The organism is Empedobacter falsenii (assembly GCF_013488205.1).
Classification (GTDB): domain Bacteria; phylum Bacteroidota; class Bacteroidia; order Flavobacteriales; family Weeksellaceae; genus Empedobacter; species Empedobacter falsenii_C.
In genome coordinates this window covers 3,227,399-3,285,069 of record NZ_CP040908.1, presented here as the reverse complement: position 1 = coordinate 3,285,069, position 57,671 = coordinate 3,227,399, and the positions used below count along the sequence as shown (strand labels likewise).

Below are 57,671 nucleotides of genomic sequence, written 5' to 3'. Positions count from 1 at the left end.
TTTGGTTTTGATCGATTTTTTGCCCATTTACACTCACTAAAATATCACCTTCTTGAACATCAACATTTTTAAGGAAAGCAGGAGATTTTCGTAAGATTTTTTCAACTGTAAAAGGTTGATCTTTTCTGAAAATAATTCCTGTTTCGTTGGTGAAATAATTCAATCTTCGACTCTCTTCTTTTCCGAAAGATGAAAAACCTAAATGCGAAGAATTCAATTCACCTAATAGATCATTTAACAAAATTCTCAAATCATTTCGATTGTTGACATAAGGTAAAAACGTTGCATATTGCTCTTTTTTAGCTTTCCAATCGATTCCGTGAAAATTCTCATCATAGAAATTTTCTTCTACTCCAGCCCAAGCTTCCTCGTACATTTGATTGAATTCTGAAGCTAAGTTTTTATTGAAATTATATTTAATACTAACTTTTTCAGGATTTGTAGAACTAATGCCAAATTTGTAAACAGAATTATCGATTAAAGCATAAAGATTTTTCTCATTTTTTACGATAAAATCAGCGCCTTTGTTGAATATTTTATCTGTTTTATCTTCTTCAAAATCAGTGGTTGTTTTTCTGTATAACTGAAATTTTCCATTTTCTTGATTGGTGTTATAGAATAAAAATTGCTTTTTATCATCCGCAAAAACAAAAGGATTTGTCTGATATCCAAAACGATCTGTTACCAATTCAATTCGTTCCAAGAATCCTTCTGGATTAATAGTTAATGCTTTAAAATCGTTCTTTTCTTCTTTTTTCTCTTTCTTCTCAACCTTTTTTTCTTCGACAAATAAATTATCAAATTTCTCTGATTTATAAGCTTGATCAAACCAATCTAAAGAAGCGCGATAAATACTTGATTCTTGCATTCCTAAAGGATAGGACGGATTTTTTCTATCGCTTGAAAAATAAATATATTTTCCGTCTGGAGACCAAGTAGGATCAGCTTCAGAAACACCAGTATTCGTTAAATTAACAGTTGTATTTTTTTTGATGTTGTGAATAAAAATATCCAACTCGAAATTGCGTTTTGCAGAGAATAACACATATTCATCATTTGGAGAAAAAGATGGTTTCGAATTTTGGAAAGCCCAAATTTCATCTTTAACAATTGTTGATGATTTAAGTGATTTCAAATCTAATAATCTGACTTCATCGCGTCCACTTAAATAAACAGCTTGTGATAAATCATTGTTGAATGTAATGTCTCGATTATTTCTTAAATCAGAAGTTAATTGTTCAACTTTTCCTTTTCCGTCAGCCGAAATTTTAAACCAATTTTGATAACCTTTGTAGGTTTGATTGAAGATTAAATTTTTGTTGTCTTTCAACCATTTTACTTCTAAAACACGTTCTTTTCCATCAGAAATTTGATTGACAAACTTTCCTTCATTATCCGAAACAAAAATAATTCCTCTACTTACAAAAGCCATTTTCTTTCCGTCGGGAGAAATATCAAAATAATCAATATTATTTTCAACTTCAAAATTTTGCTCTTTTTCTAAAGATTTATTCGAATTGACATTAATTGTAAGAGGTTTCGACGTTTTTGCTTTTACATCGTAAACAAATAATTGGTACTCTTTTTCGAAAACAACTTTTGAACCATCAGCCGAAACAAAAGGTTTCTTGATCGAAGTTTCAAATTTTGTTAACGCTTCTTTTTTACCATTTGCTAATTGATATAAGTTGTATTCGCCATTATTTTCGTCCGAAATAAAATAAATAATTCCGTTTTTATCAACTGTTGGATTAAAATCTTTTCCGTTGTAATCGGTATATTGTTTATAACTTTTTGTGGTTGGATTATATCCTAATAAATCTGGATTATTTTCTCCTTTGTATCTTTTTCGTGTAACTTGACTTGCACTTTCAGATGAGTTGGTGAAAATATATTCGCCTTGAGGAGTTTCTACTAAACCATTTGTTGTGTTGAAATAATTTGTAAAAAGCGCTTCTGGTGTTTTTCCGTCTAAATCAATTTTAAAACTTCCAAATCCATTATTTTGGTTTGATGTAAAATAGATCGATTTACTATCCCAGCTCCAACTTTCGACTTCGTCTTTGGCTTGATGAAACGTCAATTGTTTGATTTGTCCACCATTTATAGGCATTATATAAATATCGTAATTCCCATATTGATTAGAACTAAATGCCAACCATTTTCCATCTGGTGAAACACGAGGATTAATTTCTTCGCCTTCTAAAGCTGTGATTCTTGCTGCATTTCCGCCATTAATATCAGTTGACCAAATATCGCCATCGTAACTAAAATAAACCGTTTTAGCATCTGGACTTAAAGAAGGAGTAGAGGTGAAATACACTTTTTCCTGAGCAGAAACCTGTGAAATTGCAAAAGCACTAAGTAAAGTAAAAACTATTTTTTTCATGTGTGTGAATTTATAATTACTATAAACTTAGAAAGTTTTTTAATATTTGTTCTCCTATTCCTGCAGATTTCTCTGGGTGAAATTGAGTTGCGTAAAAATTATCTTTATTTAAAGCAGCTGAATATTCTAAAATATAGTCTGTTTTCGCGATTGTATATTCTGAATTTTCGCAATAAAAACTGTGTACATAATAAATGTCGGAGTTTTCTTTAACATCATTAAACAAAGGTGTTTTTAAATCATAAATCGTATTCCAGCCCATATGAGGAACAATTTCTGTTGAAGGAAATAATTTCACTTGAATAGGGAAAATTCCTAAACAATCGGTATTTCCTTCTTCCGAATAAGCGCACATTAATTGTTGTCCTAAACATATTCCTAAAGTTGGTTGTTTTAAGTTTTTAATAATTTTATCCAAGCCTTTTTCTTTTAAATAGGTCATTGCGGAACTTGCTTCACCAACTCCAGGGAAAATTACTTTGTCTGCATTTTGCAAGGTTTCAAAATCATCTGTAATTATTGCTTCGTATCCCAAACGAGTTACCGCATTGTACACCGATTTTACATTTCCTGCATTGTATTTTACTATTGCTATCATTTTTTTAGTTCTAAGTTCTAAGTCATAAGGTGTATAAGGAAAAGAAAATCCTTAGAATTTATACCTTAAGACTTAAGTCTACAAAAGTCCTTTTGTTGATGGTAAAATCATTTTTTCTGGATCGCGCTTAACCGCCACTTTTATAGCTTTGGCAAAGGCTTTAAAAATCGCTTCGATTTTGTGATGTTCGTTTGTACCTTCTGCTTTGATGTTTAAGTTTGCTTTTGCTCCGTCTGTAAATGATTTGAAAAAGTGATAGAACATTTCTGTTGGCATTTGACCAATCATTTCCCGTTTAAATTCAGCTTCCCAAACCAACCAATTTCTTCCGCCAAAATCAATCGCTGCTTGTGCTAAACAATCGTCCATCGGTAAAGTGAATCCGTAACGTTCGATGCCTAATTTATTTCCTAAAGCTTGAGTAAAAACTTCGCCCAAAGCAATAGCAGTATCTTCAATAGTGTGATGCTCGTCCACTTCTAAATCTCCATTGACTTTAATTACTAAATCCATTTGTCCATGACGCGCAATTTGATCTAGCATATGATCGAAAAAGTGTAAACCAGTCGAAATATCCGATTTTCCAGTTCCGTCTAAATTCAAATCGATTTTGATCTTTGTTTCATTCGTGTTTCGAACAATTGAAGCCGTGCGATTTTGAAGTTTTAAGAACTCGTAAATTTCTTTCCACGACGTTGTTTTTAAAGCAATCGTTTCATTTAAACCTTCGTTATAGTTGATCTCGTCAGCGCCTAAAGCTTCGTCATTCGCGATAAAAATTCCTTTTCCACCAAGATTTTGAGCTAATTTCACATCTGTTATTCGATCACCAATCACAAACGAATTTACTAAATCGTACTCTGTATTATTGATGTATTTTGTTAATAATGCCGTTCCAGGTTTACGCGTTGGAGCATTTTCGTGGGCAAAAGTTTTATCAATGTAAATATCCTCGAATTTCACCCCTTCATTTTCAAAAGCTTTTACCACGAAATTTTGAATCGGCCAGAATAATTCTTCTGGATTAGCGGGCGTTCCCAAACCGTCTTGGTTCGTAACCATTGCTAATTCGTAATCCAATTCTTTCGCAATTTTACCTAAATAAGTAAATGCTTCAGGATAGAATTCTAGTTTCGAAAAGCTGTCAACTTGGTAGTCGGCTGGCTCCAAGATCATTGTTCCATCTCTATCTATAAAAAGTACACGTTTCAAAGTTATATTATTTTAAGTGTTTGTATTAATTTCTGATTTTCAAGTTCCGTTCCAACTGTGATTCTCAAACAATTTTGACATAAATCATCGTTGTTTCGATTACGAATAACAATTCCTTTTTCAACCAATTGATTGTAACGTTCGTTCGCATTATCTACTTTAATTAAAATGAAATTGGCATCGCTTGGATATATTTTCTCTACAAATGAAATCTCAGTTAAAGCATTTTCTAAAACTTCTTTTTGTTGAATAATAGTATTTGTTACAGCTACCACTTTATCGTAATCGCTTAAAATTTCAATCGCTTTTAATTGCGTTAATTGATTAATATTATAAGGCGGTTTAATCTTGTTTAAAACATCAACAATTTCTTGTGAAGCATACAAAATTCCTAAACGGATTCCGGCCAAACCAACTGCTTTTGACAAAGTTTGTGTGACAATTACATTTGGATAATTTTTTGTTTCTTCAATCCAAGACGTTTCTCTAGCGAAATCAACATAAGCTTCGTCGATAATGACTAAACCATTGAAACGATTTACAATTTCTAAAATAGATTCTCTTTTGATGATTTCTCCAGTTGGATTGTTCGGAGAACACAAGAAAATCATTTTCGTTTTATCATCCACTTTCGAGAAAACATCTTTGATATTCGGTTGAAAATCTTCTTCATTTAATAAAGATTTTCGGTATTCAATTGCATTCAGATTAGCTAAAACTCCGTACATCCCATAAGAAGGAGAAATCGCAATAACATTATCTTGATTCGGTTCGCAAAATGCACGGAAAATTAAATCTAAAACTTCATCACTTCCATTTCCTAATAAAATCTGATTTGCAGGAAAGTTTTTGATTTTACTTAAAATCGATTTTACATTGCGTTGCAAAGGATCTGGATAACGATTCAATCCATTATTGAAGGGATTTTCGTTCGCATCTAAGAAAACGAAATTGTCATTTATTTCTTGAAATTCGTCACGAGCAGATGAATATGCTTTCATCGCTTTTACGTTGGGACGAATGAGATTATTTATATTAAATGAATTCATTTTAGTTATAAGGTTTAAGTTCTAAGACTTAAGATTTTGTTTATTTAATACTTTTGAATTATTCTTTGTGACTTACGCCTTAGATCTTAAGTCTAACAAACGTAGCGTTACCGCATTTTTGTGTGCAAATAATTCTTCGGCTTCGGCCATTAATTCAATAGCTGGACCGATATTTTGAATTCCTTCAGCAGTTAATTTCTGAAACGTGATTTTCTTGATAAAACTATCAAAGGAAACTCCAGAATAATTCTTTGCATAACCATTGGTTGGTAAAGTGTGATTAGTTCCTGATGCATAATCTCCAGCGGATTCGCACGAATAATTTCCTAAGAAAACAGAGCCTGCATTAATAATTTTTTCGATATAACTTTCAGCCGTTTTGCAAGCAAAAATTAGATGTTCTGGTGCATAAATATTAGAAAAATTCACACATTCTTCGATAGAATTTAACACGATTCCTCTCGAATTTTCTAAAGCTTTAGCCGCTAATTCTTTTCTTGGTAGAAGTTCTAATTGAGCATTAATTTCAACAATAGTTTCGTTCAACGTTTGCTCGTTAGTTGTTAATAAAATCACTTGTGAATCTATTCCGTGTTCGGCTTGCGATAATAAATCAGCTGCGACATATTTAGGAACTGAGGTTCCATCTGCAATGACTAAAACTTCACTTGGACCAGCAGGCATATCAATAGCAACTCCAAAATTTTGAGCCACTTGTTTGGCAGCGGTTACATATTGATTTCCCGGTCCAAAAATTTTATCAACTTTTTGTATTGTTTCTGTACCAAAAGTTAACGCACCAATAGCTTGGATTCCGCCAACTTTATAAATCTTCTCAATTCCAATTAAATTTGCTGTATATAAAATCGCTGGGTGAATTTTTCCTTCTTTATTTGGAGGAGTACACAAAATAATATTTTGACAACCCGCTAATTTTGCAGGAATCCCTAACATTAATGTCGTAGAAAATAACGGAGCAGTTCCACCTGGAATATAAATTCCTACATTTTCTATACCTCGAGATTCTCTCCAACAATTTACACCTCTTGTTGTTTCAATAACTTTTATTTCTTCTCGTTGTTCAGCGTGAAATTTTTCAATATTAGAAGCTGCTAATTGAATTGCTTGTTTTAAATCTTCAGAAATTAAAGTTTTTGCTTCTTCAATTTCTTGAGTAGAAATTTCTAAAGAAGTTAACTTAACTTGATCAAATTTTTCTGTAAAATCAATTAATGCTTGGTCTTTTTCCGCTTGAATTTTTCCAAAAACATCTAAAACGATTTTTTGTAAATCTTGTGCTTCTTTCGTTGGTCGAGCTGTTAACGTTGACCAATCTGAAAGTTGAGGTTTGATATATGTTTGCATTTTGTTATGAATTACGATTTTAGAATTACGAATTACGATTGAGTCGTAAATTGTAAATCGTCAATAAAAAATTATAAAATCATTTTTTCAATTTCTAACACTAAAATTCCTTCCGCACCCAAAGCTTTCAATTGCTCGATGATGTCCCAAAAAGTATCTTCCTTAATGACTGTGTGGATTGATGACCAACCTTTCTCGGCCAATGGTAAGACTGTTGGAGATTTCATTCCGGGCAACAAAGCAATGATTTCTTCTAACTTTTCGTTTGGTGCGTTTAATAAAATATATTTGTTTTCAGAAGATTGTTTAACTGCTTCGATTCTAAATAAAAGACGATCTACAATAGCTTGTTTTTCAGCATCAAGATTTTTATTAGAAATTAAAACAGCTTGTGATTCAACCACTGTTTCCACTTGTTTCAAGCCATTTGTTAATAACGTTGAACCCGTAGACACGATATCAAAAATAGCATTTGCCAAACCGATACTTGGAGCAATTTCTACGCTTCCACCGATTTCTTCAATCTTAACATTAATTCCTTTTTCTTGGAAGAATTTCCCTAAAATACGTGGATAAGAAGTAGCAATTTTTTTATCTTGAAAATAACTTAAATCCGTATAAATTTCATCTTTCGGGATCGCTAAACAAAGTTTGCAACCTGCAAAACCTAATTGACGAATTTGTGCGACATTTTTATCTTTTTCCCAAACTTCATTTTCGCCTAAAATGCCTATATCAGCAACCCCTTGTTCTACATATTGCGGAATATCGTCGTCACGCAAGAATAAAACTTCGATAGGGAAATTTGGAGATTCGGTTCTTAATTTTCGATTACTTGTAGAGATTTTAATTCCGCAATCTTTCAATAATTCGAGTGATTTTTCACTTAATCGACCGCTTTTCTGAATGGCTATTTTTAATTTACTCATTTTTAATATTTTATATTTTTAAGTTTGAGTAAATCGATGATTAAATCTTGAAGTAACAAAAAATCCCGTTCGATTTACTCAAACGGGACTTAGATATTGTGATAAAATCATTACATACCACTATCTGCTCGCTTGAGTGCAAGTATGATGGTGATGATGTAATTGATTTGTGTACATTTTTATTTTTTGTTGGAACAAATGTAGAAAGGAAATTTTAATTGACAATGAATTTTTTTAAAATTAGAGAAAAGAGTTCTTAAGTAGATCAAAAAAAGTAAATTATTCTATTTTTTTGATGAAATAATAAGTTTTATTCAAAATTAAAGCGAAATATATATTTTATATTTCGCTTTAAAAATGATTATTTTTTTATGAATTTTTGAATTGATTCAGAATTATCGGTTTTTATTTTGATTAAATATAATCCTTTAGATAAATGATTAACATCTATTTTATTCAAATTTGTACCTTCAAAAAGTGTTTTTCCAGTTAAATCTGTAATACTTATTGCAATGATTTTTTTATCAGAATTTATATTAAGATAATCGTTTACAGGATTAGGATAAATAGAAATTTCTGTTTTGTTATTTTCATTTGTACCTAAATTCTCTAAATCTACAATTTTAACATTATCAACTATAAATCCAGAACCATAATTATCAAAACTAAAATCTACTTCAGTAATTTCATTGTTTAAATTAGAAATATTAGTTTCTTTTACTTTTACATTGTCTAAGAAATAAATAACTTTTTTCGTTTTTAAATCGACTTCTGCTTTTACATTGTACCATTTTTTAGGAGTCCATGTTCCCAAAACTATGCTGGTTTCCATGTCTTCGTAGGCGACTTCTCCGTCGTAATAAAAAAGTAAACCACCAACTAGATCGTAATCATTATTTTCATTGTATAATGCTAACATTTCGTAATTAGAATTGTCAGTGTTGTCTAAATATACATCTGCAGAAATAGAATATTTACGATACTTAATTACAGGATAAGCAATTCCTCCCCAATTACCTTCTTCAATTTCATTATTTATAACTTGTGCTGAATTTTTACCATCGCTTGCAAATGTGTTAATGACTTTAGAGTTGTTATCTGATACATATCCCCAATTAAACCAATTTTTTTGGTTATTAAGATTTCCTATTGTAAAACCTTCTGATTCTTCAAAAGATATTTTTTGATTTTGAGCATTAACACTCAATGATAATAAAGTTAAAGCTCCAAATAGTAAATTTTTCTTCATAAAGTATATTGTTTAGTGAATCGGCAAAGATGAAAATTTTATCTGATTTAATTTTAATAGAATGTGAAAATTATCGTTAAGATTTTAGACGAAGTAGTCTGACATCCAAAACTTTCTTTTACTTTTGCAGTAATATATGTTAGAAAAACAAGAAGCACAATACGAAAAAGTAGTTTTAGTTGGATTGATTACACGTGAACAATCCGAAGAAAAACTGACGGAATATATGGACGAATTGGAGTTCTTAGCTTATACAGCTGGAGCGACAGTTGGAGAACGTTTTACGCAAAGAATGGACAAACCTGATTCTAAATTCTTTGTAGGAAGCGGGAAGTTAGATGAAATCACAGCTTTTGTCGAAGAATATGATATTGATACAGTTATTTTTGATGATGAATTAACACCTTCTCAGTTGAAAAATATTGAGAAAGTTGTCAACAAAAAAATCATCGATCGTACACAATTGATTTTAGATATTTTTGCTCAACGAGCGCAAACTTCTTATGCGCGTACGCAAGTAGAATTGGCACAATACCAATATTTATTACCGCGATTAACACGAATGTGGACGCACTTAGAGCGTCAGCGTGGGGGAATTGGTATGCGTGGCCCTGGTGAAACGGAAATTGAAACGGATAGACGTATTATTCGTGATCGAATTACGTTATTGAAAGAGAAATTGAAAGGAATCGATAAGCAAATGGCAACTCAACGTAAAAATCGTGGTGCATTGGTACGCGTTGCGTTGGTTGGATATACAAATGTTGGGAAATCTACGTTGATGAATGTCTTATCGAAATCTGAAGTTTTTGCCGAAAATAAATTATTCGCAACATTAGATACAACGGTTCGTAAAGTGGTGATTGGTAATTTACCTTTCTTATTAACGGATACGGTTGGGTTTATTCGTAAATTGCCTACACAATTAGTGGAGTCGTTCAAATCTACATTAGATGAAGTTCGTGAAGCAGATTTGTTGGTGCATGTTGTAGATATTTCGCATGCAAGTTTTGAGGATCATGTAAATTCTGTGAATCAAATTTTAGCTGAAATTGAATCGAAAGAAAAACCAACGATTATGGTTTTCAATAAAATTGATAATTTTTCTTATATCAAACAAGATGAAGATGATTTGTCTGAAAAGAAATTTGAAAATTATTCATTAGAAGATTGGAAACGTACTTGGATGGCGAAAACAGATTATCCGACATTGTTTATTTCGGCAACGGAAAAAGATAATTTAGAAGATTTGCGCAAAACAGTTTATGAAGAAGTGAAAGAAATTCACATGAAACGTTTTCCTTATAATAACTTCCTTTTTCAGTATTATGATGAAGAAGAAGAAAATGATACGGAAGAATAATAGGTTTAATTTTTAGATTTTTTAAGATTAAAAATTAGAATTAATATAACCATAAGCAATAATCCAATTTGAATATTAAGACTTGTCGAGTTTTCAGAGGGATTATTGTACAGTTTTATAAGACCATTGATTATTATAATCAGGAAGAAAAATAATATTAGAGGCTTGTGTTTGAAATTCATAACTATAAGTTTGTATTAAAGTTAGGAAATTTATATTTAATATTTTAAAATAAATAAGAGTTCAGTTTTTGGACTCTTTTTTTGTTAACTTCAACATCTAATTGATAAAATATGATAGAGCAATTAAAATCAACTTTGCAAGATTTAGCGGATGAAGGAAAAGCAAAAATTATGATGCGTTTTTTCAAAACTGGAAAAGGAGAATATGGCGAAGGAGATATTTTTTTTGGGATTTCTGTTCCGAATCAACGTTTGATTGCGAAAGAATTTTATCAACAAGTTTCGTTAAATGACATCAAAAATTTATTGAGTTCCGATATTCACGAATATAGATTAACTGCTTTGTTGATGTTGGTTTTGAAGTACGAAAAATCAAAAGACGAACTTGTACGAAAAGAAATTATCGATTTTTATCTTGCTCAAACTTCTCAAATCAACAATTGGGATTTGGTTGACACAAGTTGTTATAAAATTTTGGGACATTATTGTTTTCATCAAAAACGAGAAGAATTGCTTTTTGAATTGGCGGATTCTGAAGATTTGTGGGAAAAACGAATCGCAATTGTATCAACGATGTATTTTATCAAACAAAAATCATTTTCAATTGTTCCAGAAATTGTGTTGAAAAATCTTAATCATTCACACGATTTAATGCACAAGGCAAATGGTTGGATGTTGCGTGAAATGGGAAAAATGAACGAAGAAAAGTTGATTGAGTTTTTGGACGAATATACGTTGCAAATGCCAAGAACAACGTTGAGATATGCGCTCGAAAAAATTGATCCAATTCTCAAAGATTATTATATGAAATTGAAATAGTTTGCATAAAAAAAAGTCGCTCACAGAGCGACTTTTGATTTTATATCAAGAATAAATTCTTACAAAATAACATGACCTAATTTCGTCAATTTTTGATGATCTAAAACTTTGATTTTTCTTCCTTCAACTTCGATTAATTCATCAGTTTTGAATTCGGAAATCAAACGAATTGCAGATTCTGTTGCTGTTCCAATCAAATTTGCCATTTCTTCGCGTGTCAACGAAATGTTGATAAATCCGTCTTTGTCTGTTCCTAATTTTCCTTCTAATAAAATTAAAACTTCAGCCAAACGTTCACGAACTGTTTTTTGTGCTAAATAAGTAATTGTTCTTGCATATTCTCCCAAATCTTTTGCAATTCTTTGTAAAATATTGAAAGCTAATTTTGGATTAACTTCTAATAATTTTAAGAAGAATTTTTCTGGAATATAATATATTTCAACTGGCGTCATTGCAGTTGCAGATGCACCAAAAACTTCTTGACTTAAGATTGAGCGATAACCGATAATGTCACCTTCGTTGATAAAACGTAGAATTTGCTCTTTTCCATTAAAACCAATTTTGAACAACTTAGCAGTTCCTTTCATGACGCAATATATACCTTTTGGTGTATGACCTTCTTGTATAATTTCGTCTCCTTTTTTTAGGTTGATGATTTTCTTTTCTTGCTCAAACTCCAATAATTCTTCCTTACTAAAAACCCCGAAAGACTCTGGGTTATCAAACATCGCTTTAATCGATACTACATTCTCATTAAACTCTGACATATCTTGTTGTTATGACTTAATTCATACAAAGTTAACGTTAATTCTGATAAAAGGAAAGTAATTTTGTAAAATAGTATGGAAGAGAATTGTTTTCACTGTGGTCAACGAATTGAAGAAGAGGTTATTCAGTTCGATGAAAAGGATTTTTGTTGTCAGGGTTGTAAAACGGTTTACGAGATTTTAAACGTAAATAATCTAAAAGATTATTACGACCTTAATCGTAATGCAGGTTTGCGTCCTGATGGAAAAAGTAATCATCAATTTGATTTCTTAAACACAAAAGAAATCTTTGATAAAGTTGTCGATTTTTCAGATGACGGCGTTACAGTTGTCTCCTTTTACGTGCCTGTAATGCACTGTACTTCGTGTGTTTGGTTGTTAGAAAGTTTGGATACGATTAATCCAAATATTATATCTTCTAATGTCAATTTTACGCAAAAAACTGTTCAGATTACGTATCGTGATGCGGATTTGAAATTAGGTGATTTGGCAAGATTTATTACAAATTTAGGCTATAAACCTTCGATTAATCTAAAAACATTAGACAAAAAGAAAAAAAGTAAAGTCGATCGTTCTTTGGTGAGCAAATTGGTAATTGCAGGATTCTGTTTTGGGAATATTATGCTTTTATCGTTTCCAGAATATGTCGAAGTTTTTGGTAATGTAAAAGAACAATGGTTAGATCAAAACAAAGGATATTTCCGTTGGACAATGTTCGCGTTATCGTTGCCTGTTTTCTTTTATTCATCTACCGATTATTTTGTTTCGGCTTGGCAAGGTCTGAAAAATAAATATATCAATATCGATGTACCTATTGCGTTAGGAATTATTGTGATTATGTTCAAATCGACCTATGATATCATTTTCGATATTTCGCCAGGTTACTTTGATACATTAGCGATGCTTCTATTTTTGATGTTGACAGGGAAATGGTTTCAGCAACAAACAATGCAAGCGTTGGCATTTGATCGAGATTACAAATCGTTTTATCCAATTGCAGTTGCGAAATTAGAAAATGGTTACGAACAACCAATTTTGTTAGCTGATTTGAAAAAAGGTGATCGAATTTTAATTAGAAATGAAGAAATTATTCCAGCCGATGCTATTTTGATGAAAGGTGAAGCGATGATTGATAACTCGTTTGTGACGGGAGAATCTCGCTTGATTCAGAAAAAAGCTGGAGATAAAATATTTGCTGGAGGAAAACAATCTGGTCATGCAATTGAGTTGGAAATTATTTCGGATGTTAATCAAAGTTATTTAACCCAATTATGGAACAATGATGCTTTCCAGAAAGAAGAATCTGAGTTGAATGCTTTGACGAATAAAATCAGTCATTATTTCACATTAATCATCCTTATTATTACAGCAATTTCTGCTGTTTATTGGTATTTCCACGATTCTTCAAAAATATTAGAAGTTGTTACATCAATCTTAATTATCGCTTGCCCTTGTGCGTTAGGTTTGTCTTCTCCGTTTATTTTGGGACACATGATGCGTATTTTCGGTAATAAGAAATTCTATGTAAAAAATACATCTACAGTCGAAAGAATGGAAAAAATTACAGATGTAGTTTTTGATAAAACTGGTACAATTACGGAAAGTGATGAAGCGCAAGTGCAATATGAAGGGAAAGAACTTTCTGAGTATCAAAAGCAATTGGTGAAAGCATTGATTAGAAACTCTAATCACCCGTTAAGTCGTACATTATATAAGAAGTTGACGGTTGATGATCATTTACCGATTTCTAATTACGAAGAGATTGTAGGTAAAGGTCAGCAAGCTGATGTAGATGGATATCAAATAAAAGTTGGTTCGAGAAGTTTTACGAATGCTATTTTTAATGAAAATACTTTAAATCAATCTCAAGTATTTATATCAATTAATGAAGAAGTTTTTGGTAAATTTGTTTACACCAATCGATATAGAAAAGGTTTAGATCGTTTATTGAAAGAATTGGATGCTTATCAGTTACACGTTTTGTCTGGGGATAATGATTCTGAAAAAGAATATTTAGAAACTATTTTTCCAACAAATGCAAAATTGATTTTTAATCAATCGCCAACTGATAAGTTAGAATACATCAAACAATTGGAACAAGATGGGAAGAAAGTGATGATGCTTGGAGATGGATTGAATGATGCTGGAGCTTTGAAACAAAGTACAGTTGGAATCTCTATTTCTGAGGATATTAACAGTTTTTCACCTTCGTGTGATGGAATTTTGGATGCAAAAAGTTTTTCTGCAATTCCAAATTTCTTAAAGTTATCGAAGACTACGATGAAATTTGTAAAAATTGCTTTTTTCATCAGTTTCTTGTATAATATTGTTGGGCTTAGTTTTGCTGTTTCTGGTTATTTACAGCCAGTTGTAGCGGCTATATTAATGCCAATAAGTTCTATTTCAGTGTTAATTTTTGCAACGGCAAGTACCCGAATTGCGGATAAATTAACAAAATGGAATTTAGATTGATTTTAAATTAGAGTTATACATACTGCTCTGACCAAAATCATTGTGATAAGAACTTAGGGCTTTGTAATTTTGTGGAGCTATGGGGATATTATTATTAATGATATTAGTTAGTGTCTCTTTGGGGGCAATTTTCCTTCTTTTATTCTTTTTAGGGTACAAGAAAGGGCAGTTTGACGAAGACGAATCTCCAGCGGTGAGAATGTTAAAAGATGATAAAAAAACACAAGATAAAATCGACTCATAATGCAAATGCAGACTTTTAGTTACGACAATAAGATCGTAAAGTATTTCCTTTATGCCACATTGTTTTGGGCAGTTATGGCATTTTTCTTTGGAGTATTGGTTGCAACTTTGTTGTTTTTTCCTACGTTACCAGAATACATCTTCGGATCGGATGATGGAACAATTGGAGGAAACATTCAAGGATTAATCAATTCGCAAGGAAAACTTGGTTTTGGTAGATTAAGAATGATTCACACAACATTTGCGGTATTCGCCTTTGTTGGGAACTCTTTCTTTACTGGAGCTTATTATTCAATGCAAAGGTTGTTGAAAACCAGAATGTACAGCGATGTTTTAAGCTGGATCGTTTTCTGGGGATGGCAATTATTTATTGTATTATCATTTGTAACATTTATCTTAGGATACAACACTTCTAAAGAGTATGCTGAGCATGAATGGCCAATTGATATTTTAATCGCGTTAGTTTGGGTATTGTTTGGAGCACAAATGTTCTTAACGATTGCTAAGCGTCGTGTACGTCACTTGTACGTTGCAATTTGGTTCTATATCGGAACTTGGGCAGCAATTACAATGTTACATGTGTTTAACAATTTAGAAATCCCAGTAACATTTAGTTTAACAGCTCCAAAATCGTACTCTTTATATTCTGGAGTTCAAGATGCGTTAGTACAATGGTGGTATGGGCACAACGCCGTAGCATTCTTCTTAACGACACCTATCTTAGGATTAATGTATTACTTTGTACCAAAAGCAGCTAATAGACCTGTATTCTCATACAAATTATCTATTATCCACTTCTGGTCATTAATCTTCATTTATATTTGGGCTGGTCCTCACCACTTGCTTTATACAGCATTACCAGGTTGGGCGCAAGCTTTAGGAACAGGTTTCTCTATCATGTTAATCGCTCCATCTTGGGGAGGTATGTTAAATGGTTTATTAACATTACGTGGTGCATGGGATAAAGTAAGAGAAAATCCTATTTTGAAATTCTTCGTAGTTGCCTTAACTTGTTATGGTATGGCTACTTTTGAAGGTCCAATGTTAGCAACAAAAACATTGAATAAAATTGGTCACTTTACAGACTGGGTTCCTGCTCACGTACACGTAGGTACTTTAGGATGGAATGGATTTATCGCATTTGGTATGATCTATTACTTAGCACCAAAATTATTCAATACAAAATTAGCATCTGTTAAGATGGCTAATGCTCACTTCTGGATTGGTACTTTCGGTATCTTATTCTGGGTAATTCCTATGTATGTTGCAGGATGGACACAAGGTTTAATGTGGAAACAATTCGCAGCAGACGGAACATTAGAATATGGTAACTTCTTACAAACGGTTACTATTCTTAAAAAATGGTTATATCCATTACGTGCATTTGGTGGAACATTGTATTTATTAGGATCAATCTTAATGATTATCAATGTTTGGAAAACTGTAAAATCTGGACACTTTGTTGCAAACGAGGAAGCAGAGGCACCAGCTTTAGCACCAAAAGCTTCTACACGTGCACAAGGAGAAGGTGTTCACTCTTGGATTGAGAGAACTCCATTGGTAATGACAATTGGAGCAGTATTAACTTTAGCTGTTGGTGGTTTAGTAGAGATTGTTCCTACAATCGTAGTAAAATCAAACGTACCTACAATCGCAAGTATCAAACCTTATACTCCGTTAGAATTAGAAGGACGTGATTTATATATTCGTGAAGGATGTAATGCTTGTCACACACAAATGGTTCGTCCGTTCCGTGACGAAGTAAAACGTTATGGTGAATACTCTAAAGCAGGAGAATTTGTTTACGATCACCCATTCTTATGGGGTTCTAAAAGAACTGGTCCAGACTTACACCGCGAAGGAGGTAAAAACCCAGACGCTTGGCATTACAAACACATGTGGAATCCACGTTCTACATCAGATGGTTCTATCATGCCACGTTACCCTTGGTTAATTGATAATAAATTAGACCGTGAATTAACGCGTGATAAAATGAAATCAATGGTTGCATTAGGTGTTCCTTATCAACAAGAAGATTTTGACAGTATGCAAGTTTCTATGAACAAACAAGCTTTAGCAATCGAGCAAACTATCTTTAAAGATGCGTCTGACTTGAAAGAGTTATATGCGAAAAAAGAAGCAGAAGCTAAACAACAAGGTAAAGAGTTTGTTCCGTTAAGAGATCGTGAGATTACAGCGTTAATCGCATATTTACAACGTTTAGGAACAGATATCAAAGCTGAACAAGTAGAGACAGCAAGTAACTAATGTTAAAATATTATAAAGAATTCCTTTCTCAGTATGAGTATGCATCTTTATTGCAGACATTAATCCTAATAGGATTTATAGCAGTCTTTGTGACGATTTTTGTTAAGGTTATGAAAAAACCAAAAGAGTTTTACAAAGACAGCGAGTCAGCAGCTTTAGATTTAGAACCAGAAGAGAACGAAAAAAATAATACAAAATGAGACAACGTACCCCGGCTTATATATTTATTCCATTAACGCTATTAGCAGTAATCTTAGCGTTTACAATGGTGACGCCAGTAGATGTAGTGCCAGAACCAGGTTTTCAAGGAATGATGCACAATTTATTGGAGCACTTGAAACATGTGTTTGCACAAGGAATTTTCTGGGCAGTATTAGCAGTTGCAATCGTGATGCTTTTAATCATCAATGCTTTAAACAAAGTTGTTGAAGCAGAGAAATTTAAAAGATTATCTGAAGAAGAACAAGCTAAATATTTAGAAGATGGTAAAATAGGTTACTTCAAAAGATTGTTCAGTAGTGCTGGTAAAAAACAATCAGACGAAGAAGAAGAATCTATTATCTTAGATCACGGTTTTGACGGAATCAAAGAGTTAGACAACGCTTTACCACAATGGTGGTTATCATTATTCTACTTTGGTGTAGTATTTATGGTAGTTTACGTAATGGCATATAGCTTCACAGACTTTGCTCACATGGACAAAGAATACGAAGAAGAAATGGTTTACAAAGATGCGCAAGATAGTATTTGGGCAGTTGCAAATGATATTGATATCACAGGAGCTGTAAACAAATCTAACGATCCTGCAATCGTAGAACAAGGTAAAAAAATCTTTGAGCAAAACTGTACTCAATGTCACATGGAAGGTGGTAAAGGAGGTATTGGACCAAACTTAACTGATGATTACTGGGTGAATCATGTAGAAGATAGTTTGTTCAAAAATATCTATCACATTGTTTATAATGGATCTCCTCACAATCCTCAAATGCGTGCATTTGGTCAACGTAAAGAGTTATCTGGATTAGCAATTGAGAAAGTAGCTTCTTATGTTTATTACATCAACCAAAAAGAACCTACGAAAACAGTTGCAGAAGGTGCAGCTGCTCCTCAAGGTGACTTAATGGAAGCATGGAAACAAAAGTAATTCATTAAATAATTACAACAAATATCATATTGAAAGAGAGCTTATTTATAAGCTCTCTTTTCTTTTTTAGTCGTAAATTTGTATACATTTAAAATTCACTAAAATGAGTGTTCAAAATTCTGACCCAAAAGATGAATTTAATTTAGACGATTATTTGGATGATAACAACCAAATGAAAGAAGATGTTCGTAGTTCCATTGGAACCATGGAGCGAACTGGAGAACGTAAATGGGTTTATCCTAAAAAGCCAAAAGGTAAGTTTACAAACTATAGGACGTATGTAAGTTATGTATTGTTAGCAATATTAATCTTAACGCCTTTCTTTAAATTACCTAATGGAAATCCATTGTTCAAGTTTGATGTTTTGCACAGCCAATTCATCTTATTCGGATTTCCGTTCTTTACATCCGATTTCTTCCTTTTAGCTTTAGGAATGATTACGACAATTATTTTCATCGTATTATTCACCATGGCTTATGGTCGCTTGTTCTGCGGATGGGTATGTCCGCAAACAATTTTCTTGGAAATGGTTTTCCGAAAAATAGAATACGCCATAGAAGGAGATAGAGCAAAACAAATTAGATTAGATAAGCAAGATTGGGACGAAGAAAAAATTCGTAAAAAATTATTGAAATGGACCATCTTCGCTATCATTTCATTTATTATTGCTAATGTTTTCTTAGCATATATTATTGGTGCTGACGCTTTATACGCAGTTATAAAAGAAGGACCAGCCGAAAATGTAGGAACATTGGTTGGATTAGTTTTCTTCTCAGCAATGTTTTATTTCGTATTCGCATGGTTTCGCGAACAAGCGTGTACATTGGTTTGTCCTTACGGACGTTTCCAAGGAGTATTAATTGATTCGCATACAATCAATGTAACATACGATTTCAAACGTGGTGAAGGAACAGCTGGTCGAGCAAAATTCAAAAAGAACGAAGATCGTAAAGCAGAAGGAAAAGGAGATTGTATTGACTGTGGTCAATGTGTTGTTGTTTGTCCTACTGGAATTGATATTCGTAACGGAATCCAATTAGAATGTGTTAACTGTACAGCTTGTATTGATGCATGTGACGAAGTAATGGAAAAAGTCGGTTTACCAACAGGATTGATTCGTTATGCTTCGGAAGATGATATCAAACGTGGCGAAAAATTCAAATTCACAAAACGATTAGCTGCTTATACATTTGCTTTATTATTATTAATTGGAGCAATGACAGCTTTCTTGTTCTCTCGTTCTGATGTAGAATCTAAATACCTTAAAGTTCCTGGAACAGATTACAAAGTAGAAGGTAAATATTACGTTAATCAATTCGAGTATACATTGTACAATAAAACAAATGCAGACCAAATTGTAACAGTTCAATTGCTATCACACAAAAACTCAAAAGTAGAAATGTACGAAGGCGAAAATAAATTGAACATGGAAAAAGGTCAAATCATCCAAGGGAAATTCTTCTTGAAAATTCCAATGGATGAAGTAAAATCGTACAAAGAAAAAGTAGTGATTGGATTAGTCAATCAAAAAGGAAAAGTAATCGATAAATACGAAACGAGCTTCTCAGCTCCATTCAAATATTAATCATATGAAGTTAAATTGGGGACATTATGTAGCAATTGCTTTGGGATGTTTTATGATATTCATTCTATCGTTGTTATATTTTGCAGGAGATACAGGCGGAATGGTAACCGAGGATTATTACGAAAAAGAAATTCATTTTCAGGATGAAATAAATGCTGAAAAACGTGCAAATGCTTTAGCCGAAAAACCAGAAGTTATTGTACAAGCAAATGGATTTTTATTTCAATTTCCAGCAACTACTGCTGCCGATTTTAAAGGAGATATTTTTTTGATGCGTAATGATGACGAAACAAAAGATGTCAAAATGCCGATCAAATTATCTGATAAAAAGAATTTTTTAGTACCATCTGTTAAGTTAATTGATGGAGAATACGAATTAACTTTAAGCTGGAAAGAAAATAATCAAACTTATTTGATTAAAAAGTCCATTCGATGGATTTCACAATAGTTATCATAGCATTATCCATAGGTCTTACATCGTCCCTGCATTGCGTGGGGATGTGCGGACCTATTGCTTTATCTTTGGGATTAGAATCTCAAAACAAACTAAAATTTACACTCCGTAATTTGACTTATCAATTAGGACGTGTAACCACTTATACAATTTTAGGTGCAATTTTAGGATTGATTGGCGAATCATTTTCATTTGTTGGATTACAAAATTATCTAAGTATTTTGATTGGAGTTTTGATGATTATTATGGTCATGATTCCAAAATTCTATGAAAATGGTGCTACGCAACTTCGTCCTGTAAACGCCTTGATGATAAAAGTAAAACTCTCTCTTGGTAAATTCTTAATCAAGAAAGATTCTTCCTCTCTTTATATAGTTGGTCTATTAAACGGACTTTTACCTTGCGGAATGGTTTACGCTTCACTTACAGCAGCCATTGGTTTAGGATCTGTTTACAAAAGTGCGATGTTTATGTTCTTCTTCGGACTTGGAACCTTGCCTTTAATGTTTGCAACCGTTTTATTTGGTAATTTTTTATCAGTGAAACAGCGTCAAACGATCTTAAAAATCTTACCAATTATCACACTTATTTTGGGTGTATTATTTATCCTTCGCGGATTAGAATTAAACATACCTTTTATCTCACCAGCCAAAGAATCACTTCAGCTAAATGGAATGGATGAGCATTGTATGTAGATTTTATTGAATAAATGTATTTTCTCAAAGATGTGAAAAAATATTACATTTGATTTTGTATTCAAAACAAAAATGGACAACTTCACATTTAAAGAAATAGCTGCTTTTATAGGGATTTTCCTTGTACTTGTCCTTGCCTTATTTTTGGTTACGGTGAAAACCAAGCATAAATTTTCCAACTGTTTACTTGCGTTTTTTCTTTTTACGACTGCTGCAGATGGTTTGAAGTTTTTGATGCGCGATTTCCCCGTCAATTATATGAACCTTGAAGCTTTCCGCTGGAGTTTTAACTATATCTTTCCCGCATCATTTTATTTCTATGTTTTGTCGGTTTGTTACACCAAATTCCGATTAAAACCGAAGCATTTATGGCATTGTATTCCTTTTGTTGCGTTCAATTTGTATATGGCTTATGGAATATATTTTCAAGACAGAGCTGGAAAAATTAGTTTTATCAATGAATTGAGCGAATCACCGATGATGCGATTTTTCTATATTCTTTTTGAAGTTCTGTTTCAAGTTTATTTTATTGCTTCATTTTTGGTCATTAGAAAGTCAAAAAAGGTCTATCTCGAGAATTATACCAATCCCAATATTTCAATACTTAATACTCTTTATAAAATCAACATTTTATTTTATGTTGTTCATTTTTTAGTATTGATAAGATGGCTGGTTACTTTTACCTATGGGAATGGAGAATTGAAGGAGTGGATTGTGATGCTTGATGGTATTTCTTTTTTTGTTTGTACTTGTTGGTATTTGTTTGTCGCATTAAACAATCCTGATTTCTTCCGAGGTGTGAATTCGGATTTAAAACCGATTAAAGAAGTAGTTACCGAAGAAAAACCGAGTCCCGAAATTAATGCGGAGAAAAATGCAGCAATCGAATCTTTAAAAGATTTTATGCTTAAAAATGAGCCTTACTTGGATTCATCCTTAACGATTCAGAATTTGGCGGAGCAAGTCAAGATGCCTGTGAAAGATTTATCGGCTTTGATTAATTTGTATATGGACAAACATTTTTTTGATTTTATTAATGAATATCGAATCGAAAAAGCCAAAGAAATTTTACGAGATCCATCCAAAAAAGATTTGACAATTTTAGAAATTCTTTATGAAGTAGGTTTCAATTCCAAGTCATCATTTAGTACTTCATTCAAAAAATACACAGGTACAACGCCGACAGATTTTAGGAAAAATCCGAATTAATTGGTAGTATTTCTCGGAAAATGAGTTCGACTTTTTTTAGTCGGTCGTGTATTAAAGCATTTTGACGCAGTTTTGCAGAAAAATAATTATTATTGAATATGAATCACAATCAAATGGTTTCGCATATGAAAAATACAATCCTTTTCCTTTTTTTGATTTTTTCAAGTTCCACTTATTCTCAAAATGTCAACGAAAAAATCAAATCTTTAGAGAATAATTTAAATGCTTGGGACAAGACTAAAACCAAAAAAACGACTTTAAAAGAGCGAATGGATTTTTACGAAGTCAATGCAGTAAGTATTGCTGTTGTTAAAAATTACAAGATTGAATGGGTAAAAGCCTATGGTTTTGCGGATGTCTCTGAGAAAAGACCAGCAACCACAGCAACGCTTTTTCAGGCGGCATCAATTAGTAAATCGTTTAACAGTTTGGGCGTTCTAAAGTTGGTCGAAGCCAAAAAATTAAATCTGGATCAGGATATTAACACTTTTTTGAAAACATGGAAATTCCCTTACGATTCGATTTCAAAAGGAAAAAAAATCAACATCGCACAATTGTTAAGTCATACGGCTGGGCTTTCTGTCAGCGGTTTTGGTGGTTATGAAAAGGGACAAGCTTTACCGACGATTACGCAAATTTTGGATGGCACAAAACCTGCAAATTCTAATGCCGTTCGTTCTATTTTTGAGCCTGGTCTCAAGTTTCAATATTCAGGAGGCGGCACGACTGTTTCTCAGTTAATTGTTGAAGATGTAACTGGTGAAAAATATGCAGATTATATGCAAAAGAATGTGTTGCTACCTATCGGAATGACGCAAAGTTCTTTTAATCAACCGCCATCGTCGGACAAGCAAAATCTTTTAGCGACGGGTTATAATGGAAAGGTAGAAGTTGTTGGCAAATACCATATTTATCCCGAACAGGCTGCGGCTGGTTTATGGACCAATCCTACAGATTTGGCGAAATACATCATCGAAACTCAACTGTCTTTACAAGGAAAATCCAATAAAATTCTTTCAAAAGAAATGTCAATTAAAAGGCTTGATAACAATTTAGGCGTATTTATTCAAGATTATAATGGTACAAAATACTTTGGTCACAGCGGAGGAAATGATGGATTTGTTTGTCATTACATTGGAAGTTTGGAAGATGGAAACGGTGTTGTTGTTATGACCAACGGTAGAAATATGCAGCTGATCAATGAAATAGTTTCAAATATTGCTTATCAAAATAAATGGAAAAATTATCCTTTTGAACCCATAAAAGAATCTATTTCGTTAACGATTAAAAAAGTCGCCAATCAAGATATTGATAAAGGCATTGAACTTTACAAAAAATTGAAGCTAACCAATCCAAACGATTACAATTTTTCGGATGCAAGCGAACTGAATACCTTGGGCTACGAATTTTTAAGAAATAACAAAATTGATGAAGCTATCAAGATTTTCAGTTTGAATATTAATCAATTTCCCGATTTAGCAAATGCGTACGACAGCCGTGCTGAAGCTTATTTTGATAAAAAAGATTTCGCAGCATCAAAAGCTGATTATCAAAAAGTATTGCAGTTGGAACCGGCCAATCAAAACGCAAAAGAAATGATTTCAAAAATTGAAAATGACTTGAAGAAATAGACAATTATGATAGTACATAATTTCGTAAAAAATATCAGTTTCCCTTTCCTTTTGATGATTTTTTCATGCTACACTTTCGCTCAAAATGTCACCGAAAAAATAGATTCCTTAATGACAAAATCTTACGAAAGAGGTTTGTTCAATGGAAATGTTTTGGTTGCCAAAAAAGGAAAAATCATCTATCAAAAATCATTTGGTTTTACCGACGAAACAAAGAAAACACCCTTAACCAAAAACTCAATTTTAAATTTTGGCTCTATTGCAAAGGAATTTAATGCAGTTGCAATTATGATGTTGATGGAGCGTGGTAAACTCAATCTTGACGAGCCGATTTCGAAATACAATTTAGATTTACCAAAATGGTCAGAAAAAGTAACGACAAGACATCTGATTAATTACGCCAGCGGAATTCCCAGAATAGAAAATGGGCTAATAGTCCCGAAAAATGATGATGAAGCTTGGAAGATTCTGCGAAAAACGGATACGTTGTTATTTGAACCTGGAAAGGATTACCGATACGATAATGGCAATGTTTTTTTGCAAAGAAGAATTATTGAAAAAATGACAGGAATGACTTTTCAAGATTTTGTGACGAAAAACATTATCAAACCTTTGAAAATGACTAATTCTGTGTTTGATGCAAAAGCAGACTACAAAAATCGAACATCTTGCTACGATATGGATAATAAGCGTTGCCCAGAAATGGAATTTATCAGCGGTTGGCTTTGGATGGATACCAATGACATGTACAAATGGGTTGATGCGATGGATCACAATCGTTTAATTTCCAGAAAATCCTATGAAACCTTATTGAATAATCCCTACACAAAAGACCATCAAGGTGGATCATTTGGAGATTATTTTGGAGAAGAAGAATTGCAGCGTCACAATGGTATTTCCTACAAATTTGAATCGCTGGTGTTAAATGACATGAAAAACGATGTCGTTATCATTTTAGCATCCAACAATCGGAATAAAGTTTGGGATTTAGGACATATTATTCGTGATATTATGTTAGGAAAATCTTTTGAAATTCCTAAAAAATCAATTTACCAAGCTCTAAGAAAAGAAGCACAAACCGACGTCAATAAAGCGATTGAAACTTATTACCAACTGAAAAAGACTTCCGAAAAAGAATATAGTTTTGAAAATCCAACTGAACTCAATACTTTGGGCTACGAATTACTTAGAGCGGGCAAAATCAACGAGTCCATCAAGATATTTCAATTGGTTGTAAAAGAGTTCCCAAACAACGCCAGTGTTGCGGACAGTTTGGGTGAAGCTTACCTCACCAACAAGCAATACGATCTGGCTTTAGAATGGTATAACAAAGCCATCAACCTTGGCGGAACCAACGGCAATGCCGAAAAAATGATTGAGAAAATTATAGCGTTAAAAAACTAAAAATTGATTTCTCAAAATATTTAATTCAAATTACTCGAAGCCTTGTCAAGGTTTAGAACCTTGACAAGGCTTTCATTAAAATCCAACTTTCATCCTTACAAAATAAATTGTACTTTTAATTTAATGAAATGTAATTAACGCGATGAAGTTCAAATCAGAATATATAGGAATTATTTTAGGAGCATTATATGGTTTGCTTTTTCGGTTGGTAATTGGTGATAGTTCATATAGTATATTTGATAGAGGTCTATTAACCTATACCTTTCTTTTCGGAATTCCAATTGTTATTGGAGTAGTTCCGATTTTGTATTCTTCTACAGAAATTTATAAATCAAAATTGAAACAATTTTTTTATCCAATAATTACAGTTGTAATTTATATTATAACGTGCTTAATGACAGGGATTGAAGATTTGGTTTGTGGATTAATATTGGGATTTCCAGCTTTAATAGTTGCAGGAATTGCGGGATTAATTTGTGGGAGTAGAACAGCAGAAAGAGAGAATGATAAAAAACTATACTCAATTTTATTATTGCCATTGTTTTTATTTCCAATTGAAAATGTTTTTCCTGATAAAAGTGAATTGTTTACCACAGAAAGTTCTATTGTTGTGAATAATCAACCCGAAAATATTTTTCCTAATTTGATTGAAGTCAAAGAAATAAAGCAAGATGAATATAAAGATGGATTTTATCAATTTATTGGTGTTCCGCGCCCAATAAAATCGACATCATTTATAGAAAATAATCAATTGGTTCGTATCGGAAAATTTACAGATGATTTGGAGTTATTTGAATATGTTACAGAATTGGAAGAAAACAAATATGTAAATTTCAAAATAGATATTTCTAAGTCTAAACTTCGCCAAAAGCCAACTGATCAACATGTATTGAAAGGAAATTATTTTAAGTTTGAAAATATAAATTATCGTTTAGAAAAAATAAATTCAACGCAAACAAAAATTACACTTTCTTGCGAATATCAAATAAATTCTAAATTAAATTGGTACGGAAACTTTTGGGCAGAAAGTATTATTCATGATTTCGAAAAACGATTATTACAATCTCTAAAACTCAAATTAGATTCTCATCAATAAATCCAACTTTCATCCTTACAAAATAAATTGTATTTTTGACGTTATCACTATATGTAGTGTAACTAAATAAACGTCAAAATGATAACACAATTAAGAGGTAAATTAATCGAGATTTATCCAACAAATGCTGTAATAGATTGCAATGGTGTCGGATATTGGGTCAATATTTCATTGAATACGTATTCTACTTTAGAACACGAAGAGTTGGTTACAATTTTTACACATTTAATTGTTCGCGAAGATGCGCATATACTTTATGGATTTGCAACAAAATTAGAACGAGAAATTTTTCAGAAATTAATTAGTGTTAATGGTGTTGGTCCAGCTTCTGGAATGATGATTATTTCGACACTTTCTTCTAAAGAAATTGCAACCGCAATCGCTCAAGAAGATGCCAAATTATTACAAAGTGTAAAAGGAATTGGAGCTAAAACTGCGCAAAGAATCATCATTGATTTGAAAGATAAATTGGATCAAAATTTAATATTAGATGTTAATTCTACTTCGGTTAAAAATAAATCTAAGAATGAAGCGTTATCTGCTTTAGAAGTTTTAGGAATTCCTAAAAAATCTGCAGAGAAAATTATGGACAAAATCCTACAAGATCAACCAGATGCAGACGTGGAATTCTTAGTAAAAGAAACCTTGAAGAAAATTTAATGAAGATTCATAACGAACCAAAAACTATTCGTAAAGGCTCTACTATAGCGGCTTTGTGTTTCCTTTTTGCAATGGGAACTATGAGCGATGTTATGGCTCAGGAAAGTGATACGCTTAAGTTTCCTATCCGAGATCAAAAAGGTGGATTGTTTTTAGATAATCAAATAAAATACGATGTACAATATGATGCGATAAAGCGTCAGTATATTTTATATCCTCAAATTGGAACAAGTTTAGTTTCCGAACCTATCTATTTGACACGTCAAGAATACCTGACTTTGGTTCAGAATCAAGACATGAAAAATTATTTCCGAGTAAAATCTCAAACCAACGATCAATACTATCGTGAAGAACGTTTTGGAGATAAGGAAGGGAAAAAGGAAGGAAGTATTTTACCAAGTTTTAAAGTAAAATCGAAAGCTTTCGAAACTATTTTTGGTGGATCAGAAATCTCATTGATTCCGCAAGGTTATGCAAATTTAGAATTGGGTGTTTTCTTGCAAAAGATAGACAATCCAATGTTGTTACCGCAAAACCGTCAAACGCTTACAATGGATCTTAACCAGCGTATGCAATTGAGTATTTTGGGGAAAGTCGGAGAAAATCTTCAGATGAAAGTGAATTATGATACGCAAGCTGGTTTTGGCTTCGAAAATCAAATGAAACTTCAATGGAGAAAGGCTTTAGGGAATAAATTGGATCCATTTGGAGGAGAAGATGATATTCTACAAAATATTGAGGTTGGTAATATTTCGATGCCGCTTAGTACTTCGTTGATTACGGGTGCGCAGTCACTTTTTGGAGTTAGAACAGATCTTAAATTTGGTCGTACAAATGTATCGGCTGTCTTTTCTGAGCAACGTTCGGAATCTAAAAATATCGTGGTTCAAGGTGGTGGTGTGATGACTGATTTTAAAGTCGCTGCCGAAAAATATGAATACAATAGACACTTTTTCTTAGGTCAATTTTTTAGAGATCGTTATGATAAAGCGCTAGAAAATTATCCTGCGATTAATAGTAATATCAACATTAGTAATATTGAGGTTTGGAAAGTCGATAAATCTGGAGGAAATCAACAGAATAGACGTGCTATTATTGCTTTGCGAGATATCGCAGAAGGTGATACAGCTCCTCAAAATGGTAATAATAAGTTGTATGAAGAAATCTTAGATAAAAAATTCACTAAAATTAGTGATGCGAGAAGCTTCTTAAATACTCATGAATTTAATGGAGAGCAATTTCAGGATGGAGAAAACTTTATCGTTAATGAAAATGTTCGAAAACTTGATGCTTCCGAATTCACTTTCTATCCAAAATTAGGATACATTTCCTTGAATACGCCTTTGGTTGATGGTGAAGATTTGTTAGCGGTTTCGTTTCAATATTCGTTAAGCTCTGATCCGACAAAATTATACAAAGTTGGACAGATGTCGAGCGAGACAGATAAACCAATTATTGCGAAATTAATCAAACCAAATTCTGCTGTTAATGTCGCTTCGCCAATGTGGGATTTGATGATGAAAAATATTTATTCGTTAAATGCTTATGGTGTTTCGAGTGAAGATTTCTTGATGAATATTAATTTCAAAGATAATGGTAAAGAATCATCGGGAACATTAAATTATTTACCAAATTCTGCTGTTTCAGAACAATCGTTATTACAAGTTCTGAATATGGATAGATTAAATTCGAACGGACAATTACAACAAAATCCTGACGGAAGTAAAGGAGATGGTTTGTTCGATTTTCAATCAGGATTAACTATTGATACAGAAAGAGGAAATATTATTTTCACTTCAGTTGAGCCTTTTGGTAAATATTTGAGCAATAAATTACAAGGTCAAAATCAAGAATACGTTTTCAATCAAATTTATCGTCAATTACCAAATACACTTTCTGGCGAAAAATTAGCCAATCGTTATACATTAGAAGGTCGATACAAAGGAACGGTGACAGACGGTATTCCGTTGGGTGCTTTCAACGTGCCACAAGGTTCTGTTAAGGTAACTTCTGGTGGAGCAACGTTGACAGAAGGCGTAGATTATACGGTAGATTATCAGTTGGGTCGTGTAAAAATCATCAACGAACAATTGAAAAATTCTGGAGCACCAATTAATGTATCTTTAGAAAATCAATCAACATTTAATTTACAGAAAAAACGTTTCATGGGAATTAATGTCGAGCATAAATTTAGTGATAAATTGATGTTAGGCGGAACTTTAATTAATTACCAAGAACGTCCAGTTACGCAAAAAACACAATTTGGTTCAGAACCTGTGAACAACACAATTTTTGGACTTAATACACAATATAACTCAGAAGCTGAGTGGTTAACTCGTTTAACAAATAAAATTCCGGGAATCAAAACTGATCAAATGTCGAACATTAGTGTTCAGGCAGAAGCAGCTTATTTGATGCCAGGAATGAACAAGGTTACGGGAGGTTATTCTTATATAGACGATTTCGAAGATGCACAATCTCGCATTAGTTTATTAGATGTTGGTTCTTGGAAATTTGGATCAACACCAGGAAAACCTGCTGGATATTCTGCCTCTGGTTATCACCCGTTCTTCCCGAATGGAATGAAAAATGACGATTTATCATTCAACAATGGTCGTCGTATGTTATCGTGGTACACGATTGATCCTCGTTTTTATGGAATGGGAGGAAGTTCACCTTTAACAGATCAACAAATGTCAACGCATATGGCGCGTCGCATTAAGTTAAAGGAACTTTTTGATCAACGTGATGTAATGGCTGGTACAAATTCGTATATCAGCACATTAGACATGACATTCTATCCGCAAGAACGTGGACCTTATAACGTTAATCCAAATGCAGTAGACACGAAAAATTGGGGAGCAATTATGCGTCCTATTTCAGTTTCTAACTTCAAAGATTCGAATGTGGAATACATCGAGTTTTGGATGATGGATCCTTATGCAGATGGAAAAGGTGGAGAAGGAGAGTTATTGGTACATTTAGGAAATGTTTCGGAAGATGTCTTAAAAGACGGAGAAATGATGTACGAAAATGGATTACCTCATTCTAATAATGGTGTTCAAGTTGTTGAATCAAAATGGGGGAAAACACCTCAGTTAAATCCAATTTTATATGCTTTTGATACAGATGGAGCTGCCCGAAAACAACAAGATTTAGGGTACAATGGATTAACAGATGAGGAAGAAGCGCAGCGTTATGGAATAACGAGTAATAATTTGGTTACAGGAGAATTAGATCCTGCGAATGATAATTATTTATTCTTCTTAGATGATCGTTTCAGAGGAGCATCAATTGGGAATACAGTTCAAGATCGTTACCGTTATTTCAGAAATCCACAAGGAAACAATTCAACCGATAATCCTTTACATGCATCATCTTTAACTCCAGATACTGAAGATATTAATGGTGATTTCAATTTAGATCAAACAGAAAACTATAATCAGTATACGTTAAAAATTAACCGTCAAACGTTAGAAGATCCAAACAATAAATTTATTGTTGCAAGAAAAACGGTTCAAGGGGAATTTCCTGACAAAACGAAACATGATGTTAAATGGTATCAAGTTCGAATTCCTGTTGATAACTTTGATTTAGATCTTGACGGAGATGGAGTAGAAGAGTTAAACAATGATGCGTCTATTGCACAAGCAGAAAGCGTATTAACAGCTGCTCGTTTTATGCGTATGGTGATGCGTGGTTTCGAAGAAGAAACAACAATTCGTTTTGGTACGTTTGATTTAGTTCGTTCTGAATGGCGTCGTTATACCAAAAATGTTTATCCTTTAATGGCTGCTGGAAATCAAGAAGGAACTGAAGAAGATAAAAATATCGATGATTTAGAAGTCGGTGAGGTTAGTATCGAACGAAATGGTACAGATCGTCCTCGTTATATGATTCCTCCTGGAGTATATCGTGAACAAACGCAAGGTGCAACAGGTATTCAATCTCAGAATGAAGCTTCGATGACTTTGAAAGCGAAGTTTAAATTAGGTAGTACTTCAAAAGCTATTTTTAAGAATACAAATTTAGATTTGCGCCGATACAAAAAATTACAAATGTTTGTATCTGCTCAAAACTTATTAGATAGAGCGTCAAATGCAATTGATAATGGTACAAAATTATTTATTCGTGTAGGTAGTGATTATACAGATAACTACTACGAATATGAAATGCCGTTGAAATATACGCCACAAAGTTCCGCAACAGAAAGCACAGTTTGGCCTGATGAAAACTTTATCGACTTGAATACAGATTTGTTTACAGATGCTAAAAAACAAAGAGATGCTATTGATTTTAATACATTGCAACGTTTCAATTTTGCTTTCGATCAAGAGAATCCAAATAAAACGATTTACGTAAAAGGTCGTCCAACATTGGGGAATGTATCTTCGATCATGATTGGGGTTCGTAATACATCTGGACCTACTGATAAAGAGGTTTTACTTTGGGTGAACGAACTTCGTTTGAGCGAAATTGATAACCAAGGAGGTTATGCAGCTTCTGCAAATGTGCAGTTCAATTTAGGTGACTTTGCAAATGTACAAGTTTCTGGAAGTACAAGTTCTGTAGGTTTTGGTGCTATCGATCAAGGTCCTGCAAATCGTAATCAGGACGAATCATTACAATACGCGTTGAATGCACAAGTAAAATTAGACAAATTCTTACCAAAGAAATGGGGAATGGAAATTCCATTCGATTTTACAATTCAGGAAAGTTTTGTCGATCCAAAATATAATCCATTAGACAACGATATTATTTTTGATGAAGCGCCTAATAAAGCCGAATTAGAAAAAGTTGTTCGTACTTATACGCAGTTCAAAAGTTTTGCTTTTAACAATATTCGAAAAGTTAGATCTACAAATAACAACAATCCTGTTCGTTTCTATGATCCTTCTAACTTCTCAGTTTCAATGATGTATTCAGATAATTATTATCGTGATATTTATACTCAATACAATGTAAATCAGCAATTAAGAGCATCGATTAATTATAATTTCGGATTTAGAGGAAAATCGTACGAGCCTTTCAAAAAATGGCGTGCGGTTCAACCAAAAGAGGAATCAGGAAAATATTTACAATTTATTCGTGAATTTAATGTGAATCCTTTGCCAACACGTTTCTCTTTCCGTACAGAGATTGCGCGAACGTATAGCGAAAGACAATATCGAGATATCAGTCAATATTTAGGAGGAGGAAGTTCTTCGAACTTAATTCGTCCGACATATAGTAACAACTTCTTGTTCAATTGGCAATATAATTTAGGTTTTGATTTGACAAAATCGTTGCGTTTAGATTTAACATCTTCGACAATGACGTTGAATGATGGAACAACTTTCCAGCGTGCAGATCAAGATATGATTTGGCAAAATATGTTTACAATTGGACGTCCAGTTCAGTATGATCAACAATTTCAAGTGAATTATAAATTACCTTTAAAATTCTTCCCATATCTAAATTGGATGAATGTTGAAGCTGGATTTACTTCGAATTATAACTGGGTTGCAACTTCTACAGCTTACAGAAATTTTGAAGTAGACGGAAGACCTGTTAATTTAGGAAATGGTACAGCTCAAAACTCGAATTCGATCAATTTGATGGGAGATTTAGATTTTACGAAATTCTATCCAGAGTTTAAAGGTTACAAACGTTACGATTCGATCTTGAAAGGTCGTCGTGCAGAAATAGATTCGTTGAATACAGTTTACACAACTTTATTCTCTAAAAAACGTCGTACAAATAAGAAATCAGCTTATAAATTCAAACATAAATTTACAGCAAAAGATTATGGTTGGATGGTTTTATCATCACTAAAACGCGCTAATTTCACATTTAATCAAACAAATGGAGCCGTAATTCCAGGATTATTGTACGAGCCAGGTTTCTTTGGTGTTGATGGTAAAAATGGACCAAGTTTAGGTTTCGTTTATGGAACACAATTCGATATCAAACGACAATTAGTTGAAAGAGGATTGATTGTAGGAGATGAATTGATGACGGATGCGTATCAAATAACAAAAGGTTCTGATTTTAATGGAACTGCTTTGATTGAGCCTATTCCAGATTTACGAATTGATTTGAATGCAAAACGTACAAAAGATCGTCGTATTTATCATTCAGGATTCAATTTAGCAGTCGAAAATCCTTACATTGATGAATTAGCAAATCTTAATATTTCGACCGTAAATATCAAAACAGCTTTCAAAGATGGAGATGCAATTTTTGAGCAATTCCTAACAAATACTAAAACTATTTCTGAGCGATTAGCACAAAAAAGAGGTAGCGGAAATAAAGATGGATTGGGTTATTACGAAGGATTTAATGCAAGAAGTTCTGATGTACTTTTACCAGCCTTTTTAGCGGCGGTGCAAGGAAAAGATGCAGGTTCTTCGAAGTTAGGATACAATCGTTCTATTCCGGTTCCGAACTGGCGCGTAACGTACACAGGATTGAAATCTGTTCCAATTATCAATAAATATTTTGATAATGTTGAGATTTCGAGTTCATATAATTCGACTTATACAACAACAGGAATTCAGTCGAATCCAAACTTTATGTTAGATACAGGAATTATGGGTGGCGGACAAGTGACTGGTAAAGATGAAAACGGAAATTACTATACACAAAATTTATATGGAGCCATTACCATGATCGAATCTTTCTCGCCATTGATTGGAGTAGATTTAACATTCCGTAACAGTATGCAATTGCGTGCGCAATATAACAGAGATCGTTTATTATCATTAAGTACAACAAATTATACGTATACAGAAGATTATGGATCTGAATATATTGTTGGATTTGGATATATTTTCAAAGATTTCAAAATGAAAATTCGTTACCAAGGAAATCAGAAAACAATCAAAGGTGACTTAAATATTCGAGGAGATTTCTCATTAAGAGATAATCAAACAACAATTCGAAAAGTAATTTATAACTTTGATGACGTACAAAATCCAAACGTACCAACAAGTATTTATGGAGATTCGCAAATTACAGGTGGACAGCGAATTATGACGTTTAAGTTAACGGCAGATTATAACGTAAGTAAGAATTTGAACTTGAGATTTTATTGGGATCAGATGATGAGTAAATATAAAATTTCAACAGCTTTTCCAATTTCTCAAATTCGTGCCGGATTTAGTGCTACCTTTACATTCGGAAATTAAAAAACAATAAAACAAACATTATGAGCATTCCAAACAATTTAAAGTACAGTAAAGATCACGAGTGGATTTCTGTAGAAGGAGACGTAGCAACAATCGGTATTACAGCTTTCGCACAAGGAGAGTTAGGAGATATTGTTTATGTTGACGTAGAAACAGAAGGAGAAACTTTAGGTCAAGAAGAAGTATTTGGAACAGTAGAAGCAGTAAAAACAGTTTCTGACTTATTTATGCCAATTAGCGGTGAAGTTGTAGAATTTAACACTGAATTAGAAGGTGAGCCAGAATTAATCAACACTGATCCTTACGGAAAAGGGTGGATTATCAAAGTAAAAATTGAAGACGCTTCTCAATTAGATGCTTTATTAGACGCAGCTGCTTACGGAGAATTAATCGGTGCATAAGACAAAAAAAATAATATTCTTTGCATATGTAGCGTTGGTGTTTTATCTGACGCTACTTCCACAAGAAAATTTTTCGAAATTAAGTACAATCGAAGAATTAGGAATCTTTTTTAAGATTGATAATTTTGATAAAGTTGTACATTGTGGAATGTTTGGAATGATGACGATTTTGTTATTTGTCGCATACAAAATAACAAATCTACGTTTGATGATAATTCCATTTTTGGTAAGTTTTCTTATCGAAATTTTACAAGGCATTTTAACATCACTTCATCGTAGTTTTGATTTTGTCGATTTAATGGCAAACTTATCCGGAATCGCCCTCGCATATATCGCAATAACATATTATTTACAACATAAAAAAACTCAGTAGTATTACTGAGTTTTTTGTTTTTAGTATATTTAGAAATAAAATTTATTTACTATGTTTAAAACAAAAAGTATATGGAGTATGATAATTTTCTCTTCTTTATTTTTGATAGTTATTTATGTATTATTGAATAATCATTTTGATAATTCAACTAAGGAAAATTACAGATATACTATTGCTACTTTGACTAGAATTGATTTTATAGGTAAGAATTCTTCAAATAAAATAAAATTTAATTATTTATATAATGATAAATTAAATAATGGTAGTGACTATTTCGATAATGATAGCACATCTTTCTATAATAGTAAAATAGGTAAAAGATTTTTAGTTAAAATCAATAAAAATGAATGGGTTAATAGACTATTTTTTACGACTAAACTATATATAAATAAACCTGTTCTAGATAATATAAAAGAAGCTCCATCACAAGGTTGGAAAGAGTTACCAAGCTGGGCTAAATAATAAAATTTCACTTACGACTTCTTCATTTATATTATCAATTAAGAAAATGTCATTCCGAGTTTGTCGAGGAATCTGAGATTCTTCATTCCGCTAACGCTACATTCAGAATGACATTATACGTAAGTCATGTTGAATTCGTGTCAACATCACATCAAAATAAAAAAGCAAACTTTCGCTTGCTTTTAAATTGTATTCTAATTATATGTTTTATTGAAGTTCGAATTTCGAAACTCGGAATATGTTTTACCTGTTCACTTACTTCATCAATTCCTCTGGAATATCACAAATCGGAATTGGAACCATCTTGTGTTGGTTAATACGATTTAATCTCGAATAAATCTCGAAAACTTCTTTTTCTCTTCCTTCAAATTCATCTGCAGTTTTTCCAGCTTCTTTCGCTTTCATCGCCCATTCCAATTCATCGTAATTTGCTCCTAATTGATCTTCATCCGAACGATCATCGCCAAATAAACCATCGGTTGGTTTTGCTTTTTGAATATCTGTATTAATGCCTAAAAACTCAGCAATTTTATACACTTCCGATTTCATTAAATCAGCAATCGGACTAAGATCTACACCGCCATCACCGTATTTTGTATAAAAACCAACGCCAAAATCTTCGACTTTATTTCCTGTTCCTGCAACCAAATAATTGTGTAAACCAGCAAAATAATAAAGTGTTGTCATACGTAAACGAGAGCGTGTATTGGCCAACGCTAAATTCACTTTGTCTGTCGTTTCCGTTTCTGGTAAAGCCGAAACCATTGCATCAAAAGTTGAGGTTAAATCAACTTCTATCGAATCGATTGGCGACGAAAACTTATTTTTTAACCATTCAATATGACGTTTTGCTCTATCCGCTTGATTTTTTTCTTGATGAATTGGCATTTCCAAATTAAGCAAAGGATAACCTGTCATTGCACAAAGCGTTGAGGTTACAGCCGAATCAATTCCGCCCGAAATTCCAATCACAAAGCCTTTTTGGTGCGCTGTTTCCAAATAATCTTTCAACCAAGAAACAATATATTCTACAACTTTTTCAGTTTGCATAGTTTAATAATTTATTTCAAAGATAGCAGATTATGAAAAAAATTAGGGTTGAAAATACTACAGATTATTTTACTATTTTTGTTAGCTAAATAACCAAGCAATGAAATTTGTATATGGCTTAGCTTTTGCGAGTTTAATTTTATTTACTGCGTGCAAAAAAGAAAAATCGTGGGAAGTGGATGTCAAAGAACAAAATGTTCAGTTGAATATTCATGATATCAGCCAAGATTTTTTTAACGATTCGATTCCTTTAGCGGCTTTACGAAAAGATTATCCTTTCTTTTTTGATGCAAAAACTGCGGATGACGTATGGGAAAGTCAACGTCGTAATAAAGAAGAATTGAGTATTTATGGACAATCTCGAAAGGTTTTTGGAGATTTTAAAAACTTAAATCAATCGTTAACGCCGATGTTTCAACGTTACCAATTTTATTTTCCAGAATATAAAATTCCGACGGTTTATACCTATTCATCAGGTTTACAAAATATAGATTATCCTGTGATGTTTAGTCAGCAATCTGGCTTGATGTTTATTGCGATGGATGCGTATTTGGGGTCAAAGAATAAATTATATGATAGCATTGGCGTAGAACGTTATTTACGCACAAATTTAGATTTTAATCGTTTGCCTTCTCAAGCTGTTGATGCAATTGCGAATGATGTGGTAACATTTAGCCCAAGAAATCAATTATTTATTGATAAAATGATTTATGAAGGGAAGAAATTGATTTTGCAAGATGCATTGTTAACAGTTACACCAGACGAATATAAAGTTGGTTACACGCCAGAACAAATTCAGTGGTGTATTGAGAACGAAGGTCAAATTTGGAACTTTTTTGTGGAGCAAAATTATGTATTCAGTTCAGATGCTTCTTTGGATAAACGCTTTTTAGCAGTTAGTCCATTTTCAAAATTTAATAATGAAATAGAACAAGATTCTCCAGGAAGAATTGCGGCTTGGATTGGTTTGCAAATTATTCGCCAATACATGAAAGAGAATCCGAAGGTAGAATTGAAAGCTTTGTTAGATGATATGGATGGTCAAAAAATCTTCAAAGATTCTAAATATAAGCCAGCTTTAGAAAGTAATAATTCAACAAATTATACAACAAAAACAATTGATGGTAAAGTTTACCATTTTGTGAAATAAACTAATAATTAGAAGTTATGAGAACAACAAATATTACGGTAGAGATTGAATTGGACGAAAATCACGTACCAGAAAAAATGACTTGGAATGCACCAGACGGTGGAATTAGTCACGAAGAAACAAAAGCAATGTTACTTTCTGTTTGGGATGATAAAGCAAAAGAAGCTTTGCGCATCGATTTGTGGACAAAAGAAATGACACAAGATGATATGAAACGTTTCTTTCACCAAATTTTAATTTCGATGTCTAGTTCTTACGAAAGAGCAACAGAGGAAAAAGAAGTTGCAGAAAGAATCGCTGCTTTTGCAGAAGAATTTGCAATTGCTTCAAAAATTAAAGGTTAATTTACTGACCAAATAAAACTTTAAGTCGAATTTCGTAACATTTTGGTTAGAAATTCGACTTATTTTATATCTTTAATTTTCTGACAAGAATAGTCTATGAAACAATTATTTTTTACTTTACTATTTATTACTTCTCTTTCTTCGTTTGCCCAAGAAGAATGGACAATTGAAAAGTGTATTGAGTATGCTTCGAAAAATAATTTGACTGTTCAGCAGAATACCATCAACCAAGAAATTTTCAATAAAAATTTAGAGTTAACCTACAATGCATGGTTGCCAACGGTTTCGGGTTATGTAGATACTAATTTTACAATCGGAACGTATAATCCAACAATAGAAAAGGGATATTATCAATTTGCGCATTCATTTGGTGTACAATCTAGCATTAATATTTATAGTGGTGGAGTTGTTCAATTGAATAAAGACAAAGCTGCTTTGGAATTGGAAGCGTCGAAAGTGCAAACTGCGATGACGATAAATGATATTTCGTTGCAAGTAGCGAATTATTATTTGGCGGTTTTATTGAACAAAGAATTGAAACAAGTTGCAGTTGGAAATCTAACTATTTCGAAACAATTATTGGATCAAAATCAAAAAAAGTTTAAAGCTGGATCTGTAGCTCAATCTGTTGTAGCTCAATCTGAATCTGAAGTCGCGACAAATACACGTGAAGTGGTAAATGCACAAATCGAAATAGAGCGTGCATTGTTCAATTTAGCGATGTTGTTGCAATTAAATGATTACCGAAATTTTGCTGTAACCGATGTGAAGATTCCAGATAATGTTACGTCTCAATTGTATAATTTGGATGATGTGGTGGAAACGGCTTATCAAAATCAGCCTTCTGTCAAACATGCCGAATTGCAAATTGATGTTGCTGCGAAAGAAACTCAAATCGCGCGAACTTCATTATTTCCAAAAGTGACAGGAAGTTTCAATTTCGGAACGAACTATCTGCAATATTTCAACAAGAGATTACGCCAAGATGCGTTATTAGAGCAATTAGGACATAATGTAACAGGTGTTTTTGGAGTTGGTGTGACTATTCCAATTTGGAATCAATATTCCTATAAAATTAATATTCAGAAAGCATTAATCAACGAGGATTTAGCAAAAGTTGGTCTTTTACAATCGAAACAAGAGGTGTTGAAAAATGTTCAGTCTGCTTATTTCGAAGTAAATAGTTCTTATGCGTCATACGATTCGTCGAAAGAAGCGGTAAAATATGCGAAAATTTCATACGATTTTGCGCAAAAATCTTACAATGCCGGTGTAATTAATCAATATGATTTTAACCGTTCGCGTAATGATATGATGGTTGCAGAATCGCAAATGTTGCAAGCGAAATATAACTATATTTTCAAACAAAAAGTATTAGATTTCTATGCTGGCGTTCCTATTACGTTGGAAGAAAAATAGAGGTTTAACTATTTTAATAACCTTTTTTTGATATAATTTATTTCTAGATTTTTTAAATTTAGAAATGATAAATATTCAAGATTATATAAAAAGTTTTTTGTCTCACTTTCCAGAAAATGTAAATCAGCAACCTTGGGAAATCGTAGATAATTTAGAGGAAATTATTACCAATAAAATTCAGCAACTATCTGATGATTATACGATCGAAGGTAGTGTTGCGATTCATAAATCTGCAACTGTAGAGAAAGGAGTTACACTAAAAGGAACAATTATTATTTCAGAAAATTGTTTTATCGGAGCGCATGCGTATTTACGTGGACCAATTTTTCTTGCGAATTCGGTTATTGTTGGCCCGGGATCAGAAGTAAAACAAGCAATTCTTTTTGAAAAATCTGCAATAGCACATTTCAATTTTGTTGGAAATAGTTTAATTGGTGAAAATGTAAATTTTGAGGCTGGTTCTATTTGCGCGAATCATTACAATGAACGTATTGATAAAAATATTTCTGTAAAAGTCAACGATCAAATTATTTCAACTGGTGTAACGAAATTTGGAGCTTTGGTAGGAGACGATTCAAAAATTGGAGCAAATGCAGTTCTTTCTCCAGGAACTATTTTAGAACAAAATTCTATTGTGAACAGATTAGAATTGGTCAAACAAATCGATTAAAGCTAATTATTTTCTCCATTTCTGATAGAAAATCATCTTATCAAACATAAATCATCTAACTTTCGTGATGTATCTTTGCATCATGGCAACAATCTTAAATTTAGAAACTTCAACAAAAAATTGTTCAGTTTCGATTGCTAAAGATGGCGTTCAACTATGTTTGGTTGAAGAAAGTGATGAAAATTATGCACATGGCGAAAAACTGAATCAGTTTGTGGATTGGTGTGTGGAAGGTGCGCAAATAAATTGGAAAGATATCGAGGCGGTTTGTGTTTCAAAAGGTCCTGGGTCTTATACAGGTTTACGTATTGGCGTTTCGTCTGCCAAAGGTTTTGCATATGGTTCTGATATCCCGTTGATGGCGATTAATTCGTTGCAAATTTTGGCGGAATCACAATTAAATCAAGAGGTTGATTATATCATTCCGATGATTGATGCAAGACGAATGGAAGTCTATACAGCTTTGTTCGATAAGCAAGGAAATCAGTTAACAGAAACCGAAGCGAAAGTAATCGACGAAACTTCTTTTGAAGAATTGAAAGGAAAGAAAATTATTTTTGTGGGTGATGGAGCAGAAAAATGTCAAGAAGTTTTAGCGCATTTGGATGCTACGTTTATACAAACTTTTCCATCGGCAAAAGATATGATTCGTGTTGCGGAAGAAAAATTTAACCAAAAGTCATTTGAAGATGTTGCGTATTTCGAGCCATATTATTTGAAGGATTTTGTGGCTGGAAAAAAGAAATCTGAATAAAATAAAAAGAGATAATTTATGAAAAATCTTGTGTTGACAATCGCTTCATTATACGGAATGACGGCGGTTATATTAGGCGCTTTCGGAGCTCATGCGTTCAAGAAAATTTTACCTGCGGAAAAATTAGCAAGTTTTGAAGTAGGGGTACGTTATCAAATGTATCATGCAATAGTTTTATTAGCTGTTGGAATGTATTTTCAATTTAACAACGGATTAGAACGCTCTGCTGCTTGGTGTTTAATTGCCGGAACATTTGTTTTTTCTGTAAGTATCTATTTGTTGTCATTCGCAGAACATTGGAACGTAAACCTTAAATTTTTAGGACCAATTACGCCACTTGGAGGATTATTCATGATTATCGGTTGGGGTTTATTGGCTTGGATTTTTATGAAAGGAAAATAATTTTCTTTAAATTTATATAATTGTTAATCAGTTATATGAATTTGTGGAATAAATTATTGGTTGGATTATTATTTTTGCTTGCAATTAATACAAAAGCGCAAGATAAATTAGTGTTGACGACTCCTTTAATCTTTAAACATAGCAACTTTGAATTGAAATTGTTTAACAACCAACAATTCCAATACAAGTCGGTTTTTTATAACTGTATTGTAGAGTTAGATAAAAACGGTAAAGAAATCAATAATGCTAATTATGGTTTTGCTGAAGGAACTTATCAAGTAAAGGACAATAAATTAATCTTAACTGTAAAATCGTCAAGTAACTATTATTCTTTAGAAAAAGAATATTACTTTTTGATTCTTGATAAAAAGACTTTTTTGATAGCCAACAAGGATCGAAAAAATCTCAAAGAAGCAAGGATGAGAAGACCAAATAAATCTTTTCCGAATTATATTATAGATACAGATAATCGTAAAGAATATACATTTTATAGTACTAATCAAAAAGTAACTATCGAAGGTTACGAAAAAGATAAAATATATCAAATGTTTAAATAGAAAAACGGCTCAGATTTCTGAGCCGTTTTTTATTTATTTTGGTTTTATTATTTCTTCAAAATCGTCTTCGTCAAATTCGAATTCTTCAAATGTACATTCAATTTCGAAAGGAATATCTCCGTCAGATTCTTCTACAAAATCTTGTACTTCACCTTTCCAATTTAAGGTCAAAATTCCTTTGTCATTTACACTAAAAGTTAATTCGTTGTTCACCGTTTCATAATCTTCTTCCGAAACATTCAACGTTGTGTAATATACTTCCACAGTTTCACCTTCTTCGTCTTCTTCCTCGGCAAAACCGTAAGGAATAGAAACTTTTTTACCGTTCAATTCCTCCACAGATTCTACATCCAAAGGAAAATCATCAATAAATAAAGAAAGTTGAGGAAAATCGTTTTGTAACGAATCGCCTTCTACGTGTTCTAAGTCATCAGTCGAATGTATTTCTACCAACAAACATTTTTTATTTCCTTGAAAAACGACTTTGCATAACGATTTTTCAATATTATAATTAAATGTTTCATCCGGATGGAAGAACTTAATTGTTTTCATTGTTTTGTTAATGTATGTTATTAATTATGAGTACGAATATAATTAAGTTCAATTAATTATCACAAAAAAAATGAGAGAAATTATATTTTTTCGCCTCTAAACCAAAAAAGCCATCTATCTAAGATAAATGGCTTCTATTATTTTATGAATATTCAATTCGATTATTTTGCAGCTTCTTCAGTTGCAGCAGCTGGTTTAGCTGATAAATCTACTTGTAATAAAACTTCGTCTTTTACAATAGATCCTCCACCACCTGTGAAAACAATTCCGAAATCTTTACGGTTAATTCCGAATTCTTCAGATTTGATTGTAACACCATTCGCATCAACAGTTACGTTAGCTTTGAAAGTAACATTTTTAGGAACTCCACGGAAATCTAAGTTTCCAGAAATTTCTGAATTGTAATCTCCTCCTTCTAAAGCTTTAACTCCTGTAATTTCGAAAGTTGCAGTTGGGAATTTTTCAACGTCTAAGAAATCAGCAGATTTTAAGTGTCCGTCTAATTTTCCTTTACTTTCTGCATCAGCATCTAAATCTTTCGATTCGAAAGAAGCAAAATCAGCAACAAATTTCCCTGATTCTAAAACTCCGTCGTGTACTTTTACAGAACCTTCTTTTAATTTTACTACTCCGTAGTGACCTTCTTCTGGTTTGTTGATATCGTCAAAAGTTTTTCCACCTTTCCAATTTACAACAGATGCAGTTGTATCAACAGCATATTCTGCAGCTCCTTCAGTTGATGTTGCTCCTTCTTGAGCTTCTGTAGCAGCTTTAGTTTCAGTTTTTCCTCCACAAGATGTTAATGCAACAGCAGAAACAACAGCCAATCCTAAGAATAATTTTTTCATATCGCTTTTTTTAATTTTTTCTTTTACAAAACTATAATATAAATTAATAGTTGATATTGATTTATATCAATAAATGAAATAATTAAACAATTATTTCATATTGAATAAATCTAATACCTTAGCCAAACATAAGAAAAATTATTCAATCGTGCTAAACGTAAAACAACTCAGTTATAATTATCCAGATTTCGAAGAAAAAGTACTCGATAACATCAATTTTGCAGTTAACAAAGGCGAAGTGATAAGTATTATCGGAGAAAGTGGAAGTGGAAAGTCAACTTTACTGAAATTGATTTATGGTTTGTTAGATTTTAAAGAAGGAGAAATTTACTATCATACCAAAAAATTACGTGGTCCTGCTTATAACTTGATTCCAGGTCATAAAATGATGAAATACGTAGCGCAAGATTATGATTTGTTAGATTTTGTGACGGTTGGCGAAAATGTCGGAAAATTTTTAAGCAATTTTGATTTAGAACTTAAGCAACAACAAATTGACGAAGCGTTAACGGTGGTTGAAATGTTAGATTTTAAACATATTTTTCCAAATAAACTGAGTGGAGGTCAGCGACAGCGTGTGTCTATTGCACGAGCTTTGGCACAACAACCCGAAATTTTGTTGCTGGATGAACCTTTTTCTAATTTAGATCAAACATTAAAATTAACCATTCGAGAAAAAATTATGGATTGGTGCAAAGCGCATCAAATTACAGTAATTTTTACAACGCACGATTTGAATGATGCTTTTTATACTTCGGATAAAATTTTAGTTTTGCAAAACGGAAAAATGATTCAGTTTGATGAGGTCGAGAATGTGCGAAATTCTCCTGCGACAGCTTATGTGGCCAAACTTTTTGGTTATGTAAATGTGTTGGATGATTCGCAAGATTTAGGAATCGATTCTTCTAAAATTGTCATTTATCCAGAAGAAATTACAATTTCTGAAAATGGAAAATTTGAAGGAAAAGTAATTTCATCAAAATTTCAGGGAAGAGATTATTTGGTAAGATTTACATTCAAAAACATTGAATTGTTGATTTATTCTTCTCAAAAATTAATGAAAGATGAGTTGATACATTTTGAAGTTATAAAATTTCATCAATTATGCATTTAGAAAGTTTACAAGTAACGGAATTGTGTAGCGAACGATTAATTTTGATGCCGTTCACGATTTCCATTTGCGAAAATATATTACAGAATAATTATACCGAATTAGAGCAATTAAATTTAGTTAGAGGAAAAGGTTGGCCAGATGCAGATGTAATCGAAACATTGCCTCGAATTATTGTAAACTTGTCTAAAGTTGACGCACCAACAGGTTTCGAATCGTGGATGATTATCAAGAAATCAACACGAGAAATAATTGGTGACATTGGTTTTAAAGGTTATAATTTTGTTGGAAGAAGTTGTGATATTGGTTATGGAATTATCGAAGCAGAAAGAAAACAAGGTTTTGCCGTTGAAGCAGCTGCGGAATTGATAAATTGGGCATTTACAAAAGAAACTTTGGAAGAAGTAACCGCTTGTTGTTTGATAGAAAATATTGGTTCAACGAAACTTTTGACAAAACTAAATTTCACTGAATTGAGTCGAGATTCAACTATGATTTATTGGTCGTTGTTGAGAGAAAATAAATTGATTTAAAGAATAGATTTCTCGATAAACTTGGAATGATAATCTGATATAAAAAAAGCGAAATTCAAATTTAGAATTTCGCTTTTTTGTTTTTATTTATTCAACAAGAAATCTAAAACTTCTGCTGTAAAATCTTTCGGATTTTCGGCATGTAACCAATGTCCTGCATTTGCAATTTTCTTGATTTCCGCATTTGGAAAACGCTCTTTGATAATCATTTCATCTTCTGGCATAATGTAATTAGAATTTGCGCCACCCAAAAATAAAGTTGAACCATCAAATTCTCCTTTTAACAATTCAGAACCAATCATCTCTTGATAAAATTTATCCAAAATATCTAAATTGAATCGAAAAGCATATTTTCCATTCTCGGCATGGTAAACGTTCTTCAATAAAAATTGTCGCACACCAATTTCAGGAATATATTGTTCTAAAGTAGCTTCTACATCTTTTCGAGTTTCGACTTGATCAAAATTAACAGATTTTAATGCTTTGAAAATCGCATTATGATGAGGTTGATACGCTTTTGGTGCCATATCCGCAACAATCAAATGATCTAATCTATTTTGATGAATCATCGCAAAATCAATCACAATTCTTCCGCCAAGCGAATGTCCCAACAAATGTGCTTTTTCGATAGAATTTGCATCCATATAATTCACAATATCTTGCGTCATAGCTGCTAAAGAAGAATCTTCGCTATGAAAACTACGTCCATGATTACGTAAATCAATCAAATGTGTCGTAAAATATTCACCAAAATGTTTTCCTAATGTGCTCCAATTATCCAATTGCCCGAATAATCCATGAAAAACCAACAAATGTTTTTCACCAGAACCGACAATTTTACTATGTAAGATTTCTGCCATTTTTTACAAATTTGCTAATTCAATTTTACGTAAATAGGCTTGTGTCGTATTTTCTAAACCTAAATATAGGGCTTCAGAAATTAACGCATGACCAATAGAAACTTCTGCAATTGTTGGAATTTCGCGAATAAAATATTCAATATTGTCCAAACTCAAGTCGTGTCCAGCATTTACAGCCAAGCCGTTTTCAATTGCCAATTTAGCTGTTTCTTTATATGGGTTAATTGCTTCAAGATTTCCTAAACCATATTGCGTTGCAAATTCTTCTGTGTACAATTCGATTCGATCTGCACCAGTTTTTGCAGCACTTTCAATTAAAGCAGGATTTGGATCTAAGAAAATAGATGTTCTGATTCCCGCATCTTTAAACGTTTTAATCACATCAGTTAAATAATCAAAATGTTTGATTGTATCCCAACCAGCATTTGATGTAATCGCATCTTCCGCATCAGGAACTAAAGTAACTTGTTCTGGTTTTGAGTTTAAAACCAATTCCATAAAACTATCAATCGGTTTTCCTTCAATATTAAATTCAGTTGTTACAACAGGTTTCAAATCGTACACATCTTGGTAACGAATATGACGTTCATCTGGACGTGGATGAATCGTAATTCCTTGTCCTCCGAATTCCTGAATTTTGATTGCCGCTTCTACAAGATTTGGCGTATTTCCACCGCGTGCATTACGAATTGTGGCAATTTTATTTATATTAACACTTAATTTAGTCATGATTTTATATTATAATTTTTTTATATCAGAAAGCGAAATGCTTTGCATAATTTCTAAGTCAAATTTACGACAAGCTGTCAACAAATGATCGAAAATATCAGACTGAATTCTTTCAAATTCCAAATTGCTTGCCGAAGTTGTAAAACATCCAATTTCTAACGGCATTCCAAGCGGAGAAACAGGTAATTGTTTTACAATAATTGGATCATTTTGCGAAACAGTTTTCAAACTTTTTAAATAATGTTCAACATAAATTCTAAAAACACCAATATTGGTTAAATTTTTACCATTAATATCTAAATCAGAATTTTCAATGTTTTGATTATAGATGGAAATTTCGTGACGTTTTTGTTGAATATAATGATGAATTAAAGTAATATTTTCAAAACGATTTAACATTTCTTCGTTACAAAACTGAAACGAATTGACATTAAACGAAACCGAACGTTTTATTTGACGAGTTCCAGTCGCCAACATCGCCATATGATTGGTTACTTGCGACGAAACCAAATCCACAGTAGGAACCGTTGCAATAGATTTATCAAACTTCTCAATTTTCACCAAATTAATGTTAATTTCTTTAACTGTTCCCTCAATATCGCCTTTGGAAACGGTAATCCAATCACCAACTTTTACAATTTTAGAATAAGAGATTTGCAAACCAGAAACAAATCCGAAAATCGCATCACGAAAAATCAATAAAACAGCTGCGGTTAAAGCTCCGAGAACAGTAATAATCGTATTTTTATCAACCGTAAACAAAATCATTATTCCAGAAATTATCGCAAAAAACGTGATGATAAACTTCAACATTTGTCCAAAAGTTCGCACTCCAACTGTTGTATAACTGTTTTCTTCGTTGTACACATCAATAATTGTATTGATAACTCGGAAAATAAGTTGCGTAAAAACGATTAATGAAATAAGTTGCGTAATGCGTTGAACAACATGAAAAATATTTCCTTCATTCTTGAATAAAATAACATTCATGCTTAATGCAAAACTGATTGGAATGAGATGAATAGCGGAAACAAAGACTTTGTTTTTGTACAAAAACTTCAACCAATCGTTTTCGGTGAAATTCTTTAATTTTTTTAGAAGCGGAAGAATAATAGCTCTTAGCACAAAATCTAACACAAAAAGAATAGCTATCCAAGTGACAATTTCTAAGAAATTAAAAAGATTTTCAGACAAATCAATTTTGAAATATTGATTGAAAAAAAATTTTACACCATCAGAAAATTCTTCATAAAAAGATTTATCTTGCATAAGCTGTTAATTGAGTTTAAATAGATTTGTTTGTGCAAAGTTACAGTTTTAAAAATACTAAAATAATGGATAACGATAGTATACTAAATCTTATTAGTGGAATTTTATTGGTTGTTGGTTTGGTCGGAACTGTTTTGCCAGTTTTACCAGGAGCACCTTTGGCATTGGTCGGATTATTAGTTTTTAAATTTAGTGGTGATTGTAGTTACAATTGGGGAACGATAATTATTGCAGGACTTTTTGTGTTATTAGGTGCGCTTTTAGATTATTTACTGCCTGCATATATGACCAAAAAATTAGGCGGAACCAAATACGGAATTTGGGGATCTATTGTCGGATTAATCATCGGATTATTTTTTCCACCAATCGGTTTTATCGTAGGACCTTTTTTGGGAGCGTTATTAGGCGAATTAATTTTTACTGCGGCTTCGCCCAAGGTTGCTTTAAAATCTGCTTTCGGATCTTTTGTAGGATTTATTTTGACAACAGGTTACGACATTATATTAACGTTAATCTTTATCGGAATATTTGTATATCAACTGATGAATTAATCAGATTAAATGGTTGAAATTAGGTCAATAAAAAAAAATGACCTATATTTGCAAAGAATTTAAAGGAATAAATGGAGGAGGGCTGGTTATAGCTCTCTTTTTCGTTGTATATGGATTCAAGTAAAGTAAAACAGCTGATAGACGAAGCAATTGCGGAAAATCCGTCATTGTTTCTTATCGATTGGAAAATCACTCCAGATGATAAAATTGTAATTTTAGCAGATGGAGACGAAGGTCTTTCAGTCGAAGAAATTGTAAGAATAAGTCGACATGTAGAGCACAATCTTGATAGAGAAGAATGTGATTTTGCATTAGAGGTTTCCTCTCCTGGTGTAGGAAGTAACCTAACCATGCCACGCCAATTTGCCAAAAATGTAGGAAGAACTTTAGAAGCTACATTAAGCGACAAAGTGGTGGAAGGCGAAATTGTAGAAGCCGATGAAGAAGGTGTTACAATTTTTTGGGAAGCGCGCGAACCAAAACCTGTAGGAAAAGGAAAAATTACAGTAGAACACGAAGAAAAAATAAATTACGCTGACATCAAGAAAGCGATTATAAAAGTCACCTTTTAAAAAAATTAAAGTTTAATGGACAATCTTGCATTAATTGAATCTTTTGGAGATTTTAAAGACGATAAGAACATCGACCGTATTACGCTGATGGCAATCTTAGAAGAAACCCTGAAAAGTGTTTTGAAAAAGAAATATGGTACAGATGATAACTTTGATATTATTGTAAATCCTGATAAAGGAGACTTAGAGATTTGGCACAACCGTATCGTTGTAGAAGACGGTTTCTCAGAAGACGACGCAACAGATATCGAATTATCTGAAGCACGTAAAATTGAGCCAGATTTTGAAGTAGGTGAAGAAGTATCGGAAAAAATTCCGATCGAAGCATTAGGTCGTCGTGCGATTTTAACATTACGCCAAACATTGGTTTCTAAAGTAATGGAGCATGATAATTCTAATTTATACGAAAAATTTAAAGGTTTAATTGGAGAAGTAGTTTCGGGAGAAATCCACTATGTACGTCACAAACAAGTGATTATTATGGATGACGAACAAAACGAAATGATTTTACCAAAAGAAAATCAAATACCATCAGATTTTTTCAGAAAAGGAGATACATTACGTGCAGTTGTAGATGACGTAAAATTAAGAGGAGCAAAACCTCAAATTATTTTATCTAGAACATCACCAAAATTCTTAGAGAAATTATTTGAACAAGAAATTCCTGAAATTTTAGACGGATTAATTACAATCAAAAATGTAGTTCGTATCCCTGGAGATAAAGCAAAAGTTGCAGTAGAATCTTACGACGATCGTATCGATCCAGTAGGAGCTTGTGTCGGAATGAAAGGATCTCGTATCCATTCAATTGTACGCGAATTACGTAACGAGAATATCGACGTAATCAACTACACAAACAACATGAGTTTGTTTATTCAACGCGCTTTAAGCCCAGCTAAAATTTCGAATATCGAAATTAATGAAGAAGAAAACAAAGCCTTAGTTTACGTAAATGCAGACGAAGTTTCGAAAGCAATTGGTAAAGGAGGTTACAATGTTCGTTTAGCTTCTAAATTAGTTGGAATGGAAATTGATATTTTCAGAGAAGGAGCCCAAGACGAAGACGTAGAATTATCAGAATTCTCAGACGAAATCGATGCATGGGTAATCGAAGCATTTAGTGCTATCGGGTTAGATACTGCCAAAAGTATTTTAGAACAAGATGTTGATGATTTAATCAAACGTACGGATTTAGAAGAAGAGACGATCTTAGACGTAATCCGTGTGTTAAAAGAAGAGTTTGAAGATTAATTCATACTCAAGTCATAAACAATTCATACATTTGCAAACATTAAAATAAGAGATTAGCTTCATATGTCGGAAACAATAAGATTAAGTAAAGTATTAAAAGAATTAAATATATCAATAGATAGAGCTGTTGATTTTTTAGAAGGGAAGGGTACAACAGTAGAAAAAAATCCGAACTCTAAAATCGATGTGCCAACTTACGATATTTTAGTTAATGAGTTCCGATCTGATGCTAAACAAAAGCAAGCTTCCGGTGAAGTAGTCATTAACAAAATTTCAGATATCAAAGCCGCTGAGAAAAAAGAAGCAGAAGCAAAAGCTGCAACTGAAAAACCAGTAGAAAAGAAACCTGAAATCATTGAAACGACGAAAGTTGAATTGGAAGGACCAAAGACTGTTGGAAAAATAGACTTAGATGCTTTGAAACCTAAAGCCAAAGTAGAAAAAACTGCGGTAAAAGAAGAGGTGAACAAAGAAGAAATCAAGAAAGAGGAAGCTCCAAAAGCTGAACCAAAAACTGAATCAAAAGAGGAAACGAAAGGACCAAAAGTGATTAAAGTTATTGATCTTGATAAAATAAATAATACAGGTAAACCTAAAAAGCAAGATTCTCCAGCTCCTAAAAAAGAGCAAGCAGAACCTAAAAAGGCGGAAGCACCGAAGGCGGAAGTTAAAAAAGAGGTGAAGAAAGAAGAACCTAAAAAGGTGGAAGAGGTTAAAAAGCCTGAAATAAAAACGGAAGCGAAGCCTGAAGTGAAGAAAGAAGAGATTGAAGAAGTAGCAGCAGTTGAACCTCAAAAAATTGAAACTGTCTACACAAAATTAGATGGACCTAATTTTACAGGTGCAAAGATTGACTTATCTAAATTTGATAAGAAAAAAACTGACGATAAAAAAGGGAATCAAAAAGGTGCTAATAACGCTGCTGACAAGAAAAAGCGCAAACGTATCCAGAAAAACGTTAAACCAGAAGATGTAGCAAAAGCTGGAGAAAACGGAGGAAACAATAACAATCGTCAAGGTGGTAATAACAACCACGGAGGAGGAAATAATAATAACCGCCAAGGTGGTAATAACAACCACGGAGGAGGAAATAATAACAACCGTCAAGGTGGTCAAGGACAAGGTGGAAATCGCCCAGGAGGTCAAGGCGGAAATCGTCAAGGCGGACAAGGTGGTAATCGTCAAGGTGGTGGAAACTTTAGAGGTGGAAACAATCGTGGACCAAGAGTTCCTCAAGTAGAACTTTCTGACGAAGATGTTAAAAAACAAATTAAAGACACTTTAGATAAACTTACTAATAAAGGAAAAGGATCTAAAGGGGCTAAACACAGAAGAGACAAACGTAAAGAACGTCGTGAGTTTGCTGAGCAAGAGCAAGAAGCAATGGACATGGACAAAACTTTACACGTAACAGAATTTGTAACGGTTAACGAATTAGCTTCGTTAATGGATGTTTCTGTTACAGAAGTTATCTCTGCATGTATGTCATTGGGAATCATGGTTACCATGAACCAACGTCTTGAAGCGGATACAATTCAATTAGTTGCAGATGATTTCGGATTCGAAGCAGTATTTGCTAATGCTGAAGAAGAAATCTCAACTGAAGAAGAAGAAATCGATAACGAAGAAGATTTAGTAACTCGTGCGCCAATCGTAACTGTAATGGGACACGTTGACCACGGTAAAACATCTTTATTAGATTATATTCGTAAAGCAAACGTAATTGCTGGTGAGTCTGGAGGTATTACACAACACATTGGTGCGTACAACGTAACATTGCCAAGTGGTAAACGTGTAGCGTTCTTAGATACACCAGGTCACGAGGCCTTTACAGCGATGCGTGCTCGTGGTGCTCAGGTAACGGATATTGCAATTATCGTGATTGCGGCCGATGACCAAATCATGCCACAAACACGTGAAGCAATTTCTCACGCTCAAGCAGCTGGAGTACCAATGGTATTCGCAATCAACAAAGTTGATAAACCAGCAGCTAATCCAGAAAAAGTAAAAGAGCAATTAGCTCAAATGAACTTATTAGTTGAAGACTGGGGTGGTACTTACCAATCTCAAGAAATTTCGGCTAAATCTGGTTTAGGAGTAGAAGATTTATTAGAAAAAGTATTATTAGAAGCTGAGGTATTAGACCTTAAAGCAAATCCAAAACGTAAAGCTTCTGGTACAGTTGTAGAAGCTGCATTAGACAAAGGACGTGGATATGTTTCGACAATTATTGTACAAACAGGTACATTACACATCGGAGATTATGTATTAGCAGGATCTCACCATGGTAAAGTTCGTGCAATGTTAGATGAGCGTGGTAACAATATCAAAGTTGCTGGACCATCAACACCAGTTACAATATTAGGATTAGCAGGTGCGCCAACTGCAGGTGATAAGTTCAAAGTTTACGAAGACGAACGCGAAGCGAAACAAATTGCAACTCGTAGAGATCAATTACAACGTGAGCAAACTATTCGTACACAAAAACACATCACACTTGATGAGATTGGACGTCGTATCGCTTTAGGAGATTTCAAAGAGTTGAATATTATCTTGAAAGGGGACGTGGATGGTTCTGTAGAAGCATTAACAGACTCTTTACAAAAACTTTCGACAGAAGAAATTATTGTTAACATCTTACACAAAGGAGTTGGACAAATTACAGAATCTGACGTATTATTAGCTTCTGCTTCAGATGCGATTATTATCGGATTTAATGTTCGTCCTGGTGGATCTGCTCGTGATATTGCAGAAAAAGAAGAAGTTGAAATTAGAACTTACTCAATTATCTATGCTGCGATCGAAGAGATTAAAGAAGCGATGGAAGGTATGTTATCTCCAGAGTTGAAAGAGCAAGTAACTGGTAATATTGAAGTTCGTGAAACATTCAAAGTAACGAAAGTTGGTACTATTGCTGGATGTATGGTCTTAGACGGTAAAGTTTACAGAAACTCTAGTATTCGTATCATTCGTGACGGAGTTGTGATCCACGATGGTGAATTAGCTTCATTGAAACGTTTCAAAGATGACGTGAAAGAAGTTAGTAAAGGTTACGAATGTGGTCTTAACATCAAAAACTTCAATGATATTCAAGTAGGTGACATTATCGAAGCTTACGAAACTGTAGAGGTTAAAAAGAAATTGAAATAATCAATTCTCAACAAATATTTTAAAAGGAGCTCAATTTGAGCTCCTTTTTTTATGAAATTTTATTTAATAAAAATCAATACTCTACTTGTTATATAGAATTATATTCTATTATTAATCTTATTTTCAGAATAGAATCTCTGTTTAACATTAATTTAAAGTTTTCTTTTATTTTATTTAAAAACGACTTGTTTTATATTCTATAAAGTCTATAAATTTGCTAGACTTTTAAAATTGTAAATATGAACAAGAAATTATACTCACTCAAAAAAATATTTTTTCTAACTGCTCTTTTCGGCGGAACATTTTTATTCGCCCAAACCAAAGTCACAGGTACGGTTGAAGATGTAAATGGACCAATCGATCAAGCAACGGTTAATGTAAAAGGAACAAATATTACGACGATAACAGATGCAGATGGTTTATATCAATTAACGTTAGAGCCTGGGAAGTATGAAATTATTGTTTCAAAAATAGGTGAGCCAACAACGACGCAAACGATTAATGTGCTTGATGAAAATGAAGTTTCTTTAGATTTCTTTTTGCAATCAATCAATTCGGATACTGATCTTAGCGAAGTCGTTTTGATTGGTTCGCGAGCAGTTGGACGTACACAATTAGATTCTTCAACGCCAGTTGATGTGATAGATATTAAAGAGGTGACAAAAGATGTAGGACAAGTTTCGTTGAATCAAATCTTAAATTATGTTGCGCCATCTTTTAGCTCGAATACGCAAGTTATTTCTGATGGAACAGATCACATCGATCCTGCTTCTTTGCGCGGTTTAGGACCAGATCAAGTATTGGTTTTGATTAACGGAAAGCGTCGTCATACAACATCATTGGTTAATATTAATGGTTCGTTTGGTAAAGGTTCTGTTGGTACAGATTTGAATGCGATTCCAACTTCTGCGATCAAAAGAATTGAAATTCTTCGAGATGGAGCCGCTGCTCAATATGGTTCTGATGCGATTGCAGGTGTGATTAATATTGTCTTGGAAGATTCGACAGATAAACTACGTGCGTCAATTTCGTATGGAGGAAATCTTTCGAAAAATGCAGAAGATAATTTTGATGGTGAAACTTTTCAAGCGAATGTAAATTATGGTGTAAAAGTGGGTGAAAAAGGAGGATTTGTAAATGTTGCAGGTTCTTACGACAAACGTCAACCATTCAATCGTCAAAAAGAATTTACAGGAACAATTTTCTCAGATTATAATCGACCAGATTTATATCCAAATCCAACTGGAAAAGATATTTCAGAGGAGGAATTAGCCCGTCGTGGAGAAACGCGAGCTGATTATGTTTCGCGCATTGGACAATCAAAAAATGAAGGAGGAGCAATTTTTATAAACTCACTTTTTCCAGTTTTAGATAAAACCGAAATTTATGCATTTGGAGGATTAAATTATCGTTTGGGTGAATCGGCGGCTTTTCGTCGTCAGCCTGCTCAGTTACATCAAACAGTAGCGTCAATTTATCCAAATGGATTTTTACCATTAATTCAAACTAATAATTACGATCGCTCTTTAGCAGCGGGAATTCGTAGTGAAATTAACGGTTGGAAAGTTGATTTTTCGAATACATACGGAAATAATACCATCGATTTTGGAGTCAAAAATACAGTTAACGCATCGATGAAAGAATCTTCGCCAACATCTTTTGAAGCTGGTGGATATCGTTTTACGCAGAATACAACCAACCTAGATTTTACGCGTTTTTTTGATGATGTTTTAGCTGGAATTAATGTCGCTTTTGGTGCAGAATTTCGTTATGAAAATTATCAAATAGTAGGAGGTGAAGAATCATCTTATGCGAATTATGGTAAAGTTCGTCAAATTGGTGTAGACGGAAATGGAAAGCCAATTTATGTACAAGATTTTAATGGAAATATCAATACTTTATTTGCTGCAAATGGTACTGCTTTAGCAGGTGGAGCGCAAGCTTTTCCTGGTTTTTTACCAGCGAACGAAGTCAATGCGAATCGTCATTCTGTTGCGGCGTATTTAGATACTGAATTTAATTTTACGAAAGATTTCTTAGTAGCTGCTGCGTTACGTTACGAAGATTATTCAGATTTTGGATCAACGTTAAATGGAAAAATTTCGACTCGATACAAATTAGGAAACTATGTGTTGAGAGCGGCTGCAAGTACAGGATTTAGAGCACCATCTTTACATCAATTATATTTTAGCGCAACTTCAAGTTTATTCTTAGATGGAGCAATTTCTAATTCAGGAACTTTTACAAACGATAGTCGTGCTGCAAAATTATTAGGAATTCCACAATTGAACGAAGAAAAATCGAAATCAGTTTCGGCTGGAGCAACGGCAAATTGGGGAAAATTCAAATTGAGTGTTGATGGATATTTCATCAGAATTGATGACCGAATCATTTACACAGGATCTTTCACAGGAAGCAATGCAGCAAATGCATCAGCTCAAGACAAAGAGATTTACGAATTATTGCAACAAGCAAATGCAACTTCGGCTCGTTTCTTCGCAAATGCAATTGATACTGAAACCAAAGGAATAGATGTTGTTTTGACGTATCAAGATCGTTTAGGCGCAGGAAAATTACGTGGAGATTTATCGGCGACTTTTAGTAAAACAAATGTTGTGGGCGACGTTCATGCTTCGGATTTATTAAAAGGAAAAGAGTCTACTTATTTTGATCGTTCGAGTCGTATTTATTTAGAATCAGCTATTCCTCGTACAAAAATCAATTTATCACTGAATTATTCATTGGATAAATGGAATGTTTACTTAAGAAATGTGTATTTCGGAGAGGTTGATGCGGCGACAAATACGGTGGCAGATTCGCAAACTTTTAGCGGAAAAGTTGTAACAGATTTGAGTTTCGGCTATGCTTTCAACAAAAATATTTCGTTAACAATCGGTGCAAATAATTTATTTGATATTTATCCTGATGAAACGAAAATTGGAGGAAATAGAGGAGCAGGATATTTTGTGTATTCACGTACTGGACAACAATTCGGAACTGGAGGACGCTTTGCTTTCGCTCGTTTATCATTAAGTTTATAATTTAAATAGTTTATATGTTTTACCAAATCTTTGTCTTAATTGATGAAGGTTTGGTATTTTTGTTTAAATCGATTTTATGAAAAAAATATCATTTATTATAGTTTCTTTCTTCGCGATTATTCAGCTGAATGCGCAAGAATCTTACAAAAATGGAGTTGTTGTAACGGCTCATCCCGAAGCTTCAAAAGTTGGAGTTGAAATTCTGAAAAAAGGTGGAAATGCGATTGACGCTTCAATTGCAGTTCAGTTTGCGTTGGCGGTTGTTTATCCAAATGCAGGAAATATTGGTGGCGGTGGATTTTTGGTTTATCGTGATGCAAAAGGAAAGACTGATGCGTTAGATTATCGTGAAAAAGCACCTTTGAAAGCGAGTGAAGATATGTATTGGGACAAAAACGGCAATGCAATTACTGATCTTAGTTTGTATGGACAATTTGCTGCAGGTGTTCCCGGAACTGTCGACGGAATGGTAAAAGCGCATGAAAAGTATGGTAAATTAAATTGGAAAGAATTAGTTCAGCCAGCTATTAATTTAGCTCAAAAAGGATTTAAAATAACAAAGCAACAAGCGAGCGAACTGACAAATAAGCATAATGATTTTGTAAAATATAATTCAAAAACGAATGCTTTAACGTCTAAATCATCTTGGAAAGAAGGTGATTTACTAATTCAAAAAGATTTAGCTAATACGTTAAAATTAATTCAGCAAAAAGGTCGAGCTGGTTTTTATGAAGGAAAAACAGCCGATTTAATTGTAAAAGAAATGAAACGTGGGAATGGAATTATTTCGCACGAAGATTTAAAAGAATATCAATCGGTTTGGAGAACGCCAGTTTCTGGAAATTATAAAGGTCTTAAAGTGATTTCGATGCCGCCGCCTTCAAGTGGAGGAATTGCGTTGGTTTCGTTATTTCAATCAATCGAAGATTATCCAATTAATAAATGGGGATTTCAGGCAGATTCTACAATTCAAGTGATGGTAGAAGCAGAGCGTCGCGTTTATGCAGATCGCGCAGAGCATTTAGGTGATCCAGATTTTATAAAAGTTCCGCAAAAACAATTATTAGATAAAAGTTATAATGTGAATCGAATGAAAGATTTTTCGTTTGATAAAGCAACATCAAGTTCAGCAATCAAAGCGGGTGAAATAATCGGTAAAGAATCGATGGAAACGACGCATTATGTGATTGTTGATAAAGATGGAAATGCGGCTTCTGTAACCACAACGTTGAATAATTCGTACGGATCTTTGGTTGTTGTAGAAGGTGCAGGTTTTTTGTTGAATGATGAAATGGATGATTTTTCTGTAAAACCAGGTACACCAAATTTGTATGGTTTGGTTGGAGGAAAAGCCAATGCGATAGAGCCTTCGAAAAGAATGTTAAGTTCGATGACGCCTTCGATTTTAGAGAAAGATGGTAAATTGTTTATGGTTGTGGGAACACCAGGTGGTTCTACAATTATTACGTCTGTTTTTCAAGCAATTTTGAATGTTGTTGATTTCGGAATGACGATGCAAGAAGCTGTTGCAGCACCAAGATTTCATCATCAATGGTTACCAGATCAAATCGATTACGAACCAAATGCAATTTCAGAAAACGTTCGTGAATCGTTAAAACAAAAAGGCTATACGTTGAAAGAGCGTAAACCTTATGGACGTGTAGAAGGAA

At 33.1% G+C, this 57,671-nt stretch carries 48 protein-coding genes (2 of these 48 running past the window's edge); 34 read left to right on the top strand and 14 right to left on the bottom strand.

Translation table 11 applies throughout. The annotated features are described in order from the left end of the window. The 7 genes from FH779_RS15345 to FH779_RS15315 all read right to left on the bottom strand — a co-directional run. Positions 1-2,389, bottom strand: the 5' portion of a protein-coding gene (locus FH779_RS15345; RefSeq protein ID WP_180905312.1) for a S41 family peptidase. It extends 731 nt beyond the left edge of the window; the window shows 2,389 of its 3,120 coding nt (coding positions 1-2,389); the start codon lies at positions 2,387-2,389; its stop codon lies off the left edge, out of view. 19 nt (positions 2,390-2,408) lie between these two features. Next, complete coding sequence (gene hisH, locus FH779_RS15340; protein ID WP_180905311.1) at positions 2,409-2,987, bottom strand: imidazole glycerol phosphate synthase subunit HisH; 579 nt, start codon at positions 2,985-2,987, stop codon at positions 2,409-2,411. Between the two features lie 78 nt (positions 2,988-3,065). After that, on the bottom strand, positions 3,066-4,199 hold the full coding sequence (gene hisB / locus FH779_RS15335; protein ID WP_180905310.1) for a bifunctional histidinol-phosphatase/imidazoleglycerol-phosphate dehydratase HisB: 1,134 nt from the start codon (positions 4,197-4,199) through the stop codon (positions 3,066-3,068). A gap of 2 nt (positions 4,200-4,201) precedes the next feature. Further along, the gene (gene hisC, locus FH779_RS15330) at positions 4,202-5,248 is read right to left on the bottom strand and encodes a histidinol-phosphate transaminase (RefSeq protein ID WP_180905309.1); all 1,047 of its coding nucleotides are present in this window, start codon (positions 5,246-5,248) and stop codon (positions 4,202-4,204) included. Between the two features lie 72 nt (positions 5,249-5,320). Next, a complete protein-coding gene (gene hisD, locus FH779_RS15325; RefSeq protein ID WP_180905308.1) occupies positions 5,321-6,613 on the bottom strand; it encodes a histidinol dehydrogenase in 1,293 nt (430 codons plus the stop codon). 71 nt (positions 6,614-6,684) lie between these two features. Beyond that, positions 6,685-7,542, bottom strand: coding sequence for an ATP phosphoribosyltransferase (hisG, locus tag FH779_RS15320; RefSeq protein WP_180905307.1), 858 nt, complete (start codon positions 7,540-7,542; stop codon positions 6,685-6,687). 361 nt (positions 7,543-7,903) lie between these two features. Then, entirely contained in the window at positions 7,904-8,791 is an 888-nt protein-coding gene (locus FH779_RS15315) for a T9SS type A sorting domain-containing protein (protein WP_180905306.1), read from the bottom strand. Positions 8,792-8,927: 136 nt separating this feature from the next. Here FH779_RS15315 and hflX point away from each other — a divergent pair, with 136 nt between their 5' ends. Continuing rightward, positions 8,928-10,154 carry a GTPase HflX gene (gene hflX / locus FH779_RS15310; protein ID WP_180905305.1) on the top strand — a complete coding sequence of 409 codons (1,227 nt, stop codon included), beginning with the start codon at positions 8,928-8,930 and terminating at the stop codon, positions 10,152-10,154. A gap of 293 nt (positions 10,155-10,447) precedes the next feature. Next, positions 10,448-11,155: a DNA alkylation repair protein gene (locus FH779_RS15305; protein ID WP_180905304.1), complete on the top strand. Its 708-nt coding sequence runs from the start codon at positions 10,448-10,450 to the stop codon at positions 11,153-11,155. A gap of 59 nt (positions 11,156-11,214) precedes the next feature. On the opposite strand, the gene FH779_RS15300 is transcribed toward FH779_RS15305, so the two are convergent. Next, entirely contained in the window at positions 11,215-11,922 is a 708-nt protein-coding gene (locus FH779_RS15300) for a Crp/Fnr family transcriptional regulator (protein WP_125349884.1), read from the bottom strand. Positions 11,923-11,997: 75 nt separating this feature from the next. On the opposite strand from FH779_RS15300, the gene FH779_RS15295 reads away from it, so the two are divergent. From FH779_RS15295 to FH779_RS15215, 17 genes are all read left to right on the top strand, one after another. Beyond that, positions 11,998-14,394, top strand: coding sequence for a heavy metal translocating P-type ATPase (locus tag FH779_RS15295; protein WP_180905303.1), 2,397 nt, complete (start codon positions 11,998-12,000; stop codon positions 14,392-14,394). 79 nt (positions 14,395-14,473) lie between these two features. Beyond that, positions 14,474-14,638, top strand: a complete 165-nt coding sequence (gene ccoS, locus FH779_RS15290) for a cbb3-type cytochrome oxidase assembly protein CcoS (RefSeq protein ID WP_019974626.1) — start codon at positions 14,474-14,476, stop codon at positions 14,636-14,638. After that, the gene (ccoO, locus tag FH779_RS15285) at positions 14,638-16,905 is read left to right on the top strand and encodes a cytochrome-c oxidase, cbb3-type subunit II (RefSeq protein WP_180905302.1); all 2,268 of its coding nucleotides are present in this window, start codon (positions 14,638-14,640) and stop codon (positions 16,903-16,905) included. Before ccoS ends, ccoO begins: the two co-directional genes overlap by 1 nt. Beyond that, a complete protein-coding gene (locus FH779_RS15280; RefSeq protein WP_180905301.1) occupies positions 16,905-17,105 on the top strand; it encodes a cbb3-type cytochrome c oxidase subunit 3 in 201 nt (66 codons plus the stop codon). The genes ccoO and FH779_RS15280 overlap by 1 nt, the downstream gene beginning before the upstream one ends. After that, a complete protein-coding gene (locus tag FH779_RS15275; RefSeq protein WP_180905300.1) occupies positions 17,102-18,049 on the top strand; it encodes a cbb3-type cytochrome c oxidase N-terminal domain-containing protein in 948 nt (315 codons plus the stop codon). Before FH779_RS15280 ends, FH779_RS15275 begins: the two co-directional genes overlap by 4 nt. Positions 18,050-18,152: 103 nt before the next feature. Further along, a complete protein-coding gene (gene ccoG / locus FH779_RS15270; RefSeq protein WP_180905299.1) occupies positions 18,153-19,634 on the top strand; it encodes a cytochrome c oxidase accessory protein CcoG in 1,482 nt (493 codons plus the stop codon). A gap of 4 nt (positions 19,635-19,638) precedes the next feature. Further along, positions 19,639-20,082, top strand: coding sequence for a FixH family protein (locus tag FH779_RS15265; protein WP_038335014.1), 444 nt, complete (start codon positions 19,639-19,641; stop codon positions 20,080-20,082). Then, positions 20,067-20,783, top strand: a complete 717-nt coding sequence (locus tag FH779_RS15260; protein WP_180905298.1) for a sulfite exporter TauE/SafE family protein — start codon at positions 20,067-20,069, stop codon at positions 20,781-20,783. Before FH779_RS15265 ends, FH779_RS15260 begins: the two co-directional genes overlap by 16 nt. A 72-nt stretch (positions 20,784-20,855) precedes the next feature. Next, positions 20,856-21,992, top strand: coding sequence for a helix-turn-helix domain-containing protein (locus FH779_RS15255; RefSeq protein ID WP_180905297.1), 1,137 nt, complete (start codon positions 20,856-20,858; stop codon positions 21,990-21,992). A gap of 125 nt (positions 21,993-22,117) precedes the next feature. After that, complete coding sequence (locus FH779_RS15250; protein WP_180905296.1) at positions 22,118-23,623, top strand: serine hydrolase domain-containing protein; 1,506 nt, start codon at positions 22,118-22,120, stop codon at positions 23,621-23,623. Positions 23,624-23,734: 111 nt separating this feature from the next. Continuing rightward, on the top strand, positions 23,735-25,027 hold the full coding sequence (locus FH779_RS15245) for a serine hydrolase (protein ID WP_244957977.1): 1,293 nt from the start codon (positions 23,735-23,737) through the stop codon (positions 25,025-25,027). Positions 25,028-25,169: 142 nt separating this feature from the next. Beyond that, on the top strand, positions 25,170-26,123 hold the full coding sequence (locus FH779_RS15240) for a hypothetical protein (protein WP_180905295.1): 954 nt from the start codon (positions 25,170-25,172) through the stop codon (positions 26,121-26,123). Positions 26,124-26,201: 78 nt separating this feature from the next. Beyond that, positions 26,202-26,783, top strand: a complete 582-nt coding sequence (ruvA, locus tag FH779_RS15235; RefSeq protein ID WP_180905294.1) for a Holliday junction branch migration protein RuvA — start codon at positions 26,202-26,204, stop codon at positions 26,781-26,783. After that, complete coding sequence (sov, locus tag FH779_RS15230) at positions 26,783-33,952, top strand: T9SS outer membrane translocon Sov/SprA (protein WP_180905293.1); 7,170 nt, start codon at positions 26,783-26,785, stop codon at positions 33,950-33,952. Before ruvA ends, sov begins: the two co-directional genes overlap by 1 nt. 20 nt (positions 33,953-33,972) lie before the next feature. Continuing rightward, positions 33,973-34,353 carry a glycine cleavage system protein GcvH gene (gcvH, locus tag FH779_RS15225; RefSeq protein ID WP_038335019.1) on the top strand — a complete coding sequence of 127 codons (381 nt, stop codon included), beginning with the start codon at positions 33,973-33,975 and terminating at the stop codon, positions 34,351-34,353. Continuing rightward, entirely contained in the window at positions 34,346-34,726 is a 381-nt protein-coding gene (locus tag FH779_RS15220) for a VanZ family protein (protein ID WP_084106902.1), read from the top strand. Before gcvH ends, FH779_RS15220 begins: the two co-directional genes overlap by 8 nt. A gap of 51 nt (positions 34,727-34,777) precedes the next feature. Further along, positions 34,778-35,188 (top strand): hypothetical protein, encoded by a 411-nt coding sequence (locus FH779_RS15215; protein ID WP_180905292.1) that lies wholly within the window; start codon positions 34,778-34,780, stop codon positions 35,186-35,188. A gap of 255 nt (positions 35,189-35,443) precedes the next feature. Here FH779_RS15215 and nadE read toward each other — a convergent pair whose 3' ends face one another. Beyond that, entirely contained in the window at positions 35,444-36,238 is a 795-nt protein-coding gene (gene nadE, locus FH779_RS15210) for an NAD(+) synthase (protein ID WP_180905291.1), read from the bottom strand. 100 nt (positions 36,239-36,338) lie between these two features. Between nadE and gldB the strand changes: the two genes are divergently transcribed. The 7 genes from gldB (at position 36,339) to FH779_RS15175 (ending at position 41,534) form a co-directional block, all read left to right on the top strand. Further along, positions 36,339-37,388 carry a gliding motility lipoprotein GldB gene (gene gldB / locus FH779_RS15205; RefSeq protein ID WP_180905290.1) on the top strand — a complete coding sequence of 350 codons (1,050 nt, stop codon included), beginning with the start codon at positions 36,339-36,341 and terminating at the stop codon, positions 37,386-37,388. A gap of 17 nt (positions 37,389-37,405) precedes the next feature. Then, positions 37,406-37,732: a gliding motility protein GldC gene (gene gldC / locus FH779_RS15200; protein ID WP_038335027.1), complete on the top strand. Its 327-nt coding sequence runs from the start codon at positions 37,406-37,408 to the stop codon at positions 37,730-37,732. A gap of 96 nt (positions 37,733-37,828) precedes the next feature. Beyond that, complete coding sequence (locus FH779_RS15195) at positions 37,829-39,151, top strand: TolC family protein (RefSeq protein WP_114997947.1); 1,323 nt, start codon at positions 37,829-37,831, stop codon at positions 39,149-39,151. 64 nt (positions 39,152-39,215) lie between these two features. Next, positions 39,216-39,821 carry a DapH/DapD/GlmU-related protein gene (locus tag FH779_RS15190; protein ID WP_114997944.1) on the top strand — a complete coding sequence of 202 codons (606 nt, stop codon included), beginning with the start codon at positions 39,216-39,218 and terminating at the stop codon, positions 39,819-39,821. A gap of 82 nt (positions 39,822-39,903) precedes the next feature. Then, positions 39,904-40,575 (top strand): tRNA (adenosine(37)-N6)-threonylcarbamoyltransferase complex dimerization subunit type 1 TsaB, encoded by a 672-nt coding sequence (gene tsaB / locus FH779_RS15185; RefSeq protein WP_038335034.1) that lies wholly within the window; start codon positions 39,904-39,906, stop codon positions 40,573-40,575. A gap of 18 nt (positions 40,576-40,593) precedes the next feature. Next, complete coding sequence (locus FH779_RS15180) at positions 40,594-40,977, top strand: DUF423 domain-containing protein (RefSeq protein WP_114997942.1); 384 nt, start codon at positions 40,594-40,596, stop codon at positions 40,975-40,977. Between the two features lie 35 nt (positions 40,978-41,012). Further along, the gene (locus FH779_RS15175) at positions 41,013-41,534 is read left to right on the top strand and encodes a hypothetical protein (RefSeq protein ID WP_180905289.1); all 522 of its coding nucleotides are present in this window, start codon (positions 41,013-41,015) and stop codon (positions 41,532-41,534) included. Positions 41,535-41,567: 33 nt separating this feature from the next. Here FH779_RS15175 and FH779_RS15170 read toward each other — a convergent pair whose 3' ends face one another. Together FH779_RS15170 and FH779_RS15165 are read right to left on the bottom strand one after the other, a co-directional pair. Continuing rightward, a complete protein-coding gene (locus tag FH779_RS15170) occupies positions 41,568-42,086 on the bottom strand; it encodes a hypothetical protein (RefSeq protein WP_114997937.1) in 519 nt (172 codons plus the stop codon). Between the two features lie 161 nt (positions 42,087-42,247). After that, positions 42,248-42,934 carry a YceI family protein gene (locus FH779_RS15165; protein WP_038335041.1) on the bottom strand — a complete coding sequence of 229 codons (687 nt, stop codon included), beginning with the start codon at positions 42,932-42,934 and terminating at the stop codon, positions 42,248-42,250. A 148-nt stretch (positions 42,935-43,082) separates the two neighbouring features. Here FH779_RS15165 and FH779_RS15160 point away from each other — a divergent pair, with 148 nt between their 5' ends. Together FH779_RS15160 and FH779_RS15155 are read left to right on the top strand one after the other, a co-directional pair. Continuing rightward, positions 43,083-44,048, top strand: coding sequence for an ABC transporter ATP-binding protein (locus FH779_RS15160; protein WP_180905288.1), 966 nt, complete (start codon positions 43,083-43,085; stop codon positions 44,046-44,048). Next, on the top strand, positions 44,039-44,578 hold the full coding sequence (locus FH779_RS15155) for a GNAT family N-acetyltransferase (RefSeq protein ID WP_180905287.1): 540 nt from the start codon (positions 44,039-44,041) through the stop codon (positions 44,576-44,578). Before FH779_RS15160 ends, FH779_RS15155 begins: the two co-directional genes overlap by 10 nt. An 83-nt stretch (positions 44,579-44,661) precedes the next feature. On the opposite strand, the gene FH779_RS15150 is transcribed toward FH779_RS15155, so the two are convergent. Genes FH779_RS15150 through FH779_RS15140 form a run of 3 tightly spaced genes read right to left on the bottom strand, consistent with a single transcriptional unit; the run spans position 44,662 to position 47,436 of the window. Continuing rightward, positions 44,662-45,438 (bottom strand): alpha/beta fold hydrolase, encoded by a 777-nt coding sequence (locus FH779_RS15150; protein WP_180905286.1) that lies wholly within the window; start codon positions 45,436-45,438, stop codon positions 44,662-44,664. A 3-nt stretch (positions 45,439-45,441) separates the two neighbouring features. Continuing rightward, entirely contained in the window at positions 45,442-46,167 is a 726-nt protein-coding gene (locus FH779_RS15145; protein ID WP_180905285.1) for a pyridoxine 5'-phosphate synthase, read from the bottom strand. Positions 46,168-46,176: 9 nt separating this feature from the next. Beyond that, the gene (locus tag FH779_RS15140; protein WP_180905284.1) at positions 46,177-47,436 is read right to left on the bottom strand and encodes a mechanosensitive ion channel family protein; all 1,260 of its coding nucleotides are present in this window, start codon (positions 47,434-47,436) and stop codon (positions 46,177-46,179) included. A gap of 65 nt (positions 47,437-47,501) precedes the next feature. On the opposite strand from FH779_RS15140, the gene FH779_RS15135 reads away from it, so the two are divergent. From FH779_RS15135 to ggt, 6 genes are all read left to right on the top strand, one after another. Further along, a complete protein-coding gene (locus FH779_RS15135; RefSeq protein ID WP_038335046.1) occupies positions 47,502-47,987 on the top strand; it encodes a DUF456 domain-containing protein in 486 nt (161 codons plus the stop codon). Between the two features lie 110 nt (positions 47,988-48,097). After that, positions 48,098-48,559 carry a ribosome assembly cofactor RimP gene (gene rimP, locus FH779_RS15130; protein WP_038335047.1) on the top strand — a complete coding sequence of 154 codons (462 nt, stop codon included), beginning with the start codon at positions 48,098-48,100 and terminating at the stop codon, positions 48,557-48,559. Between the two features lie 15 nt (positions 48,560-48,574). Continuing rightward, positions 48,575-49,810, top strand: a complete 1,236-nt coding sequence (gene nusA, locus FH779_RS15125) for a transcription termination factor NusA (protein WP_038335048.1) — start codon at positions 48,575-48,577, stop codon at positions 49,808-49,810. 63 nt (positions 49,811-49,873) lie between these two features. Then, a complete protein-coding gene (gene infB, locus FH779_RS15120; protein ID WP_180905283.1) occupies positions 49,874-52,960 on the top strand; it encodes a translation initiation factor IF-2 in 3,087 nt (1,028 codons plus the stop codon). 239 nt (positions 52,961-53,199) lie between these two features. Continuing rightward, positions 53,200-56,001, top strand: a complete 2,802-nt coding sequence (locus FH779_RS15115) for a TonB-dependent receptor (RefSeq protein WP_180905282.1) — start codon at positions 53,200-53,202, stop codon at positions 55,999-56,001. Positions 56,002-56,077: 76 nt separating this feature from the next. Beyond that, positions 56,078-57,671, top strand: partial view of a gamma-glutamyltransferase gene (gene ggt, locus FH779_RS15110; RefSeq protein ID WP_180905281.1) — the 5' portion only. It continues 74 nt past the right edge of the window; only the first 1,594 of its 1,668 coding nucleotides appear in the window; its start codon is at positions 56,078-56,080; the stop codon falls past the right edge of the window.

Coding starts and splice junctions, on each gene's coding strand:
- gldB (WP_180905290.1), top strand. CDS start 36,339: ATGAAATTTGTATATGGCTTAGCTTTTGCGAGTTTAATTTTATTTACT.
- FH779_RS15215 (WP_180905292.1), top strand. CDS start 34,778: ATGTTTAAAACAAAAAGTATATGGAGTATGATAATTTTCTCTTCTTTA.
- FH779_RS15135 (WP_038335046.1), top strand. CDS start 47,502: ATGGATAACGATAGTATACTAAATCTTATTAGTGGAATTTTATTGGTT.
- ccoS (WP_019974626.1), top strand. CDS start 14,474: ATGGGGATATTATTATTAATGATATTAGTTAGTGTCTCTTTGGGGGCA.
- infB (WP_180905283.1), top strand. CDS start 49,874: ATGTCGGAAACAATAAGATTAAGTAAAGTATTAAAAGAATTAAATATA.
- FH779_RS15280 (WP_180905301.1), top strand. CDS start 16,905: ATGTTAAAATATTATAAAGAATTCCTTTCTCAGTATGAGTATGCATCT.
- hisG (WP_180905307.1), bottom strand. CDS start 7,542: ATGAGTAAATTAAAAATAGCCATTCAGAAAAGCGGTCGATTAAGTGAA.
- FH779_RS15150 (WP_180905286.1), bottom strand. CDS start 45,438: ATGGCAGAAATCTTACATAGTAAAATTGTCGGTTCTGGTGAAAAACAT.
- hisD (WP_180905308.1), bottom strand. CDS start 6,613: ATGCAAACATATATCAAACCTCAACTTTCAGATTGGTCAACGTTAACA.
- FH779_RS15275 (WP_180905300.1), top strand. CDS start 17,102: ATGAGACAACGTACCCCGGCTTATATATTTATTCCATTAACGCTATTA.
- hflX (WP_180905305.1), top strand. CDS start 8,928: ATGTTAGAAAAACAAGAAGCACAATACGAAAAAGTAGTTTTAGTTGGA.
- hisH (WP_180905311.1), bottom strand. CDS start 2,987: ATGATAGCAATAGTAAAATACAATGCAGGAAATGTAAAATCGGTGTAC.
- FH779_RS15155 (WP_180905287.1), top strand. CDS start 44,039: ATGCATTTAGAAAGTTTACAAGTAACGGAATTGTGTAGCGAACGATTA.
- ruvA (WP_180905294.1), top strand. CDS start 26,202: ATGATAACACAATTAAGAGGTAAATTAATCGAGATTTATCCAACAAAT.
- FH779_RS15195 (WP_114997947.1), top strand. CDS start 37,829: ATGAAACAATTATTTTTTACTTTACTATTTATTACTTCTCTTTCTTCG.
- FH779_RS15260 (WP_180905298.1), top strand. CDS start 20,067: ATGGATTTCACAATAGTTATCATAGCATTATCCATAGGTCTTACATCG.
- FH779_RS15250 (WP_180905296.1), top strand. CDS start 22,118: ATGAAAAATACAATCCTTTTCCTTTTTTTGATTTTTTCAAGTTCCACT.
- FH779_RS15295 (WP_180905303.1), top strand. CDS start 11,998: ATGGAAGAGAATTGTTTTCACTGTGGTCAACGAATTGAAGAAGAGGTT.
- FH779_RS15175 (WP_180905289.1), top strand. CDS start 41,013: ATGAATTTGTGGAATAAATTATTGGTTGGATTATTATTTTTGCTTGCA.
- FH779_RS15180 (WP_114997942.1), top strand. CDS start 40,594: ATGAAAAATCTTGTGTTGACAATCGCTTCATTATACGGAATGACGGCG.
- FH779_RS15315 (WP_180905306.1), bottom strand. CDS start 8,791: ATGAAGAAAAATTTACTATTTGGAGCTTTAACTTTATTATCATTGAGT.
- tsaB (WP_038335034.1), top strand. CDS start 39,904: ATGGCAACAATCTTAAATTTAGAAACTTCAACAAAAAATTGTTCAGTT.
- FH779_RS15145 (WP_180905285.1), bottom strand. CDS start 46,167: ATGACTAAATTAAGTGTTAATATAAATAAAATTGCCACAATTCGTAAT.
- ccoG (WP_180905299.1), top strand. CDS start 18,153: ATGAGTGTTCAAAATTCTGACCCAAAAGATGAATTTAATTTAGACGAT.
- FH779_RS15240 (WP_180905295.1), top strand. CDS start 25,170: ATGAAGTTCAAATCAGAATATATAGGAATTATTTTAGGAGCATTATAT.
- nusA (WP_038335048.1), top strand. CDS start 48,575: ATGGACAATCTTGCATTAATTGAATCTTTTGGAGATTTTAAAGACGAT.
- FH779_RS15265 (WP_038335014.1), top strand. CDS start 19,639: ATGAAGTTAAATTGGGGACATTATGTAGCAATTGCTTTGGGATGTTTT.
- FH779_RS15300 (WP_125349884.1), bottom strand. CDS start 11,922: ATGTCAGAGTTTAATGAGAATGTAGTATCGATTAAAGCGATGTTTGAT.
- FH779_RS15170 (WP_114997937.1), bottom strand. CDS start 42,086: ATGAAAACAATTAAGTTCTTCCATCCGGATGAAACATTTAATTATAAT.
- FH779_RS15255 (WP_180905297.1), top strand. CDS start 20,856: ATGGACAACTTCACATTTAAAGAAATAGCTGCTTTTATAGGGATTTTC.
- rimP (WP_038335047.1), top strand. CDS start 48,098: ATGGATTCAAGTAAAGTAAAACAGCTGATAGACGAAGCAATTGCGGAA.
- FH779_RS15245 (WP_244957977.1), top strand. CDS start 23,735: ATGACAAAATCTTACGAAAGAGGTTTGTTCAATGGAAATGTTTTGGTT.
- FH779_RS15190 (WP_114997944.1), top strand. CDS start 39,216: ATGATAAATATTCAAGATTATATAAAAAGTTTTTTGTCTCACTTTCCA.
- FH779_RS15140 (WP_180905284.1), bottom strand. CDS start 47,436: ATGCAAGATAAATCTTTTTATGAAGAATTTTCTGATGGTGTAAAATTT.
- ccoO (WP_180905302.1), top strand. CDS start 14,638: ATGCAAATGCAGACTTTTAGTTACGACAATAAGATCGTAAAGTATTTC.
- FH779_RS15165 (WP_038335041.1), bottom strand. CDS start 42,934: ATGAAAAAATTATTCTTAGGATTGGCTGTTGTTTCTGCTGTTGCATTA.
- nadE (WP_180905291.1), bottom strand. CDS start 36,238: ATGCAAACTGAAAAAGTTGTAGAATATATTGTTTCTTGGTTGAAAGAT.
- gcvH (WP_038335019.1), top strand. CDS start 33,973: ATGAGCATTCCAAACAATTTAAAGTACAGTAAAGATCACGAGTGGATT.
- gldC (WP_038335027.1), top strand. CDS start 37,406: ATGAGAACAACAAATATTACGGTAGAGATTGAATTGGACGAAAATCAC.
- hisC (WP_180905309.1), bottom strand. CDS start 5,248: ATGAATTCATTTAATATAAATAATCTCATTCGTCCCAACGTAAAAGCG.
- FH779_RS15305 (WP_180905304.1), top strand. CDS start 10,448: ATGATAGAGCAATTAAAATCAACTTTGCAAGATTTAGCGGATGAAGGA.
- sov (WP_180905293.1), top strand. CDS start 26,783: ATGAAGATTCATAACGAACCAAAAACTATTCGTAAAGGCTCTACTATA.
- FH779_RS15115 (WP_180905282.1), top strand. CDS start 53,200: ATGAACAAGAAATTATACTCACTCAAAAAAATATTTTTTCTAACTGCT.